50 protein-coding genes and 1 pseudogene (1 of these 51 running past the window's edge) are annotated in these 57,671 nt (G+C 58.3%); 29 read left to right on the top strand and 22 right to left on the bottom strand.

Features of this window, described 5'->3' with window-relative positions:
• From HV355_RS23465 to HV355_RS23450, 4 genes are all read right to left on the bottom strand, one after another.
• On the bottom strand, window positions 1–100 hold the 5' portion of the coding sequence (locus tag HV355_RS23465) for a hypothetical protein (RefSeq protein ID WP_126815807.1). It extends 335 nt beyond the left edge of the window; only the first 100 of its 435 coding nucleotides appear in the window; it begins with the start codon at window positions 98–100; the stop codon falls past the left edge of the window.
• On the bottom strand, window positions 97–453 hold the full coding sequence (locus HV355_RS23460) for a tlde1 domain-containing protein (protein WP_014830982.1): 357 nt from the start codon (window positions 451–453) through the stop codon (window positions 97–99). Before HV355_RS23460 ends, HV355_RS23465 begins: the two co-directional genes overlap by 4 nt.
• A gap of 10 nt (window positions 454–463) precedes the next feature.
• Window positions 464–955: an Hcp family type VI secretion system effector gene (locus HV355_RS23455; RefSeq protein WP_182403810.1), complete on the bottom strand. Its 492-nt coding sequence runs from the start codon at window positions 953–955 to the stop codon at window positions 464–466.
• Between the two features lie 456 nt (window positions 956–1,411).
• Window positions 1,412–2,206 carry a helix-turn-helix transcriptional regulator gene (locus tag HV355_RS23450; protein WP_182403785.1) on the bottom strand — a complete coding sequence of 265 codons (795 nt, stop codon included), beginning with the start codon at window positions 2,204–2,206 and terminating at the stop codon, window positions 1,412–1,414.
• A 76-nt stretch (window positions 2,207–2,282) separates the two neighbouring features.
• On the opposite strand from HV355_RS23450, the gene HV355_RS23445 reads away from it, so the two are divergent.
• From HV355_RS23445 to HV355_RS23410, 8 genes and pseudogenes are all read left to right on the top strand, one after another.
• A complete protein-coding gene (locus HV355_RS23445) occupies window positions 2,283–4,250 on the top strand; it encodes an FUSC family protein (RefSeq protein WP_182403783.1) in 1,968 nt (655 codons plus the stop codon).
• Window positions 4,243–4,458: a DUF1656 domain-containing protein gene (locus tag HV355_RS23440; RefSeq protein ID WP_148400354.1), complete on the top strand. Its 216-nt coding sequence runs from the start codon at window positions 4,243–4,245 to the stop codon at window positions 4,456–4,458. The genes HV355_RS23445 and HV355_RS23440 overlap by 8 nt, the downstream gene beginning before the upstream one ends.
• Window positions 4,455–5,318, top strand: a complete 864-nt coding sequence (locus HV355_RS23435) for an HlyD family secretion protein (protein WP_182403781.1) — start codon at window positions 4,455–4,457, stop codon at window positions 5,316–5,318. Before HV355_RS23440 ends, HV355_RS23435 begins: the two co-directional genes overlap by 4 nt.
• Window positions 5,319–5,390: 72 nt before the next feature.
• Entirely contained in the window at window positions 5,391–5,828 is a 438-nt protein-coding gene (locus HV355_RS23430) for a DUF1795 domain-containing protein (protein WP_182403779.1), read from the top strand.
• Window positions 5,829–5,845: 17 nt separating this feature from the next.
• Entirely contained in the window at window positions 5,846–10,063 is a 4,218-nt protein-coding gene (locus tag HV355_RS23425) for an RHS repeat-associated core domain-containing protein (protein WP_249420903.1), read from the top strand.
• Window positions 10,057–10,602: an SMI1/KNR4 family protein gene (locus HV355_RS23420; protein ID WP_182403777.1), complete on the top strand. Its 546-nt coding sequence runs from the start codon at window positions 10,057–10,059 to the stop codon at window positions 10,600–10,602. Before HV355_RS23425 ends, HV355_RS23420 begins: the two co-directional genes overlap by 7 nt.
• A 386-nt stretch (window positions 10,603–10,988) precedes the next feature.
• A pseudogene (locus HV355_RS23415) lies at window positions 10,989–11,204 on the top strand (tyrosine-type recombinase/integrase); the annotation flags it as partial.
• A 25-nt stretch (window positions 11,205–11,229) separates the two neighbouring features.
• Window positions 11,230–13,203: an AAA family ATPase gene (locus HV355_RS23410; protein ID WP_182403775.1), complete on the top strand. Its 1,974-nt coding sequence runs from the start codon at window positions 11,230–11,232 to the stop codon at window positions 13,201–13,203.
• A gap of 330 nt (window positions 13,204–13,533) precedes the next feature.
• On the opposite strand, the gene HV355_RS23405 is transcribed toward HV355_RS23410, so the two are convergent.
• From HV355_RS23405 to HV355_RS23390, 4 genes are all read right to left on the bottom strand, one after another.
• Window positions 13,534–13,953, bottom strand: a complete 420-nt coding sequence (locus HV355_RS23405) for a helix-turn-helix domain-containing protein (RefSeq protein WP_182403773.1) — start codon at window positions 13,951–13,953, stop codon at window positions 13,534–13,536.
• Window positions 13,954–14,445: 492 nt separating this feature from the next.
• Window positions 14,446–16,122 carry a hypothetical protein gene (locus tag HV355_RS23400; RefSeq protein WP_182403771.1) on the bottom strand — a complete coding sequence of 559 codons (1,677 nt, stop codon included), beginning with the start codon at window positions 16,120–16,122 and terminating at the stop codon, window positions 14,446–14,448.
• A 754-nt stretch (window positions 16,123–16,876) separates the two neighbouring features.
• Entirely contained in the window at window positions 16,877–17,332 is a 456-nt protein-coding gene (locus HV355_RS23395; RefSeq protein ID WP_182403769.1) for a hypothetical protein, read from the bottom strand.
• A gap of 230 nt (window positions 17,333–17,562) precedes the next feature.
• Window positions 17,563–18,444, bottom strand: a complete 882-nt coding sequence (locus HV355_RS23390; RefSeq protein ID WP_182403767.1) for a LysR family transcriptional regulator — start codon at window positions 18,442–18,444, stop codon at window positions 17,563–17,565.
• A 105-nt stretch (window positions 18,445–18,549) separates the two neighbouring features.
• Between HV355_RS23390 and budA the strand changes: the two genes are divergently transcribed.
• The 4 genes from budA (at window position 18,550) to HV355_RS23370 (ending at window position 22,425) form a co-directional block, all read left to right on the top strand.
• The gene (gene budA / locus HV355_RS23385) at window positions 18,550–19,329 is read left to right on the top strand and encodes an acetolactate decarboxylase (protein WP_182403765.1); all 780 of its coding nucleotides are present in this window, start codon (window positions 18,550–18,552) and stop codon (window positions 19,327–19,329) included.
• A gap of 13 nt (window positions 19,330–19,342) precedes the next feature.
• Window positions 19,343–21,022: an acetolactate synthase AlsS gene (alsS, locus tag HV355_RS23380; RefSeq protein ID WP_148400361.1), complete on the top strand. Its 1,680-nt coding sequence runs from the start codon at window positions 19,343–19,345 to the stop codon at window positions 21,020–21,022.
• A 20-nt stretch (window positions 21,023–21,042) separates the two neighbouring features.
• Window positions 21,043–21,813, top strand: coding sequence for a (S)-acetoin forming diacetyl reductase (locus tag HV355_RS23375; protein WP_182403763.1), 771 nt, complete (start codon window positions 21,043–21,045; stop codon window positions 21,811–21,813).
• 138 nt (window positions 21,814–21,951) lie between these two features.
• On the top strand, window positions 21,952–22,425 hold the full coding sequence (locus HV355_RS23370; RefSeq protein WP_010428355.1) for a cold shock domain-containing protein: 474 nt from the start codon (window positions 21,952–21,954) through the stop codon (window positions 22,423–22,425).
• A gap of 141 nt (window positions 22,426–22,566) precedes the next feature.
• Here HV355_RS23370 and HV355_RS23365 read toward each other — a convergent pair whose 3' ends face one another.
• From HV355_RS23365 to HV355_RS23345, 5 genes are all read right to left on the bottom strand, one after another.
• Complete coding sequence (locus HV355_RS23365; protein ID WP_182403761.1) at window positions 22,567–23,271, bottom strand: ABC transporter ATP-binding protein; 705 nt, start codon at window positions 23,269–23,271, stop codon at window positions 22,567–22,569.
• Entirely contained in the window at window positions 23,258–24,094 is an 837-nt protein-coding gene (locus HV355_RS23360) for an ABC transporter ATP-binding protein (RefSeq protein WP_182403759.1), read from the bottom strand. Before HV355_RS23360 ends, HV355_RS23365 begins: the two co-directional genes overlap by 14 nt.
• Window positions 24,087–24,920, bottom strand: coding sequence for an ABC transporter permease (locus HV355_RS23355; RefSeq protein ID WP_120159096.1), 834 nt, complete (start codon window positions 24,918–24,920; stop codon window positions 24,087–24,089). The genes HV355_RS23360 and HV355_RS23355 overlap by 8 nt, the downstream gene beginning before the upstream one ends.
• Window positions 24,920–25,933: an ABC transporter permease gene (locus tag HV355_RS23350; protein ID WP_182403757.1), complete on the bottom strand. Its 1,014-nt coding sequence runs from the start codon at window positions 25,931–25,933 to the stop codon at window positions 24,920–24,922. The genes HV355_RS23355 and HV355_RS23350 overlap by 1 nt, the downstream gene beginning before the upstream one ends.
• 98 nt (window positions 25,934–26,031) lie before the next feature.
• Complete coding sequence (locus HV355_RS23345; protein ID WP_148400367.1) at window positions 26,032–27,600, bottom strand: ABC transporter substrate-binding protein; 1,569 nt, start codon at window positions 27,598–27,600, stop codon at window positions 26,032–26,034.
• Window positions 27,601–27,801: 201 nt separating this feature from the next.
• Between HV355_RS23345 and HV355_RS23340 the strand changes: the two genes are divergently transcribed.
• Window positions 27,802–28,500 (top strand): GNAT family protein, encoded by a 699-nt coding sequence (locus HV355_RS23340; protein ID WP_182403755.1) that lies wholly within the window; start codon window positions 27,802–27,804, stop codon window positions 28,498–28,500.
• A gap of 93 nt (window positions 28,501–28,593) precedes the next feature.
• On the opposite strand, the gene betA is transcribed toward HV355_RS23340, so the two are convergent.
• The 3 genes from betA to betI are packed head-to-tail and all read right to left on the bottom strand — an operon-like array spanning window position 28,594 to window position 32,345.
• Complete coding sequence (gene betA, locus HV355_RS23335) at window positions 28,594–30,258, bottom strand: choline dehydrogenase (RefSeq protein ID WP_182403753.1); 1,665 nt, start codon at window positions 30,256–30,258, stop codon at window positions 28,594–28,596.
• Window positions 30,259–30,271: 13 nt separating this feature from the next.
• Window positions 30,272–31,744: a betaine-aldehyde dehydrogenase gene (gene betB, locus HV355_RS23330; protein WP_182403751.1), complete on the bottom strand. Its 1,473-nt coding sequence runs from the start codon at window positions 31,742–31,744 to the stop codon at window positions 30,272–30,274.
• Window positions 31,745–31,757: 13 nt separating this feature from the next.
• Window positions 31,758–32,345, bottom strand: a complete 588-nt coding sequence (gene betI, locus HV355_RS23325) for a transcriptional regulator BetI (protein WP_010428377.1) — start codon at window positions 32,343–32,345, stop codon at window positions 31,758–31,760.
• Window positions 32,346–32,473: 128 nt separating this feature from the next.
• Between betI and betT the strand changes: the two genes are divergently transcribed.
• The 7 genes from betT to HV355_RS23290 all read left to right on the top strand — a co-directional run bounded on the left by betT (window position 32,474) and on the right by HV355_RS23290 (window position 38,933).
• Window positions 32,474–34,507: a choline BCCT transporter BetT gene (betT, locus tag HV355_RS23320; protein ID WP_089599352.1), complete on the top strand. Its 2,034-nt coding sequence runs from the start codon at window positions 32,474–32,476 to the stop codon at window positions 34,505–34,507.
• Between the two features lie 138 nt (window positions 34,508–34,645).
• The gene (locus HV355_RS23315; protein ID WP_032670408.1) at window positions 34,646–35,038 is read left to right on the top strand and encodes a type II toxin-antitoxin system RelE/ParE family toxin; all 393 of its coding nucleotides are present in this window, start codon (window positions 34,646–34,648) and stop codon (window positions 35,036–35,038) included.
• Complete coding sequence (nadS, locus tag HV355_RS23310; protein WP_032670406.1) at window positions 35,035–35,319, top strand: NadS family protein; 285 nt, start codon at window positions 35,035–35,037, stop codon at window positions 35,317–35,319. Before HV355_RS23315 ends, nadS begins: the two co-directional genes overlap by 4 nt.
• 203 nt (window positions 35,320–35,522) lie before the next feature.
• Complete coding sequence (locus HV355_RS23305) at window positions 35,523–36,434, top strand: metal ABC transporter substrate-binding protein (protein ID WP_182403750.1); 912 nt, start codon at window positions 35,523–35,525, stop codon at window positions 36,432–36,434.
• A 2-nt stretch (window positions 36,435–36,436) separates the two neighbouring features.
• A complete protein-coding gene (gene sitB / locus HV355_RS23300; protein WP_010428383.1) occupies window positions 36,437–37,243 on the top strand; it encodes an iron/manganese ABC transporter ATP-binding protein SitB in 807 nt (268 codons plus the stop codon).
• Complete coding sequence (sitC, locus tag HV355_RS23295) at window positions 37,240–38,097, top strand: iron/manganese ABC transporter permease subunit SitC (RefSeq protein WP_042713805.1); 858 nt, start codon at window positions 37,240–37,242, stop codon at window positions 38,095–38,097. Before sitB ends, sitC begins: the two co-directional genes overlap by 4 nt.
• Complete coding sequence (locus HV355_RS23290) at window positions 38,094–38,933, top strand: metal ABC transporter permease (protein WP_182403748.1); 840 nt, start codon at window positions 38,094–38,096, stop codon at window positions 38,931–38,933. The genes sitC and HV355_RS23290 overlap by 4 nt, the downstream gene beginning before the upstream one ends.
• Here the strand turns inward: HV355_RS23290 and entD are convergent.
• Entirely contained in the window at window positions 38,887–39,561 is a 675-nt protein-coding gene (entD, locus tag HV355_RS23285) for an enterobactin synthase subunit EntD (protein WP_182403747.1), read from the bottom strand. The two genes, HV355_RS23290 and entD, sit on opposite strands and share 47 nt — an antisense overlap.
• Before the next feature lie 85 nt (window positions 39,562–39,646).
• On the bottom strand, window positions 39,647–41,887 hold the full coding sequence (locus tag HV355_RS23280; protein WP_182403745.1) for a TonB-dependent siderophore receptor: 2,241 nt from the start codon (window positions 41,885–41,887) through the stop codon (window positions 39,647–39,649).
• A gap of 146 nt (window positions 41,888–42,033) precedes the next feature.
• On the opposite strand from HV355_RS23280, the gene fes reads away from it, so the two are divergent.
• The 3 genes from fes to entF are packed head-to-tail and all read left to right on the top strand — an operon-like array spanning window position 42,034 to window position 47,310.
• On the top strand, window positions 42,034–43,233 hold the full coding sequence (gene fes / locus HV355_RS23275) for an enterochelin esterase (protein ID WP_182403743.1): 1,200 nt from the start codon (window positions 42,034–42,036) through the stop codon (window positions 43,231–43,233).
• Between the two features lie 10 nt (window positions 43,234–43,243).
• Window positions 43,244–43,456, top strand: coding sequence for an MbtH family NRPS accessory protein (locus HV355_RS23270; protein WP_108415813.1), 213 nt, complete (start codon window positions 43,244–43,246; stop codon window positions 43,454–43,456).
• Window positions 43,453–47,310, top strand: coding sequence for an enterobactin non-ribosomal peptide synthetase EntF (gene entF, locus HV355_RS23265; RefSeq protein WP_182403741.1), 3,858 nt, complete (start codon window positions 43,453–43,455; stop codon window positions 47,308–47,310). Before HV355_RS23270 ends, entF begins: the two co-directional genes overlap by 4 nt.
• Before the next feature lie 82 nt (window positions 47,311–47,392).
• Here the strand turns inward: entF and fepC are convergent, their stop codons facing one another.
• From fepC to fepD, 3 genes are read right to left on the bottom strand one after another with little or no spacing between them, the layout of a single operon-like run.
• On the bottom strand, window positions 47,393–48,187 hold the full coding sequence (gene fepC, locus HV355_RS23260; RefSeq protein WP_182403739.1) for an iron-enterobactin ABC transporter ATP-binding protein: 795 nt from the start codon (window positions 48,185–48,187) through the stop codon (window positions 47,393–47,395).
• On the bottom strand, window positions 48,184–49,173 hold the full coding sequence (gene fepG, locus HV355_RS23255; RefSeq protein ID WP_182403808.1) for an iron-enterobactin ABC transporter permease: 990 nt from the start codon (window positions 49,171–49,173) through the stop codon (window positions 48,184–48,186). The genes fepC and fepG overlap by 4 nt, the downstream gene beginning before the upstream one ends.
• The gene (fepD, locus tag HV355_RS23250) at window positions 49,173–50,177 is read right to left on the bottom strand and encodes a Fe(3+)-siderophore ABC transporter permease (protein ID WP_174340521.1); all 1,005 of its coding nucleotides are present in this window, start codon (window positions 50,175–50,177) and stop codon (window positions 49,173–49,175) included. The genes fepG and fepD overlap by 1 nt, the downstream gene beginning before the upstream one ends.
• Before the next feature lie 108 nt (window positions 50,178–50,285).
• Here fepD and entS point away from each other — a divergent pair, with 108 nt between their 5' ends.
• Entirely contained in the window at window positions 50,286–51,512 is a 1,227-nt protein-coding gene (gene entS / locus HV355_RS23245) for an enterobactin transporter EntS (protein WP_182403737.1), read from the top strand.
• 77 nt (window positions 51,513–51,589) lie between these two features.
• On the opposite strand, the gene fepB is transcribed toward entS, so the two are convergent.
• Window positions 51,590–52,549, bottom strand: coding sequence for a Fe2+-enterobactin ABC transporter substrate-binding protein (gene fepB / locus HV355_RS23240; RefSeq protein ID WP_182403735.1), 960 nt, complete (start codon window positions 52,547–52,549; stop codon window positions 51,590–51,592).
• Window positions 52,550–52,737: 188 nt separating this feature from the next.
• Here fepB and entC point away from each other — a divergent pair, with 188 nt between their 5' ends.
• The 5 genes from entC to entH are packed head-to-tail and all read left to right on the top strand — an operon-like array spanning window position 52,738 to window position 57,566.
• On the top strand, window positions 52,738–53,913 hold the full coding sequence (gene entC, locus HV355_RS23235; protein WP_182403733.1) for an isochorismate synthase EntC: 1,176 nt from the start codon (window positions 52,738–52,740) through the stop codon (window positions 53,911–53,913).
• Between the two features lie 9 nt (window positions 53,914–53,922).
• Window positions 53,923–55,533: a (2,3-dihydroxybenzoyl)adenylate synthase EntE gene (gene entE, locus HV355_RS23230; RefSeq protein ID WP_182403731.1), complete on the top strand. Its 1,611-nt coding sequence runs from the start codon at window positions 53,923–53,925 to the stop codon at window positions 55,531–55,533.
• Between the two features lie 10 nt (window positions 55,534–55,543).
• Window positions 55,544–56,398, top strand: a complete 855-nt coding sequence (locus HV355_RS23225; protein ID WP_108415821.1) for an isochorismatase — start codon at window positions 55,544–55,546, stop codon at window positions 56,396–56,398.
• Entirely contained in the window at window positions 56,398–57,153 is a 756-nt protein-coding gene (gene entA / locus HV355_RS23220; protein ID WP_182403729.1) for a 2,3-dihydro-2,3-dihydroxybenzoate dehydrogenase EntA, read from the top strand. The genes HV355_RS23225 and entA overlap by 1 nt, the downstream gene beginning before the upstream one ends.
• Window positions 57,153–57,566 carry a proofreading thioesterase EntH gene (gene entH, locus HV355_RS23215; RefSeq protein WP_182403727.1) on the top strand — a complete coding sequence of 138 codons (414 nt, stop codon included), beginning with the start codon at window positions 57,153–57,155 and terminating at the stop codon, window positions 57,564–57,566. Before entA ends, entH begins: the two co-directional genes overlap by 1 nt.
• Window positions 57,567–57,671 lie beyond the last annotated feature (105 nt).

Here is a 57,671-nt window from a genome sequence, read left to right as displayed (position 1 = left end):
CACCTGAGGCGATTCCCTTAAGTGCAGAAGACCAGTCAGTTACGCCAGCGAATGCCGGGGCTATAAAAGCAGATAGCAGCAGTACGATCGGGTATTTCATCGTACAACCTCAAGCTCGCCGCCGTCGCGGAGGATCTTACGCCTCGTTGACGGTGAGAGAATGATGCATCCCTCAGATGCAAAACCGGCGGGACCATACTTGTGGTCACCATGAATGCGAAATTCTGAGCGACCAAAACTTTCTCCCGAGGTTTGCTCAAGAATGATGGTTATCGGTCCTTTAGAATTCGAATGACCCGCGATTTTATACGTCCCGCGAGGCAGTGGCCCCAGTCCTTTCACATGCTGACGGTCCGGGTTGTTTTTATTTGTCAGAGCACCGGAATACCCGGTCTCAATTAATTTACCGTCTTTATACATCTTGCCGGTCGACTGCTCATACTTCCATCCCATAACGTTCTCCTTATGCCGTCTTGCGGTCGTTCCAGCTATCTGAATGTATGATGTTACCGTCGACATAGCGCCAGGTAATTTTTTCATAGAGCAGCTCTACCAGCTCAAGATGGTTATGTTTCTCATAGTCAGGATCTTTGACGTCAAGCATCATTGGACAGACGCTGACGATCGTCACGCCGTCCATAAGGGTGGAAAAATACTCAACTTCCTGACCGGCATCGTTGATACGGTAAAACTTTACCTCTGCGGATTTTAGCTTCTGACCTGTGCTGACAGCCTTGTACAAATAGGGGCTGGAGGCGTCTATCTCTTTATCGAAAGAATAGGGAGAATGGACGCGTAGACTGGTTGCCTTGCCGTTATGCTTGTCGGTTGGTTGCGCCACGCCGTGATTCAGTCCGATTATCTCGATACTTCCTTCACGACCATATATATCGACAGAGCCTTTTATATCGGCACCGCCATCATCTTTAAGCCATAAATAAGCGGGAAGAGCCATTTGTATAAACTCCATTTAAGGAAATCCTGAAAAATCCTTTTGGTTTAGTGGGTTATGTAACTATTGCAACGCTAGCGTTTTCAAAGTGTCCCGTCAATTTTTGTACGGCATGGATATAAAACGATCTGCGGTTTCGTTGATGAAAATTAAGAAATGATGGGATCTTACAGTTTGGATCTGGATAAAGGGTTAATGATTAATATCGTGGTTTAACTTAAAATTTGATTAAGTGAATAAATGATTGCAAGTGTAATAAATAGTGGATCTGTTATTAGGGCTACATGAATTTGACGATTTATGAGTTAATTAATAGCTCCTGATAGCTCGTCAGAATACCCTCCAGCAAGTAGCGACAGGTTTGAAAAGGGTTAAAGCGGGAGAGCAGAAATCCTTTTCCTGCGTTTAAATGCCGCAATATGCGCGAAGGAATCCTGGCTCAGAGCGTACCCCGCCGGGCTAACGGCCGCTGTTTTTCCGTTCGGCAAAGTAATGCGCGGGCGTGCTGCCCATCGCTTTTCTGAACATGGTGATAAACGCATTCACCGATTCGTACCCGAGCGTTGTCGCCACGTTCTGGACGGGCACGCCGCTTGCCAGCTCCCGCAGGGCAATAATCAAATGCAGCTGCTGGCGCCACCGCCCGAAGCTCAGGCCGGTCTCGCGCTGCATCAGGCGGGCAAACGATCGCTCGCTAAGGGCCAGCCGCTTCGCCCACGCCTTCAGGGTGCTTCTGTCCTCAGGATGGCTGACCAGCGCGTCGGCCATGGCGCGAATTTTCGGGTCAGCTGAGACCGGCAGGCTCAGCTTCTGCTGGGGCATGCTGGCGAGCTCGTCCAGCGTCACCCGGGTCAGCCTGGCGACGTGGCCGTCGGGGGGATAATCAACACCTTCATGCGTAAGACGATCCACTAATTCCTTAATCAACGGCGAGATCTCCAGCGTGCAACATTTCTCCGGCAGCGCCGCCGCGCCGGGCTCAATAAACAGATAGTTGAGATGCGCGTTCCAGGTCGCTTTCGCGCTGTGCGGGATCCCGCCCGGGATCCAGACGGCGCAGTCCGGCGGCACGATCCAGATATCGTTTTCCGCATAACAGCTGACCGCGCCGTAGCGGGCAATAATCAGCTGCCCCTTGCGGTGGGTGTGTACCGGCACTTCCGCGGCGTAATCCACGAAGTCCAGATGACGCGCCACGGCAGGAGAGGCGCTAGAGTCAGGGTCATACAGCGTATGAGCATGTTGAGGCTTCACGATTCTGGCAACTTTTAGGTATTTTTTGACAGAATAGAGTATTTAAGCGGGTCTGCAAGCCGGTAATAATCCCGGCATGAAAAACATTTTCTCTCATCCCGCGCTGCGAAACGACGCGGGGGCGCTGATCTACGCCGCGAAGAGTTTTGCCGCGGCGATGCTGGCTTATTATCTCGCGCTGTCGATCGGCCTTGAACGTCCTTCGTGGGCCATTATTACGGTTTACATCGTGTCGCAGACGTCGGTCGGGGCATCGCTGAGCAGAAGCCTCTACCGGCTGGCCGGTACGGTTGTCGGGGCCTGCGCGACCGTTCTGATTATCCCCACCTTCGCGAATACGCCGATCCTGTGCAGCGTGGTGCTGACGGGCTGGATCGCGTTCTGCCTGTGGCTCTCTCTGCTGGAGCGCACGCCGCGGGCGTACGCTTTTGTGCTGGCGGGCTATACCGCGAGCCTGATTGGCTTTCCGGCGGTGTCCGATCCCGGCGGCATCTTCAACGTCGCCATTGTTCGCGTGCAGGAGATCGCGATTGGGATTTTCTGCGCGGCGCTGATTCACCGCTACGTGCTGCCCGCGCGGGTATCAGGTCAGTTCAACGCTAAGCTATCCCAGACGTTACAGGCCGCGCGCGGGCGGGTGGCGGATACCTTAGCGGGCAAACCCGACGCGGCTTCCGGCCCCCTGCATCTGGCCCTGGCGCTGCAGTTCCTGCAGGGCATCAGCCACCATATTCCGTACGATTTTGCCCTCTCAGCCCCGGTGCGGCAGGCCAGAAAAGCGATTCACGATCGGCTGGCGCGGCTGGTTATTGTCAACTGTGAGTTACACGACCGCCTGCTGGCGATCGGAACCCTGCCCGCCGACGTGCAAACGCTGCTGGGCGACGTTCAAGCCTGGCTGGCCGCTGAAGACGCGGGTGCCTGCAGCACGGCAGAGTCGCTGCGGCTCCGCTGTACGCTTCTCATCGATCGGTATGCCGCGCAGGCGCAGACGTTTGACGACGCGCTGCAGGTCAGTTTTATCCGCTACCTCTCCGAGGCCATCACCCTTCTGCAACAGTGCGAGCGCCTTTCCGGAGCCATTCGCCACGCGAAGCCGGTCTTCGGGGAGGTACAAACCCGCGCGGCAAAAGGCTACGTTTTCCACCGCGATCCTCTTACCGCGGCCCGCACGGCGCTGGGGGCTTTCGCCATTATCCTGAGCGGCTGCCTGGTCTGGATCTTCTCAGCGTGGCCGGACGGCGGAACGGCGGTGTCGATACTCGGCGTCTGCTGCACGCTGTTTGGCAGCTTCGACACCCCGGCGCCGCACATCGTGAAGTACATCGTTGGCTCGTTCTGGGGAGTTGTGATTAGCCTGTTCTACAGCTTTGCGCTGCTGCCGCAGGTGAGCGATTTCCCGGTGCTGGTGGCGGTGCTTGCCCCGGCGTATCTGCTGGCCGGGTCGCTTCAGGCGCGTCCGCCCACCACGTTTATGGCGATGGGCATCACCCTGACGCTGCCCATTCTGTGCGAGCTGGGGGCGCACTACAGCGGAGACTTCGCCGTTGCGGCCAACACCGCCATTGCGCTCTTTGCCGCGACCGGCTTTGCCGTCATCAGCATGATCCTGTTGCAAACCGTGCAGGCGGACGCCGCCATTGCGCGTCTGCTGAGCATCTGCCAGCGCGACATTCGCCGCAGTGTGAAGGGCACGCTGCGGGTGGATGAAACGCACTGGATCAACCTGATGATGGACCGCACCGCTCTGCTGCTGCCGCGCCTGCAGCGCAGCAAATATGCGCCAGAGCAGGCGCTTGACCGGCTGCTGCACGCGCTGCGTCTGGGGCTTTCGGTCATGCATTTACGCCGCAGCGACACACCGCCCGGCAGGGAGGTTGACGCGCTTTTTCATCAGATAAACGCCGCAGACCGCCACGCCTTACGCGAACGCATCGCAACACTTATCGCGCGCCATCTGCCTGCGGCAGATGAGCATACGCGCCAGTTTGTCTTCAGGCTGGTGGATCTGCACTGTGCATTACGGGGGCCAGACCATGGTTAACGATCTCAATATCGGCGGTGTTTTTATCCCCGGGCTGCTGACGGTCGCCCTTGCGGCGCTGGTCTGCACGCTGAGCCTCGTGGCGCTTTTCTCTCTCAGCAGGCTCTACCGGCACCTGCCGTGTCGCCCGCTGCTGGACGTTTCCACCTGGATTGTCACCTTTTTCCTGCTGATGCAGGGCCTGACCGCGTTGGGGTTATTGTCATGAAATCACTGCTCTCTTTACTGGCTCGCTATGCGCTGACGTTAAGCGCGGCCGCAGCTGCCACGCTTCTGGCGTTTATGATGTGGAAACACTATGCGCAAACGCCGTGGACCCGTGACGGCCGCGTGCGGGCGGACGTGGTGCAGATTGCGCCGGACGTCTCCGGGCCGGTCATCAGCGTGGCCGTGCGGGATAATCAGTGGGTGAACCGGGGCGATGTGCTCTACACCATCGATCCGCGCTGGCTTAAGCTGGCGGTGGTGAGCGCGCAGGCGGATGTCGAGTCGAAACGCCATGAGATGCTGATGCGCCAGGATGCGGCCCATCGCCGCACGCTGATTAAAAACGCGATCTCGAGCGAAGATTTGCAGCAAACCGGCAGCGCGGCGAACGTCGCGGCGGCCAACTATCACGGTGCGCTGGCCGCGCTGGATCTGGCAGAGCTTAATCTGGCGCACGCCACCGTTCGCTCGCCGGTTTCGGGGTACGTCACACACCTGCGGCTTCGCCCCGGAGACTACGCGACGGCGGGGGAGACAAAGGTTGCCATCGTCGATGCCCACAGCTTCTGGGTGGTGGGGTACTTTGAGGAGACCAGGCTGCGCCATATTCACGTCGGGGATGCCGCGCAGGTTGTACTGATGGGGTATGAGCCTGTCATCACGGGTCATGTGGAGAGCATCGGGCATGGGATTGGGGACAGCAATGATGAGACGGGCGGGCTGGGTCTGCCCGACGTCGAGCCTACCTTCAGCTGGGTGCGGCTGGCGCAGCGCGTGCCGGTGCGCATTCATATCGACACGCTGCCGCAGGGGATTGAGCTGGTGGCGGGCCTGTCGGCGAGCGTATCGGTGGGGCAATAATCTGGGGATAGTCAGCCTTAAACACATATGCGAAACTTACCGCTTCTGAAAATATGTGGTGGGACCCGCTCAATGTCAGAACAACATTCGCAGTGCCTGTTCAGTGAAGGACTGATCAACGTTCCTGAGGGTTATCAGGATCGTACCGTCAACGTATTCGCGCCGCCCGCTGCGGATGCGCCGGCGTTCAACATTTCCCGCGATGCCCTCAACCCCGGCGAAGCGCTTGCCGTGTATATCGATCGCCAGCTCGTCCTGATGGCAAAACACATCAAGGGCTGGAAGCAGGGTGAGCGCAGCGCCGCGACGCTGGGCGACGGCCTTTCACAGGGTGAAACCGTCCATGCCAGCTACCTGCGCGACGGGAAACGCATCTGGCAGCATCAGGCCGTGTTTAACGTCGACGGCGATAACATTCTGGTGTTCACCATGACCTGCACCCGCGCGCTGGGCGATGCCGACGGCGCGCTGTTTGGCGATCTTCTCAGGAGCTTCCGCTTCCACCATTAACTTCAGGGACCGTTGTTATGTTTGAAGCAGCACGCGTTGGTGATGATATCGGCCACTCCGGTGCGCTGGCCGGGATGATTGCCGGAACGATTGTCGGTGGCCTGATTGCCGCCGCCGGGGGCATTCTGGCGGGGGCCATGTTTATAGCCGGTCTCGGCGCATCCTGCCTTGGCGTGGGCGTCCTGCTCGTCGGCGCCAGCCTCGCCGTGGGGTATTACACCGGGGAGCTGGCAACCGCCGCCCGGGACAGCATCGCGGACGCCGGGGCATCCAGCATGACGAAGAAAGGCGTCATCACCTCCGGCTCGCCCAACGTGTTTATCAACGGTAAACCCGCCGCGCTTGCCACCGATAGCACCGTCGACTGTTCTGACGACGGCTCGCAGCAGATGGCCGAAGGCTCTAAGCGCGTCTCCATTAACAGCCAGCCTGCCTCCCGCATCGGGGATCGCACCACCTGCGACGCGAAGGTGATGACCGGTTCGGACAACGTCATTATCGGCGGCGACCCGCAGCAAACCCTGCCCATTCAGTCTGAAGTGCCCGAGTGGCTCTACAAGGTCTCCGATCTTACCCTGCTGTTTGCCGGCCTGCTCGGCGGATGGGGCGGTGCCGCTGGTAAAGTCGGGGCGCTCTCTAAGCTTCTGGGCAAAATCCCCGGTATCAACAAGCTGGCCCGTATCGCCTGCCGCGCCGGCACGCTGATGACCGGCGTGGCGGCCGCGGGGATCATCGCCCGCCCGGTGGATATCGTCAGCGGACAGAAGTTTCTCAGCGGGGATGATGAGCTGGACTTCGTCCTGCCTTCCCGTCTTCCGGTGCGCTGGCAGCGCTACTGGCGCAGCGGCAACCCCGGCGACAGCATGCTGGGCCGCGGCTGGAGCCTGTTCTGGGAAAGCCGCCTGGAACCGTATCAGGACGGCCTGGTGTGGCGCGCGCCGTCTGGCGATTACGTCGCCTTCCCGAAGGTCCCGAAAGGGCTGCGCACCTATTGCGAAAGTGAAAAAAACTGGCTTGAACATCACCAGGACGACAGCTGGTCGGTGTATGACGTCAGCGGCGAGCGCTGGCACTATGCGCCGCTGCGGGATGATGCCCCGTCGCTGCTCCAGCGCATCTCTGAACCCTGCGGCAACGATATCCTCTTCGAGTGGAATGCGGATAATACCCTGCATGCCCTGACCGACAGCGCGGGCCAGCGCGTGGTCTGCCGCTACGACCGCGACAGGCTCCTCGGCGCCTGGCTGGATGACGAGATCTGCCTGGTCAGTTACGCTTATGATGAACAGCGCCAGCTGGTCTCCGTGACCGGCCGGGGCGGTAGCGTGCGCCGACGCTTCCGCTGGCAGGACGGGCTGATGAGCGCCCACGAGGACGCCAACGGCCTGCTGAGCGAATATCGCTGGCGGGAGATTGACGGCCTGCCGCGCGTGGTCGGCTTCCGCCACAGCGGCGGCGAACAGCTGACGTTCGAATACGATTTTGATAACGGTACCCGCCGTGCGACCCGCGAAGACGGCGCGCAGGCGCACTGGCTGGTGGATGACGACGACAACGTCGCGCGCTTCACGGATTACGACGGCCGCCAGACGACGTTTGTCTACCGCGACGGCGAGCTCTGCGACGTCATTCTGCCGGGCGGCGCAATGCGCCGCAGCACGTGGGACAAATACGGCCGCATGACCAGCGAGACGGACCCGGCTGGCCGTCGCACGGAGTATCACTGGCATCGCCTGACCGACCGCATCACCCGCACGGTTTACCCGGATGGCACCTCATCGCAGGCCATGTACGACCTTCGCGGTCGCCTGCTGTCGGAAACGGATCCGGCCGGTAGCACCACCGCGTATCGCTATCCCGATGATGAAGAAAACCTGCCGGAGAGCATCACCGACGCCATCGGCGGCGTGGTGCGCCTGGTCTGGAACCACCAGGGGCTGCTGACGCAGCGTACCGACTGCTCCGGCAGCGTCACCCGCTTCACCTACGACCGATTCGGGCAGTTGATTGCCAGCGAGGATGCGGAAGGGAATATCACGCGGCGGGAGTGGAGCCGTGTCGGGCTGCTGAGCGCCGTGATCCATCCGGACGGCAGCCGCGAGTCTCTGGTGTGGAACGAACGCGGCCAGCTCACGGGCTGGCGCGACCCGCTGGAAAGCGAGGTGAGCTGGGCCTATAACGCGCTCGGCCTCCCTGTCAGCCTCACCGACCGTATTGGCCGCGTGCGCCAGTGGCGCTACGACCCGCGCGGTAACCTGCTGCGACTCGATAACGGCAACGGGGCGGAATACCGCTTCACCTACGACGCCGTGGGGCGCCCGCTCAGCGAAACGCGCCCGGACGAGACCGTGCGCCATATGGAATGGGACGCGCGAGGGTTCCTCTGCGCGCTCGAAGAAAACGGCCGGCCTGCCGCCGACGGCGGTATCGCCCGTCGCGTTCAGCAGTTCAGCTATGACGACAGCGGGCTGCTGATCGGGCGCACTCAGCGCCACGCGGAGTACCGCTACTTCCGCGACCTGAGCGGCCAGATTACCCGCATCCGCCGCACGCCGACGGCCGAAGGCGTTGCCCTGGGTATCGAAAGCGATGAGATCGCTTACCGCCACGATGCCGCCGGACGCGTACTGAGCGAGTCCGGCATTAACGGCGAGGTGGGCTACGAATGGGATGCCCTGAGCAACCTGACCGGCCTGACGCTGCCCGGCGAGCAAAAGCTGGCCTGGCTGCACTACGGCTCCGGCCACGTCAGCGCCATCCGCTTCGGGCAGCAGCTGGTGACCGAATTCACCCGCGACCGCCTGCACCGCGAGGTGTGCCGCACTCAGGGCGCGCGCGAGCAGCTCCGTCAGTATGACAGTCTCGGCAGACGCACCCTGCAGCGCAGCGAATTGAGCACGGACGTGACCCTGCCGGAGCAGGCGCTACTGGAACGCTTGTATCGCTACACCGCGCGCGGTGAGCTTTCCGGCGTCAGCGACAGCCTGCGCGGTGAGGTGGACTACGGTTACGACGCCGAAGGGCGTCTGCTGAAGCACTACGAGGCCCGCCAGGGGCACAGCCGCGCGCAGTTCAGCTACGACGCCGCGGACAACCTCGCCGCCAATGACGATCCGGCACCGGTCACGGATAACCGCCTGCAGCACTGGCAGGCGCTGTTCATGAAATACGACCACTGGGGCAACCTGGTCAGCCGCCGCAACGGGCTGTATGAACAGCATTATGCGTATGACGCCGAGAACCGTCTGGTGTCCGCCCGGGGAACCGGGCCGCAAGGACGCTTTGAGGCGCGCTATCACTACGACGCGCTGGGCCGCCGCACGCGTAAAATCGTCACCACGACGCACGGCACCACCGACACCCGTTTCCTGTGGCAGGGCTACCGCCTGCTGCAGGAGCAGCAGGAGAGCGGGCTGTGCAGCACATATATTTACGACCCGAATGAAGCCTGGAGCCCGCTGGCGCGGGTGGATCACCTTCGTGACCAGAGCAGCGGTGAGATTTACTGGTTCAACACCGATCTAAACGGCGCGCCGCTGGAAGTGACCGACGAGCGCGGCGCGGTGTGCTGGAGCGGCCAGTACGGCAGCTTTGGCGAGGTGCGCCATCAGAGCGAAGGGTTCTCACGGCTTGTGAATCGCACGGCAATGGCTCACCAGCCGCTTCGCTATGCTGGGCAGTACGCTGACGGTGAAACCGGGCTGCACTATAACCTATTCCGCTACTACGACCCGCAGGTCGGGCGGTTTATTGTGCAGGATCCGATTGGGTTGAATGGTGGGTGGAATCTTTATCAGTATGCGCCGAACCCGTTGGGGTGGATTGATCCGTGGGGGTTAGCAGGTGTCAGGCTCCCAAGAAATAATGGCCATTGGGACGGTATACCAGGAGAAAGTAACTGGTATTCATATAATGACAAAGTTAATGCAGTTACATCGAACCAGCCTATACCTTTCAGTGAAGGAAGGCCTGATTTTTCTGCGTGGTCAAAAGGTACACTTACTTTCGAAGATGGTGTGCTGAATGGGACGGATAAAGATTTTTCAAAAGTATATAGTGCCATTGCAGAGAAAAAAGGCATTACACAGAAAGCTGCTCAGAATTTGTTAAGGGAAAAAATGCTTACTCCACATCATCTGAGTGCGAATACTATAATTCTTGTGCCAAGAGATCTTCATGGCAATGTGCCACATATTGGCTCCGCATCAGATATGAGGAGGAAAGGAAAATGTTGAAAAAATTAGAGCGCTTTGGAGCGAAACCGACATCATTACCATTAGATGAACTGAAAAAGAGTTTAAATACATTAGAAACATCAATAGGGCCAATTCCTGAAAGTTATCGTGCCTATTTACTTCATTTTGGCGTTTCTGTTCTTTTTGATGTAAATATAGTTTTCAAGGCGTTACAACCATCTCCGTGGTCTGATGAGCAAGGAAACGATACGCTTGAGTCTTTGTATGGCCTTGCAGAATCGGGTAAAGAATATACTGTCTTTGAAATGGCTGATACATACCGGAATGATTTTCGCGATCAATGGTTACCGATAGGAGCCTCGTCTGGTGATAATCAAATCTGTCTTTGCCTCAAAGGAGGTATGTCGGGAGAGATTTGGTTTTGGGATCACGAGTCTGATCCAATATTCAATGATTCAGTAGTGACCTCCGGGCTGACTAAAATAGCAAACTCCTTCAATGAGTTTGTTGATATGCTTACTGTTCAGGATGATAAAATAGATGCATCAGGGGTAGTTAAAGTCGACCTTGATTTTTAATAAAAGGGTACATGCGCTGAACCTGGCGAAGCCCATCTTTTGCTGTAAGGTGGGTGTTGCTGGTGCAGCATATCACAGCAGCAACAGCCGCTTCGCTATGCTGGAAATATATAATTTGCCTTTTAAAAATAGCAATCTATAAAAGATTGGTGCGGGTACTATCTTCGGTTACTCTAAGGATACTAGCCATCTTGATGGACGCCAGAATTCCGATAAAATCTGTCAGGAGCAAAACGGTGCAAGATAAGGAGAGCTGATGAGTAATGTTAAAAATCTTATTTCAGTGTGTATTAACTGCTATGGAGAAAATGATGTCTTCACCATCGGAATAGGGTTGGCAATCATGATAAAAAAATTTTATCATTATCGGACGATTCGAAGAAGATGAATTATCCGCAGAGCAACTTACCAACGTTTTTCGCCACACATTCGCTAGCCACTTTATAATGAATGGAGGTAATATTCTTATCTTGCAGAGACTTCTCGGCCATACCGATATCAAAATGACGATGCGATATGCTCACTTCGCACCAGATCATTTAGAAGAGGCTGTAAAGTTCAATCCGTTGGATTGTATCAACCCAACCTTAAAAAAAACTTAAACTTTATAAATACTCGGGGCTTAAAATGATAATCGGACTTTTTTTGAGATATTTCAAGACGTATGGTGGCAATAACTACATACCTTTATCAAGCGGAAGTAATTTTTGTGGATTAATTGGAAATAATGGAATTGGGAAAAGCTCTGTTCTGGAATCTCTTGATTCTTTCTTTAACGGAAAAAGCTGGAATTTAAACACTGGTTTCAAAAAAGCATCCACAGGAACAATTTCTCCAAATATTGTTCCTGTATTTATGATTAAAAAAGAAGATATTCCAGAACGTCACCATGAGGCCGCGCATTGGCTAACTCAACTGTCACTCAACTTTGATGAGCGTAGTAGCGGAGTTCCGATGACACCAACTACAAGGCCACCAATTGTATCGTTTATGGATCACATTAAAAAAATCAGAAGAAACAATGAAATTGACAATTATTTTCTACTTCCTATAGGCTGTGACAATTCTGGCATAGTCAATCTGTCAATACTTAATTGTAAGCTTCTTACCGAAATCATTAACCCTCCGGCAGAGGAAATTGAAAATAACAGATTATCCACATCTTCATTAATTAATCGTTTTCAGGGCTTTCTTGCTTACTTAAGGGATAAGTATGAGTACATTTACATACCAAAAGATATTGACCCTGAAACTTTCACTAAGCTTGAAACAAACGAAATACAAAAATTAATGGGGGAAAGTTTAGAAGAAATTATCAGAGAAAAAATCCCTAATGAAACCATAACAAAAATAAATGGCGAGTTGAATGCTTTCATCACTCAAATTGAGAATGAACTTGAGGTGTATAGCTATAGAACTTCAGGAGATCGTCAGCAAAACCTGAAGAGAAGAGATATTTACAAGCTTATTATTGACGCTTACTTCAGAATTAGGAAGCTGAATAAAAGAGATTCTAGCACCTGGATTGAAATTAGTTCATTAAGTTCAGGTGAAAAACAAAAAGCAATCATTGATATTGCCCATGGCTTTCTTACAAATCATCGTGAAAACGGAGATCATTTATTAATTGCGATTGACGAACCCGAATGTTCACTTCATATGTCAGCATGTTTCGAACAATTTGAAAATTTATATAATATTAGTAGGAACTGCTGTCAGTTGATATTTACCACACATTGGTATGGATATCTTCCAACTGTTGAGAATGGATGTTCAACTTCAATCATAAAGGAAAATCAAACACATCACTTTACTTTATATGATTTAGCTGGATATCGCGAAGAAATAAAGAAAAAAAACAAGGAGTCTGGTAATAAAATACCCTATGATATTAGGTTGAAAAGCACAAATGATCTTATTCAATCTATAATATCTAGCACCTTAGCAGAAGAACCATATAATTGGTTGATTTGTGAGGGCTCAACCGAAAAGCTTTATCTTGGATATTATTTGCGTGAATTGGTTGAGAAAAAGAAATTGAGAATTGTCCCTGTCGGCGGAGCTAAAGAAGTAAAAAAAATATTCCAACTTTTAGAGGCCAGCCATGATGATCTTCGCAAAGATATAAATGGAAAAGTATTTTTATTATCAGATACTGACCGTGAATTGGTTAATTATCAAGTTAATAATATTGAAAAAATTAAATGTAAACGTATCATTAACGATCCGGTTACCAGCGCTACAATTCTCGTTGATATAAATTCCAACAAAGTATCACCCCCAACGGAAATTGAAAACTGCTTGAATGGCTTCATTTTTTCACGCACATTAACTGTTTTTATGCACAAATATCCAGAATTTGAATATCTTGATGATATTGTAGCTGGAAAAACAACAGATGATATGAATTTAAATTCTTTTTACACTATGGATTTACGCCCTCGTGAAGAAGCAATTTTAGACAAATTTTTTAATACAGAAGGTATTAAATACGAATTTGCCAAGAGATATATTCGCCTTGTTAATTATTTTGTTGAGAAAAAAGGAAAAGTCACGCCTACTCCATCTTGGATTGAAGAGATAAAGCACTTCTTTGAATAAATAACTTCCCCCATATGATATCGTAAAAGGGGAAGTACACTCTTCATTAATTTTTTGCAGTAGAACCTGGCAGTACATTTTAGGGTTATGGCGATAGAAGTGGTGAATGATGGGTAATTATTGGCATGCAATATTATTCTATAACAATGCGTAAATAACGCAAACTATTGATTTTTGGTTATTTATGAAGAAACACTAAATCGCTTGAAAAGTGTTTGAGGGAAGTGTTTGAAGGCAGTGACGTGCCTCTATAATTACCATAGAAGTTTTAGCCGCGACATGGTCAGCTTGGCTACGTCACTCTTTGCTTAATATAAAAAATCATCCTCATCAATTCCCCACAAATCCACTTACCGGCACGCCAAAACGCTTCGCCAGCGCGCGCATATGATCCAGCGTTAACGTGCGCTGTCCGTTGAGGATTCGACTCACCAAAGATTTCTTGCCTATCTCATTCTCAAAATCGCTCTGTATGAGTTGGTACTGATCCATCAGCGTTCGCAATAACGCAACGCCTGACTGAATGCTGTCTACACGCGCGTTAAGTTCTGCAAACTCCGGAGACTCGTTTTCGTATTTATCGATCTTCGTAGTGAGCATCTCTACCAGCGGGCTATCGGGATCATGCTCAATCAGATATACCACCAATCCCAGAGCATCCTCGTAATCTTGACGCGACGGTCTTGAACCCAGGAAAGGAAGCTCGCTTGTCAGATCGTTTGCCGCTTTGATGGCTGCCGCATAGTTCATTCTTTCGTTCTCCGGTAGAGGCCCGTGAGCTTGTCATACTCTGCGTGAGTGCGGAGACCTTTCTTCGCTCAAAATTAGCAAATACATCACTCTTAAATGCCCGCCACCTACATCAATGATCCACCATTTTCCCGGTATTTCATCCGATCCAGGCTGGGAAAGCGCGTTCGCATGTCGTCTGGTGATGGGGAGTGCTCATTTTTTTTATACCCGTTAAAGCTCGTCTAGGGCAAGTGCTTGATTTGGAAATTGACTGGTGCCCGCGTCGAAAGGCGCTCTTGAACTACGTGTATCCTTGCCCCTTGTTTCCAGACTGGATACATTTTAGGTGATGGTTGGTGGGTTGAAAATGTGGAAACATTGATGGAGTGCAGTTTTCATATGCTCGTGATGACGGCGCTCATTTAATGAGTGCGTACACTGTATGAGGTGACAATGAAAGAAATGTCCGCTTTGTGCCAAAAGCGGACGTTTCAAATCTTTTCCCTTAAGTTAAGGCTGGCTATCCAAGGAGCTTATTAAATGCACTACAAACTCGGCTGCATTATTCGCAGCTAATTTTTGTTGTGTTTTTTTATTAATACTTTTATTCCCATCTGCCCAATCGCAGATAGCTTTGATTAATATCCAGTCTTTCTTTTCATTTAAACATACTGAATATAGTCCATCCCCCTCCATTTCACCGCCTAAGGCAGTTGGGACAGAGCGCTTCAACTCATCACGATAGTTGAAATTATCGATTAACTTTTCCCCACTCAAAATTAAACCAATGGAAACTTTTGCATTGCAATCCGGCCAGCTAAGCATAGAATTACGAACCCAACCCAAGAGTTTAGAAGATGCATGTGGTCTATCTCCCCTGAGCACTTTCGAATTGTCTTTGCTAATTCTTTGCAGATTGTACAATTGAAGCTGATTTGAAACCAGAATATCTCCGATAGACTGTGATTTTTTATCAACTCCAAAAGCAATGCCTACCATGATTACTGCATCAGGATTAAGATTCTGAATTGCTCTATTAACGGATGAATGAGAGCCTCCAACACCACCACTTCCCATTTCTGATATGCACATAACGCATTGAGATTGGCCAATTATTCCTAGATCCTGATAGGACGTATCATCGATCGTAAAAGACTTATGTTGTTTCTGGGTGATTTGGAACGCACTTCCTATAACAGCCTTGCTCTCTATCTCAGTTACAGTAACTAAAAGTATCTTACGTTTCACAGAAGAGTTATTCATTTTTTTATTACTTCTTTGTAAAAGATTTGGAAGTTTCAATTCTTTATTAATTAGAGTCCAGATGTTTTGCGATGAAATACTATCTGGGATAGCTTCGTGTGGGTTATTAATTAGCTGTTCTTCACTTTCACCCAATGGGTGAGATGATTCAATTTGAACTTTTAATATAGCCGCAAGCTCTAATATTGATACCGAATTTTTATACCTCTGAAGATTCCCTGAGGCTGTTTCTGGCGAAGAATAAGGAACATATGAAACAATCCCTTGCTTATCTAATAGTATAAGTGACTGATCAACTTGATGTGTTATGTTTTTTTTAAGAACTGAATGCACGACGGGTTCAAATAACTTTTCATGCCGTGTAACTAACTCCACCATTTCTAATTGCCAATCATGGCGATCTTTTTCTAACGGCATAATCCTAATTGCAGGATATATTTTAGGCATTGAACCGATAGGTGCTGCGTTGCGATTTCCATCAATAATCATTGCAATTATTTTTTTAACTAATGATGCAATATTTTTATTTTTGCCAAGGTCTTGAATATCCCTAAATGAGATATCATCGTCCCATTCTACTTCAATGTCATCGATAGAAACCTTAACGCACAAGACGCTATCAAAAAGATGAAGATTTATATTTACTCGAGCTGAAATTCCGGGAAGAAATGAATCGAATTCATATGGAAATCTTTTCCCTTTGAAACCATGTTTCTCGCGGAATGCTAAAAGAGTTGAATGAAAAAGTGCTGTTGGTTCCAATACTACAGGAGAATAGTGCGAGCAAATATTTCCACCTATCCCTCTGAGGAAACCCTTCCCACTTTTAGGGTTGAATAATATCTTATTATCGCCAGAGTTGTAAATGTTTGAGTATGGCAGTTTTGTAATAACTAACCATTCAAGTCTGACGCAATACTTCATCACTACTCCAGAAAAATGGGTGAACAGGATGGGAATTAAACCCACACTCTAAGAATTGCTTCCAAGACTTTTCAGTAAGCCTGTTCATAAAAGTATAAAGGTAGTTATACAACCTTTTTTACGTAATTAACAAGTGGTTAAGTGAGATTTTTGTGATCTCACGTGGCAATAACGAGCATTTTATATACAATTTATTGGTAGGCACACTATGAACGTCAGCTTTTGTTAGTTGCAATCTATCAACCTTGAAGCTGTCCATACCTTAGGAGCCTTGTAGGCTCTTCAACTCGCTGTTGTTTTAGTAGCTGAAACGATAAGTGTAATAGCAACTACTAATCAATTGCTTAAGAATCATTTGATGCGCTATGAAAACAGTAATTATAATTGAGAAGGTATTTAGGAGAGGAAATGGTGCTGATCATGATGGATTTGTATCCTAAGTTCTGAAAGTTTTCACTGTGCAGCACTTGGCATTCAGAATGGATTGAAATATTCGGTGAAGGATCGCCAGAAATCGAAATGTTACGCAGTGGCTCAGGAGCAAAGTATGCAATTAAAGTGGAAAAGTAAAATTGAGGATTAGTCGATAGTTCACCTACTCCCCGTAGAGCCCCATATAACATTATTAGTATTACAACTATAGGCGAACTTCCGCTTCTCGCTCTTAACGGACATTCAACAGACAGCATTGTACTTTGCGTAAGGCCGAAATCCTGCTTCTACCCAGCAGAACCCCGGCCTCCCATCACCCGCCTCAATGCGCCGAAATATACGGCTCCTTCACAAACTCAGCCAGCAGCCAGACCATATCATGCAGTAGCCCAGTGAGTTCTTTCGCCACGTTCGCAGGCATTGTCCCGCCCATCACCGCCAGCGTTAACGCCGCAGCATAATCCACCTGCAACGCCGTCTCCTGCCAGCAGTCCGGCACGCAGGGAACGATCTTCTCCCCCGCGATGAGCCGTTCAACCAGATGCGGGGGAAGTTCCGTATCGCAGCGTTCACGCAGGCGTTTAAGCAGTTCCAGCAAGCGCTCGCAAAGTATGGAAAACGTCACGGGATCGTCAGTTTCCACCAATACGCTCACACAGGCGGCGCAGGTGTCAGCCAGTTCGAAGAGATCTGCGGAATCGCAAAGCTGAAAATTGATGAGGTGATGAACAGCGCTTTCTTCAGAGAGCGCATAAGAAAATTTAGGGGTAGTAGCCATTTAGCATCCTCGTTGTGCAAAAAAATGTCATGTTATGCTAACGGGTTCCTACGCCCGGTTACGGATGTGCCGCAACGCAGGCACTTTACGACCGTGAAGAAGGGATGAAAAGGGATGCCCATGAATTACATAAGGTTGCTTGCAGGTTTGCGAGGCGGCTTCCAGAAGGGCATTGCCGGGTGGCGGCTACGCCTTACCCGGCCTACAACAACTACCAACCAAACCGACCGCTACCCCTCGCTCATCATCGCCAGAAACCGCTTCACCGTCCGCGAGCGTTCAAAGCGCCGCCAGCAGAGCGCGATATCGGTATAAAGCTCCGGTGAGCTCAGCGCGTGGTAGGTGACATTCGGCGGAGAAATGGCCGCCATCGACTTCGGCACCAGCGCGAAGCCGCCACCCGCGGAAACCATGCTCAGGGACGATGAAAGCTGTGATGACTGCAGCGCGTGCTGCACGTCGATCCCGGCCCGTTCGCAGCAGCCGTAAACCCGGTCGTACAGGCCGGGCGCGACCTCCTGCGGGAAGAGCACCACCGGCGTATCACGCAGCTGGTCCAGCGCCAGATCGCCGCTTCCAGCCAGCGGATGGCCGCGATGCAGCGCCACCACCATCGGCTCCCGGTCGAGGATTGTTAACTCGAACGCCTTGCTGCTCTCGCACGGCAGGCGAACAAAGGCGATATCCAGCTCACCCTCCGCCAGCATCGTCGTCAGCGACGACATATTGGCTTCCACCTGGTGAACCTGCACCGCCATGTTCTGCACCTGGTACTGACGGATCAGCGCGAAAATTTTGGGATGAAAAGCGTCGGAGCTGGTGATGCCAATCGACAGGCTGCCGTTCAGCCCGCGCGCGATGCCGCGGGCTTTCTCCAGCGCGGCGTCGCTCAGCGCCAGGATCTTGCAGGCGTCCTCGTAGAAGGCTTCCCCCGCTTCGGTCAGCTCCACGCCCCGCGTCAGGCGCCTGAACAGCGGCGTGCCCACTTCCTCTTCGAGCCGTTTGATCTGCTGACTCAGAGGAGGCTGTGAAATACCCAGCGCTTCGGCCGCCCTGGTGAAGTGTCGCTCGCGTGCAACCGCGACAAAATACCGCAGATAACGAAGTTCCATATCAAAAACGTCTCAAACCACCATGGTTTCTATATTGGAACTCTCTGCTGAATCGGGTCAACATTTATTTAACCTTTCTAAATAAAGTTGAAGAGGACGAGCACGATGATGCATTCATCTGCCTGCGACTGTGAGGCCAGCTTGTGCGAGACCCTGCGCGGGTTCTCCGCCCAGCATCCTGACAGCGTGATCTATCAGACATCGCTAATGAGCGCCCTGCTAAGCGGCGTGTACGAGGGGGAAACCACCATCGCCGATCTGCTGGCACACGGTGATTTTGGTCTGGGCACCTTCAACGAGCTGGACGGCGAAATGATTGCCTTCAGCAGCAAAGTGTACCAGCTGCGCGCCGACGGCAGCGCCCAGGCCGCGAAGCCAGAGCAGAAAACGCCGTTCGCGGTGATGACCTGGTTCCAGCCGCAGTACCGGATAACCTTCAATGGCCCGGTCAGCCGTCAGCAGATCCACGACGCGATCGACCAGCAAATTCCCTCCGATAACCTGTTCTGCGCGCTGCGCATCGACGGCAACTTCCGCCATGCCCACACCCGCACCGTACCGCGCCAGACGCCGCCGTACCGCGCGATGACCGACGTGCTGGACGACCAGCCGGTGTTCCGCTTTAACCAGCGCGAAGGGGTGCTGGTCGGGTTCCGCACGCCGCAGCATATGCAGGGCATTAACGTGGCGGGCTATCACGAACACTTTATCACCGACGACCGTCAGGGCGGGGGACATCTGCTCGACTACCAGCTGGAGAGCGGCGTGCTCACCTTCGGTGAAATTCACAAGCTCATGATTGATCTGCCCGCCGACAGCGCGTTTTTACAGGCCAACCTTCACCCCAGCAATCTTGATGCAGCGATCCGTTCCGTCGAAAACTAACAGGAGAACTACCGTGAACAGTGAGAAACAGTCACGTCAGTGGGCGCACGGCGCCGATATGGTTGTCGGCCAGCTGGAAGCGCAGGGCGTGAAGCAGGTGTTTGGCATTCCGGGCGCGAAAATCGACAAGGTCTTTGACTCCCTGCTGGACTCCTCCATTGAGATCATTCCGGTACGCCATGAGGCCAACGCGGCGTTTATGGCGGCGGCGGTAGGGCGGCTGACCGGCAAGGCCGGGGTCGCGCTGGTCACCTCCGGGCCGGGCTGTTCCAACCTGATCACCGGCATCGCCACCGCCAACAGCGAAGGCGACCCGGTGGTGGCGCTGGGCGGGGCGGTGAAGCGGGCAGATAAAGCCAAGCTGGTGCACCAGAGCATGGACACCGTCGCCATGTTCAGCCCGGTCACCAAATACGCTGTAGAAGTTAGTTCACCGGACGCGATTGCCGAAGTGGTATCGAACGCGTTTCGCGCCGCCGAGCACGGCAGGCCTGGGGGCGCGTTCGTCAGCCTGCCGCAGGATATTGTCGACCAGCCCGCGACGGGCGCGATTTTACCCGCCAGCGGCCCGGCGCTGATGGGCCCGGCACCGGAGTCAGCGATTAACGACGTGGCGAAGCTTATCGAAAACGCCAAAAATCCAGTCATTTTGCTCGGCCTGATGGCCAGCCAGCCCGCGAACAGCGCCGCGCTGCGCACGCTGCTGGAGAAAAGCCGCATTCCGGTGACCAGCACCTATCAGGCCGCCGGGGCGGTGAATCAGGAGCACTTCACCCGCTTCGCCGGACGCGTCGGCCTCTTTAACAACCAGGCGGGCGACCGGCTGCTGCATCTGGCGGACCTGATTATCTGCATCGGCTACAGCCCGGTGGAGTACGAGCCGTCCATGTGGAACAGCGGCGACGCCACGCTGGTGCACATTGACGTGTTGCCCGCCTATGAAGAACGTAACTACGTGCCGGATCTGGAGCTGGTGGGGGACATCGCCGAAACCCTGAACCTGCTTGCTAACCGCATCGAGCGTAAGCTGGAGCTGAGCCAGCGGGCATCAGAGATTCTGGTCGACCGTCAGCATCAGCGCGATCTGCTCGACCGCCGCGGCGCCTCGCTCAACCAGTTTGCCCTGCATCCGCTGCGCATCGTGCGGGCCATGCAGGACATTGTGAATAACGACGTGACGCTCACCGTGGACATGGGCAGCTTCCACATCTGGATCGCCCGCTACCTCTACAGCTTCCGGGCGCGTCAGGTGATGATCTCCAACGGTCAGCAGACCATGGGCGTTGCCCTGCCGTGGGCGATCGGCGCGTGGCTGGTGAATCCGGGGCGCAAGGTGGTGTCGGTCTCCGGCGACGGCGGCTTCCTGCAGTCGAGCATGGAGCTGGAAACCGCGGTGCGCCTCAACGCCAACGTGCTGCACATCATCTGGGTGGATAACGGCTACAACATGGTGGCCATCCAGGAAGAGAAAAAATACCAGCGTCTTTCCGGCGTCGAATTCGGGCCGGTCGATTTCAAAGCCTATGCTGACGCCTTCGGCGCGAAGGGCTTTGCCGTGGAGAGCGCGGACGCGCTTGAGCCGACGCTGCGCGCGGCAATGGATGTCGACGGCCCCGCCGTGGTAGCCATTCCCGTCGACTACAGCGATAACCCGCTGCTGATGGGCCAGCTCCATCTCAGCCAGATTTTGTGAATCAATATAAGGACAGAGAAATGCAAAAAGTTGCTCTCGTAACAGGCTCAGGCCAGGGGATTGGTAAAGCGATCGCGCTTCGTCTGGTGAAGGATGGTTTTGCCGTCGCCATCGCGGATTACAACGAGGAGACGGCGAAAGCGGTCGCCGATGAAATCACCCGCAACGGCGGTAAAGCCGTCGCCGTGAAGGTCGATGTTTCTGACCGCGAGCAGGTGTTTGCCGCAGTCGAGAAGGCCCGCACCGCGCTGGGCGGATTCAACGTCATCGTTAACAACGCCGGGGTTGCGCCGTCCACGCCAATCGAATCCATCACCCCGGATATTGTCGACAAGGTTTACAACATCAACGTGAAAGGGGTGATCTGGGGCATTCAGGCCGCAATTGACGCGTTCCGCAAAGAGGGGCACGGCGGCAAGATCATCAACGCCTGTTCCCAGGCGGGCCACACCGGTAACCCGGAGCTGGCGGTCTACAGTTCCAGCAAGTTCGCAGTGCGCGGCTTAACCCAGACCGCCGCGCGGGATCTCGCGCCGCTGGGGATCACCGTTAACGCCTACTGCCCGGGCATCGTCAAAACGCCGATGTGGGCGGAGATCGACCGTCAGGTCTCCGAGGCGGCGGGTAAACCGCTCGGCTACGGGACCGAAACCTTTGCCAAACGCATTACGCTTGGCCGCCTGTCCGAACCGGAAGATGTCGCCGCCTGCGTTTCATACCTCGCTGGGCCAGACTCTGACTATATGACTGGCCAGTCCTTATTGATCGACGGTGGAATGGTGTTCAACTAATAACGTAATACTAATAAGCTCTGACATGAGTTTTCCCCTGCCCCCGTGCAGGGGCTTTTTTTTGTCTCCTCCGCCATTGTGCATTACACTGCGCGCTGCAAAACTTTAGTCATTACGATCTGACAGGCGGTAACAGCGATGAACGGTACAATCACAACGTGGTTTAAAGATAAAGGCTTTGGATTTATCAAAGATGAAAACGGCGACAACCGCTATTTTCATGTGATTAAGGTCGCGAACCCCGATCTGATTAAGAAAGATGCCGCGGTGACCTTTGAGCCAACCACCAATAACAAAGGCCTCTCCGCCTACGCGGTGAAGGTGATCCCCGAAAGCAAGCACCTCTATATTGCGGGCGAGCGCGTTAAGCTCACCTCGATAAAATCCTTCGTGGTGTTCAGCGAAGAAGAGCCGGTTGATGCCAAAATCGACAAAGAGAACGCGGTGCTGTCGGTAGGGCTGCTGATGAACAGCATCAAGCCGAAGTCCGATAAAAAGCCGGGCGAAACGCGTTCGGTGAAGAAGCTGGCGATCACCACCTTCCAGAATACGACGATGATCTTCACCGAAGATGAAATCGACATTGATGCCACGGTGAAGCTGCTGAAGTGATTTTTTGCCGGGTGGCGGCTGCGCCTTACCCGGCCTACCAAACCCGTGCGGCGCTCCCCTCCGGGCACATACGAAACATATCAACGCGGCACGAAACGTAGGCCCGGTAAGCGCAGCGACACCGGGCACAGCCGCACGTGCTCAGCCCATCCTGTGCTCACCCCTTAACATCGCCTCCCGGTCAAACACCTTCTGGATCTCTCCGTGCGCCATAAACGCTGCCCGGTCGGACATATGCGCAACCACGTCCGCGTCGTGGCTCACCAGCAGATAGGTCATGCCGTGCTCGGCTTTCAGGCGGTTGAGCAGGTTCAGGATCTCCGCCTGCACCGACATATCCAGGGCCGAAGTGGGCTCGTCCAGCAGGAGTAGCTGCGGGCGCAGCAGCAGCGCGCGGGCAATGGCAACGCGCTGGCGCTGGCCGCCGGAAAGCTGATGCGGATAACGTTTACCCGCGTCGGCGGAAAGCCCCACCTGCCGCAGCGCATCTGCGACTTTCTCTGCGACCTGCGCCTCGCCGCGAATATTCAACGGCTCCGACAGCGTGCGAGAAATCGTGTGGTTCGGGTGCAAAGAAGCCCACGGATCCTGAAACACCATCTGCACGTTGCGGCGAAGCTCGCCTTCAAAACGTCGTCCTGGCCGTAACGCTTCTCCCAGGATCGAAATGCGGCCGTTCCACTCGCGCTGCAGCCCCGCCAGCACGCGCAGAAGAGTCGATTTCCCGCAGCCGGATTCACCGATCAGGCTGAAGGTCTCGCCTTTCTCAATAGCAAAGCTGGCGGTGGACACTGCCGTTTTCTCCCCGAAGCTGACCTGGAGCTGGTTTACGTCAACGAGAGCCATTGTTCATCTCCTTCCACGGCTGCGAGCGGTCCAGCGTCGGCAGCATCTCTCCATAGGTACCGGCGTTTGGACGGCAGGTCCACAGGGTGCGCGTGTACGGATGCGTCGCCTGCGGGAGCCGGCTTGCCGCCATCTCATCGACTTTTTCGCCCTGATACATCACCAGCACGCGGTCGCAGTGCTCCGCCACCAGCGGCAGATCGTGGCTGATGAGCAGCATCGCCATCTGGCGTTCTTCGCACTGCTGCACCAGCAGTTCGAGGATCTGGTTGCGCAGGCGGGCGTCCAGTGCGGAAGTGGGTTCGTCGGCAATCAGCACCTGCGGGTTATTGATCAGCGCCATCGCAATCATCACCCGCTGGCCCATGCCGCCCGAGAGTTCGCCGGGGTAGCGCTGGAGGACATGTTCGTTAAGTCCGACGGCGCGGATGATGTCGTGAATGCGCGACAGGCGTTCAGCGTGGGGCAGGCGCTGATGCAGGGTCAGCGCCTCATCAAGCTGGGCGGCGACGTTTTTCGCCGGATTCAGCGCATAGCGCGGATCCTGCAGGACCATCGCAATCCCGTTGCCGCGCAGCGCCTGCCAGCGGCGTGTGCTCAGGGTCAGCAGGTCGTTGCCGAGCACGTTAAGCCGGTTCGCGCTCACGATGCCGGGCTTACGCACCAGCCCCATCAGGGCGCGGGCGGACATCGACTTGCCCGAGCCGGATTCGCCCACCAGCGCCAGCCGCTCGTTGCCAAGCGTGAAGCTCAGGTTGTTGACCACGCGCGCGGCGGGGTAGTCGATATTCAGCGCATCGACGATAACGCGGTGTTCAGTCATGCTGTGGCTCCAGTACGTCGCGCAGGCCATCGCCCAGCAGGTTAAAGGCCAGGCTGGCGAACAGAATGGCCCCGCCCGGAATGGCGGCAATCCACCACTGGTCGAAAATCACCTGCATGCCGTCGGCAATCATCGCCCCCCATTCGGCCATCGGCGGACGTGCGCCAAGGCCGAGGAAGCCCAGCCCGGCGGCGGCCAGAATAATGCCTGCCAGATCCAGCGCCAGCCGCACAATCGCGGACGGCAGACACAGGGGCAGAATATGCCCGACCAGCAGACGCAGGCCGCGAATGCCCATCATCTCGGCGGCGGCGAGGTAGTCGCTGTGGCGCAGGCGCTGAATTTCACTCCGCGCCTGACGCGCGTAGGTCGGCCAGGTGGTTAAGGCCAGCGCCAGCGCGCCGTTGACCAGCCCCGGGCCAAGCATCGCCACAAACGCGAAGGCGAGGATCAGGCGCGGCATCGACATCACCACGTCGGTAAAGCGCATCAGGATGCGCTCCATCCAGCCGCCGTAGTAGCCGGACAAAATCCCCACCAGCAGTCCGGCGGGCAGGGTGATAACGGTGACTAATGCCACCAGCCCGAGCGCCGGGCGGGTGCCGTAAATCAGGCGCGAGAGCAGGTCGCGCCCGTAGCTGTCGGTGCCCAGCCAGTGCTGGCCGTTCGGTGCCTGCAGGCGCGCGGCCGCGTCCTGCCAGTTCGGGTCAAGCGGCGCGAGCCACGGCGCGAACAGGGCGATCAGCACCAGCAGCGCGATGGCAATCAGTCCGCAAAAGGCGGCGGGTGAGCGGCGCAGGCGGCGTAAGAAAAGATAAAACGGCATCAGCGCACCCTGGGATCGGTTGCCCGCACGAGCAGGTCGGTAAGGTTATTGATCAGCACAAAGCAGACGCCAATCAGCAGCGTGCCACCCATCACCGCGGTGGTATCGCCGGCGAACAGGGCGGTGGTGAGGTAGCGCCCGATGCCCGGCCACGAGAAGACGGTTTCGGTTAATACCGCGCCCTCCAGCATGCTAGTGTAGGCCAGCGCAATCACCGTCAGCAGAGTGCTGCGAATGTTCGGCAACACGTGGCGCAGCAGGATGGTCATCTCCCCGGCACCCTTGGCGCGGGCGAGCAGAATGTACTCTTTGTTCATCTCGCTCAGGCAGGCGGAGCGCGTCAGGCGGGTAATGCTTGCCAGCGAGTAGTACGCCAGCAGCAGCACCGGCAGCACCAGATGGCTGATGGCGTTGCGGAACGCCTCGCGGTCGTCGGAAAGCCAGGTATCTATGAGCGCAAAGCCGGTGCGCGGCTCCACGGTGAACTGCCAGATATCGTCCAGCCTGCCGGGACCTGCGCTCCACTGCAGCTTCGCGTAGAACAGGGCCAGCATCAGCAGGCCGAGCCAGAAGATCGGCACCGAGTTGCCGAGCAGGGTGAGGGTTCTGAGCGCTAAATCGAGCGGTGAACCGGCGTAGCGGGCGCACAGCACCCCGGCAATCACGCCGAGTACGGCACCGATGATCAAGGCAAGGGTCGCCAGCTCCAGCGTGGCGGGGAAGGCGTGCAGCAGATCCTGCAGCACAGGCTGTCCGGTGGCGCTGGCGGTGCCTAAATCACCGTGGGCGAGGTTTTGCAGATAGTGCCAGAACTGCACGGGCAGGGGCCGATCCAGCCCGAGCTGGTGGCGAACCTGATCGTAGGTTGACTGGCTGGCGTGATCGCCGACGATCTGCAGCACGCGATCGACCGGGGAAAACGCCGAAAGCGCAAACGTGACGAGCAGCAGCCCGAAAAGCGTGAGCAGCAGGGTCAGCAGACTCTGCAGCACGCGGGTGGAAAGATGTGGCATGGGAAATCTCTTCATGCCGGGTGGCGGCTTCGCCTTACCCGGCCTACAAAAACCGAGAACGTAGGCCGGGTAAGCGCAGCGCCACCCGGCAACAAGGGCTACTTCGTAACGCGATCGTACCAGACCATATCCGCGTTCAGCCCCTGCTGATACCCCTTCACGCTATCGCGCACCACGATCTGGGTTTTACCCTGATCGACGAACACGTACGGCGAATTCTGCTGCAGCTGTTCCTGCATCTTCTTGTACAGATCCAGACGCTTCGCCGGATCCGGCTCGGCTACCGCTGCCAGCGTGGCTTTGTTCAGCTCAGGAATTTTCCAGCCGTTCAGGCCGGCGACGGTGCTGGATTTACCGTCGTTCCACGCGAAGGCGCTGGCGTTGGAGTGCGCGTCGAAGTAGTCCGGGATCCACAGACGGATCGCCGCCTGATGCTGCTTCGCGCGCACGCGGGCGTACACCTGGCTACCCGCCGCGGGCAGCAGATCCACCTTCACTCCACCCTGCGCAAAGCTCGCCTGCATCGACTGGGCGATGGTGATAAACGGCGGCTTGTTCTCCACGTCCAGCGTGAAGTGGGCGTCTTTAATGCCCGCTTTGGCGAGGATTGCTTTCGCCTTCGCCGGGTCAAATTTAAACGGATTGTCTTCCAGCGCGCCCGGCAGGCCGACCGGCAGGAAGCTCTGATGCACAAAATACTGGCCTTTCAGCAGGTTTTTGGTGATGCCTTCATAGTCGACCAGCCAGCGCGAGGCCTCCCAGAAGGCTGGGTTGTTCAGCAGCGGGTTGGCGCTGTTGCCGGTGTTAAACACCAGGTAATTTTGCTCGGCGGACGGGATGCTCAGCACCTTCACGCCGGGCTTGCCGTCCAGGGCGCTAATCTGATCTGCACCCAGATCGCGCGCCACGTCGGCGTCACCCTGCTGGATCAGCAGGCGGCGTGAAGCCGGGTCGGGGACGTTTTTAATGATGATGCTTTTCAGCTTTGGTGCACCGCCGGGGGCGGAGTCGTTGGCTTCCAGCACGATGGCCTGATGCGGCTGATAGACGCGCATTTTGAACGCGCCGCTGCCTGCCGAGTGCATTTTCAGCCACGCGTTACCGAAGTCGTTATCCTTCACGTTCGCCGCGACCTGCTTTTCATCCACGATGGAGGCAATCGGCGTGGAGAGAATATTCAGCGCCACCGACGGGCTCACGTCCGCCGTCCAGTGAAGCTGGAGGGTGTGGTCATCCACCTTTTTCAGCAGGCTGGCGATGTTGCTGGCGTCCCAGCCCAGCACGTTCAGGATAAAGGCCGGGGATTTGTTCAGCGTCACGGCGCGGGTGTATGAAAAGATCACGTCTTCCGGGCGCAGCGGGTTGCCGGAGGCGAATTTTGCATCGGGCTTGAGCTTGATGGTCAGGGTTTTTGCTGCCGCGTCGGCGTCCCAGCTTTCCGCCAGAATCGGGGTGATTTTTTCCGGGTTATCGCGGTCTGGCTGCACCAGGCGCTGATACAGGCTCGGCACGGTCTGGATGCTGGAAAGCTCGTTGGCTTCGGCCGGGTCGAGGCTTACGATGTCATCAAGCCCCTGTGCGACAACCAGCGTGTTGGGCGGAGTAGCGGCGTGGGCAACGCTTGAGAGCGCAGCCAGCACCAGTAACGGCAGCAATTTTTTAGTCATAGCGATCCCTGAAGAAAATATATTGTGATTGTTTTATGCTCCGCTACGTTATGTGGTCTCTGAAATAACGCAAAGTCGAAATTCAGCTTTCCTTATGCCTTCCGGGAATAATGCATGCGCTCGGGCTATTAAAATACGCTGCTTCTCGTCCGCTTTTTAACCTGCTATAACAAATCCCTTACCTTTCAGGGAGTCAACGCCGTGCCCGAAATCAATCAACATGGTCAAACCGTTAACGATATCGTCCCGGACTGGAAATGCGCCCGCGTGTTAACCCGCACGCCGCTTACCGGCCAGTACTGCCGTCTTGAGACGCTGGATGCGGAGCATCACTCTTCAGATTTGTTCGAAGCCTATGCTCTGGGCGACGACAGCGACTGGACATGGCTTGCCAGCACGCAGCCGGAAAGCGTGGAAGCGACCGCGCATTGGGTGCAGGGAAAGGTGCTGGACGATGACCTGGTGCCCTTTGCGGTGATCGATTTACGCACCGAAAAAGCGGTAGGGCTGGTGAGCTATATGGCGATCGAGCGGTTTCTCGGCTCGGTAGAAATCGGCCACGTCACCTGGTCGCGCAAGATGAAAGGCACCCGCATCGGCACCGAAGCGGTGTGGCTGCTGCTGAAAAACGCCTTCGAGCATAAGTACCGTCGGCTGGAGTGGAAGTGTGATTCGATGAATATCGCCTCACGTAGCGCGGCTGAGAGGCTGGGGTTTGTCTGGGAGGGACGGCTGCGCCAGAAGCTGGTGCGCAAAGGCCGCAACCGCGACAGCGATATGCTCTCTATTATTGACAGCGAGTGGCCGGAAAGGGACGCGGAGCTGCGCGCCTGGCTGGAGGCGGAGAATTTTGACGGGGAAGGGCGGCAGATTAAGCGGTTAGAGGAATTTCGGCAGTAATTTTCCCTCACCCTAACCCTCTCCCACGGGGAGAGGGAATAGGTTGTCACCCTCTCCCTGTGGGAGAGGGCCGGGGTGAGGGCATCAGGCAACTCAACGGCGAACCGGCGCCCCGTTTGCCACATAATACGCCGCCGTGCTCTTCGCCAGCGGCTCGCGACCGCGAATGGCATCGGCAACTTTCTCGCCAATCATAATGGTGGTGGCGTTCAGGTTGCCGGTGATGATTTGCGGCATGATCGACGCATCCACCACGCGCAGCCCTTCCAGCCCGTGAACGCGGCCTTCGCCGTCGACCACCGCCATCTCGTCGTAACCCATTTTGCAGGTGCCACACGGGTGGAAGGCGGTTTCGGCGTGGTTGCGCACGAATTCGTCCAGCTGCTCGTCGGTCTGGCACTCGACGCCCGGGCTGATTTCGCGACCGCGGTACTTGTCCAGCGCGGGCTGGTGCATGATCTCGCGGGTGATGCGGATCGCGTCGCGGAACTCCTGCCAGTCCTGCTCGTTGGACATATAGTTGAACAGGATCGCCGGATGCTGGTGCGGATCGCGCGACTTGATGCGCACGTGGCCGCGGCTCGGGGAGCGCATGGAGCCGACGTGGCACTGGAAGCCGTGCTCTTTTACCGCGTTCGAGCCGTTGTAGTTAATCGCCACCGGCAGGAAGTGGTACTGAATGTTCGGCCACTCGAACACCTCGCGGCTGCGGATAAACCCGCCCGCTTCGAAGTGGTTGCTCGCGCCCACGCCGGTGCCGCCAAACAGCCACTCTGCGCCAATCTTCGGCTGGTTCCACCACTGCAGGGCAGGGTAGAGGGAGACCGGCTCTTTGCATTCGTACTGGAGGTACATCTCCAGATGATCCTGCAGGTTTTCGCCCACGCCGGGCAGGTCGTGCACTAGCGGAATATCGAACTGCTTCAGCAGTTCAGCGTTGCCCACGCCGGAGCGCTGGAGGATCTGCGGAGACGCGATGGCGCCCGCGCACAGCAGTACCTCTTTCTTCGCTGTCGCTTTTGACGGAATGGTGCTTTCGCCTTCCAGCCACTCGACGCCCACCGCGCGCTTGCCGTCAAAGATAATGTGATCGGTCATGGCGTGGGTGCGGATGGTCAGATTCGGGCGCGGTTTTGCCTGGTCCAGATAGCCGCGTGCGGTGCTGGCGCGTCGGCCCTGCGGCGTGACCGTGCGGTCCATCGGGCCGAAGCCTTCCTGTTGGTAGCCGTTGAGATCCTCAGTGCGCGGATAGCCCGCCTGCACGCCAGCTTCCACCATCGCCTCGAACAACGGGTTCACGCCCGGCTTAGAGGTGGTGACGCTCACCGGACCGTCGCCGCCGTGGTAGTCGTTCGGCCCCACGTCGCGGGTCTCTGCCTTGCGGTAATAGGGCAGGCAGTTGAGGTAGCTCCAGTGCTCCAGACCCGATTGTTTCGCCCAGTTGTCCAGATCCATCGCGTTACCGCGCACGTAGCACATGCCGTTGATCAGCGACGAGCCGCCCAGCCCTTTACCCCGTCCGCATTCCATGCGGCGGTTGTTCATGAAAGGTTCTGGCTCGGTTTCATACGCCCAGTTGTAGCGCTTGCCCTGCAGCGGGAACGCCAGCGCGGCGGGCATCTGGGTGCGGAAGTCAAAGCGGTAATCCGGCCCGCCCGCCTCAAGCAGCAGGACGGTGGTATTCGGATCTTCAGTCAGTCGCGTTGCCAGTACGTTGCCGGCAGAGCCAGCCCCGATAATGATGTAGTCAAATTGCAAATAAACCTCCCGGTTAAAATATGGACTGGAATTTACCCATCTCAACCTGGATGGACTTCACCTGGGTGTAGCTCTGCAGCGTCATCACCCCGTTCTCGCGGCCAATGCCGGAGTGCTTGTAGCCGCCGACCGGCATCTCTGCGGCGGATTCACCCCAGGTGTTGATCCAGCAGATGCCCGCTTCGAGCTGATGAATGGCGCCGTGCGCGCGGTTCAGGTCGGCCGTGACGATGCCCGCCGCCAGGCCATAGTCGGTGTCGTTGGCGCGACGAATGGCTTCTTCATCGCTTTCGTAGGTGAGAATGGACATCACCGGGCCGAAGATCTCTTCGCGCACGATGGTCATCTCGTCGGTGCAGTCGGTGAACACGGTCGGGGCGACCCACGCGCCGTTATCGAAGCCTTCGCCCTTCAGCGCCTCGCCACCGCACAGCACGCGCGCGCCTTCCTCTTTGCCTTTGGCGATGTAGCGCAGCACGCTGTCGCGGTGCGGGAAGCTGACCATTGGGCCAAAGTTGGTGTTTTCATCGAACAGATCGCCCGCGTGGATGCGGCCCACGCGCTCAACGATTTTCTGCTCAAACGCGGCTTTACATTTCGCGGGCACGAACACGCGGGTGCCGTTGGTGCACACCTGGCCGGAGCTGAAGAAGTTCGCCATCATGGCGATGTCTGCCGCGAGACCCAGATCCGCATCGTCAAAAATAATCAGCGGGGATTTGCCGCCCAGCTCCATCGTCACCTCTTTCAGGGACGAGGCCGCCGAGTTGGCCATCACCTTCTTGCCGCTGGCGACGCCGCCGGTGAAGGAGACTTTGGCAATGCCCGGATGCTCGGTCAGGTACTGGCCGGTCTCCGCGCCCACGCCCGGCAGGACGTTAAACACGCCGTCCGGTACGCCCGCTTCGGTGTAGATCTCCGCCAGTTTCAGGGCGGTGAGCGGGGTGACCTCGCTCGGCTTGAAGATCATCGCGTTGCCCGCCGCCAGCGCCGGGGCCGATTTCCACAGGGCGATCTGGATCGGGTAGTTCCACGCGCCGATGCCCGCCACCACGCCCAGCGGTTCGCGGCGGGTGTAAACGAATGAGGTATCGCGCAGCGGGATCTGGCTGCCTTCCAGCGCCGGGATCAGCCCCGCGTAGTATTCCAGCACGTCCGCGCCGGTGACGATGTCGACGGTTGAGGTTTCGGAATACGCTTTACCGGTGTCGAGGGTTTCCAGCTTCGCCAGTTCGTCGTTGCGCTCGCGCAGGATATCGACGGCGCGACGCAGAATGCGCGAGCGCTCCATGGCGGTCATCGCCGCCCAGATTTTTTGCCCGCGCTGTGCGCTTTCCACGGCGCGATTGACGTCTTCTCTTCCGGCGGCCTGTACGGTCGCCAGAACTTCACCGTTGGCCGGGTTGATGGTCTCGAAGGTGCGACCGCTGGTGGCGGATGTATAACCACCATTGATATAAAGCTGCTGTTCTGCCATTCGGGACATAAATCCTCCTCGGTTATTCGGTCGGTAAATGCTGGCTGATAAAGTGGCTGGTAAGCGACTGGGCCAGCGTCTTATCCAGCGGTTTGCCGCTCAGCGCGGCGCGCAGCCATAGGCCGTCAATCAGCGCCGCCAGCCCATAGCCCGCCTCTTCGGCCTGTTCGCGGGGCAGCTCGCGGCGGAACTCGTACACCAGGTTCGACAGAAGACGGCGGCTGCTCACCTGCTGCAGGCGGTAGAGCATCGGCTGGTGCATGCTGCTCGCCCAGAAGGCCAGCCAGGCCTTCATCGCCGCGCCGCTGGTCTGGGTTTCATCAAAGTTGCCGCCGACAATGGCCTGCAATCGCTGCTCCGCGCTGGCGTCCGGCAGGGCGTGCAGACGACTCAATACCGCGTCGCGAAGCTGGCCGGTGATGTCGCGCATGGTCGCTTCCAGCAGACCGTTTTTGTCTTTGAAGTAATGGCTGATGATCCCCGTGGAAACGCCCGCCCGACGGGCGATCTGCGCGATGGTCGCGTCATGCATTCCCACTTCATTAATTGCTTCCAGCGTGGCGTCGATAAGCTGCCTGCGCCGGATTGGCTGCATCCCCACTTTGGGCATTTTTGCCACTCCATTCATCAGCGTTGGTAATACATTAAAGCGGTTTTTGATTGGACGTTCAATATAAAATGTGTCTTAATTGTTGCGGATTTGGATTTCAATAGTTACAAAAACAGTGGGGATACTGGATGACAGACCTTTCACAGGACAGAGAAAAAGACAAAATCAACCCGGTCGTTTTTTATACTTCCGCCGGGCTGATTTTGTTGTTTTCCCTGACGACGATCTTCTTTCGTGATTTTTCTGCCGAGTGGATTGGGCGCACCCTGAACTGGGTGTCGAAGACCTTCGGCTGGTACTATCTGCTGGCGGCGACGCTGTATATTGTCTTCGTGGTCTGCATTGCCTGCTCGCGCTTCGGTTCGGTGAAGCTCGGGCCGGAGCAGTCCAAGCCCGAGTTCAGCCTGCTGAGCTGGGCCGCGATGCTGTTTGCCGCGGGCATCGGCATCGACCTGATGTTCTTCTCCGTGGCGGAACCGGTCACGCAGTATATGCAGCCGCCGGAAGGGGCAGGGCAGACGATGGAGGCCGCGCGCCAGGCGATGGTCTGGACGCTGTTCCACTACGGTCTGACCGGCTGGTCGATGTACGCCCTGATGGGCATGGCGCTCGGATACTTTAGCTATCGTTATAATTTACCGCTCACCATTCGCTCCGCGCTGTATCCGATTTTCGGGAAAAAAATTAACGGCCCGATTGGCCACAGCGTCGACATTGCGGCGGTGATCGGCACCATCTTCGGTATCGCGACGACGCTCGGGATTGGTGTGGTGCAGCTCAACTACGGGCTGAGCGTGCTGTTTGATATCCCGGATTCGATGGCCGCCAAAGCGGCGCTGATTGCGCTTTCCGTCATTATCGCCACCATTTCGGTGACGTCTGGCGTTGATAAGGGCATCCGCGTGCTGTCCGAGCTGAACGTGGCGCTGGCGCTGGGACTGATCCTGTTCGTGCTGTTTATGGGCGACACTTCGTTCCTGCTCAATGCCTTAGTGCTCAACGTGGGCGACTACGTGAACCGCTTTATGGGCATGACGCTGAACAGCTTCGCCTTCGACCGCCCGGTAGAGTGGATGAACAACTGGACGCTGTTCTTCTGGGCGTGGTGGGTCGCGTGGTCGCCGTTTGTCGGCCTGTTCCTCGCGCGCATTTCGCGTGGCCGCACCATTCGTCAGTTCGTAATGGGGACGCTGATTATCCCGTTCACCTTTACCCTGCTGTGGCTGTCGATTTTCGGCAACAGCGCGCTGCACGAAATTATCCACGGCAATGCGACCTTCGCGCAGGAAGCGATGGCGCACCCAGAGCGCGGCTTCTATAGCCTGCTGGCGCAGTATCCGGCGTTTACCTTTAGCGCCTCCGTAGCGACCATCACCGGCCTGCTGTTTTACGTCACCTCGGCGGATTCCGGCGCGCTGGTGCTGGGCAACTTCACCTCGAAGCTGAAGGACATCAACAGCGACGCGCCGAACTGGCTGCGCATCTTTTGGTCCGTCGCCATCGGCCTGCTGACGCTCGGCATGCTGATGACCAACGGTATCTCTGCGCTGCAGAACACCACGGTGATCATGGGTCTGCCGTTCAGCTTCGTGATCTTCTTCGTGATGGCCGGGCTGTATAAATCGCTCAAGGTGGAAGATTACCGCCGCGAAAGCGCCAACCGCGACACCGCGCCGCGACCGCTGGGCGCGCAGGACAGGCTGAGCTGGAAGAAACGCCTCTCACGCCTGATGAACTACCCCGGCACGCGCTATACCCGACAGATGATGGAGACGGTGTGTTACCCGGCCATGCAAGAGGTGGCGCAGGAGCTGAAGCTGCGCGGTGCCTACGTGGAGCTGAAAAACCTGCCGCCGGACGAGGGCGAGAACCTGGGGCACCTGGATCTGCTGGTGCACATGGGCGACGAGCAGAACTTTGTCTATCAGATCTGGCCTCAGCAGTATTCGGTTCCCGGCTTTACCTACCGGGCGCGCAGCGGGAAGTCGACCTACTACCGGCTGGAGACCTTCCTGCTGGAAGGGAGCCAGGGGAATGATTTGATGGATTACAGCAAGGAGCAGGTGATTACGGACATTCTGGATCAGTATGAACGGCACCTGAACTTTATCCATCTGCACAGGGAAGCGCCGGGGAATAGCGTGATGTTCCCGGATGTCTAAATGGATTCTTAAAATACCGTTAATCTGTATATAAATACAGTTGTATGGCGCAATATTACTCAAGGAAGAGTAACAATGCAGCAAGAGCCTGACCCTGATGTCTTCAGGTTTTTGCTGCGATTAGGGAAGGAACTATGGATGAGTCATGCGATAGAGTTTATCGAAACATCACTCTTTACCCGACAGATTAAAAGCATTGCTACAGATGATGAATTAAAGGATCTGCAAAAGGAACTCATTGCCTGGCCTGATAAAGGTGACCTGATCCAACAGACGGGTGGGTTACGTAAAATAAGGATGGCGGCAGGTTCAAAGGGAAAGAGAGGCGGTGCCAGAGTGATTTACTTTTTGGCCACGGAGGAGGTGATCTATTTCATCATGGCCTATCTAAAAAGCACCAGGGACAGCCTGACTGAGACAGAGAAAGCTGAACTTAAAAAACTAACTTCTGTTCTGAAAAATAGTGCTTCCTGTGCCGTAAACGGTAGGTGTACTATGTACCCCATTCAGGCAGGAGGAGGCAGACAATGAGTATATTCGATGAATTAAAATCTTCGCTTGAAGAAGCCGTTGAGATCCACAGCGGAAAGAAAACAGCTTCCAGAGTAACCCGCTATGAAGTTGCAGATGTTCGCGCAATCAGAGAACAGCTCAATATTACCCAATGCGAAATGGCGAAGGCGCTTGGCACGAGCGTTGACACGATAAAAAGCTGGGAGTCCAAACGTCGCAACCCAACCGGGCTGGCGGCGAAGGTACTTAACGTGATTCGGGAGAATCCTGCATTTTATAAGGCCCTTGCCGGGCAGTAGGCAGCCCTCTTGCCGGGTGGCGCTGCGCTTACCCGGCCTATAAAACTGCTTTACCGTAGGCCTGATAAGCGAAGCGCCATCAGGCACGCCCTTCATTGACACAACTTTAATGATAACTATTTTCATTTAAATATAGCCTGTGCTATACCTTATAGCACAGGCTAATTTTGCTTTGAATTTAATCACCTCAGGAGACTTCTGCGATGCACCCACGGCAAGGATTGAAGCGTCTGTTGCTCGGCGCGCTGCTCATGACTGCGACCACGACCGGCGCGCTGGCGGCTGAAAAGTTTCAGGTTATCACCACCTTTACCGTTATCGCTGATATGGCGAAAAACGTGGCGGGTGACGCCGCAGAGGTGACGTCCATCACTAAGCCGGGCGCTGAAATTCACGAGTATCAGCCCACTCCGGGCGATATAAAACGCGCACAGAAGGCGCAGCTGATTCTGGCGAACGGCATGAATCTGGAACTCTGGTTCCAGCGCTTTTATCAGCACCTGAACGGCGTGCCGGAAGTGATTGTCACTAACGGCATTACGCCGATGGGGATCGGCGAGGGGCCGTATAACGGCAAGCCCAACCCGCACGCGTGGATGTCGCCGGACAACGCCCTGATTTACGTCGATAACATCCGCGACGCGCTGGTGAAGTACGATCCGCCCAACGCACAGACCTATCAGCGCAACGCTGAAGCCTACAAGCAGAAGATCACCGCCACTCTCGAACCGCTGCGTAAGCAGGTGGCGGAGATCCCGGAAGACAAACGCTGGATGGTAACCAGCGAAGGTGCCTTCTCCTATCTGGCGCGGGATTTGGGGATGAAAGAGCTTTACCTGTGGCCGATCAACGCCGATCAGCAGGGCACGCCCCAGCAGGTGCGCAAGGTGATCGACCAGGTGAAAAAACATCATATCCCGGCGGTGTTCAGCGAAAGCACGGTCTCCGATAAGCCCGCGCGTCAGGTGGCGCGGGAAACCGACACCCACTACGGCGGCGTGCTGTACGTCGACTCCCTGAGCGCGGAAAACGGCCCGGTGCCGACCTATATCGATCTGCTGAACGTCACCACCCGCACGCTGGTGCAGGGCATCCGTGACGGCATGAAGGAGTAACCATGCACGAGGGGATTGTTGTCTCAGACGTCACCGTGACCTACCGCAACGGCCACACGGCGCTGCGCGACGCGTCGTTCAGCGTGCCGGGCGGATCGATTGCCGCCCTCGTAGGCGTGAACGGTTCCGGCAAGTCCACGCTGTTCAAAGCGGTGATGGGCTTTGTGCGGGCGGCGAGCGGCACTATCACCATTCTGGGGCTACCGCCTCACCGGGCGCTGCGCCAGAACCTGGTCGCCTACGTGCCGCAGTCGGAAGAGGTTGACTGGTCGTTTCCGGTGCTGGTCGAAGATGTAGTGATGATGGGCCGCTACGGGCACATGGGGTTTCTGCGTCGGCCCAAAGATCGCGACAGACAAATCGTGACCGACGCCCTGAAGCGCGTGGATATGCTCGAGCTGCGCCATCGGCAGATTGGCGAGCTGTCCGGCGGGCAGAAGAAGCGCGTGTTTCTGGCCCGGGCGATTGCCCAGCAGGGCGAGGTGATCCTGCTCGACGAGCCGTTTACCGGCGTGGACGTCAAAACCGAAGCCAGGATCATCAGCCTGCTGCGCGAGCTTCGCGACGAGGGCAAAACGATGCTGGTCTCGACCCATAACCTGGGCTCGGTCTCGGAGTTTTGTGATTACACGGTGATGGTCAAGGGCACCGTTCTGGCGAGCGGCCCGACGGAAACCACCTTTACCGCCGAAAATCTTGAGCGCGCCTTTAGCGGCGTGCTGCGCCATGTGGTGCTCAGCGGTTCGGAAGATCGCATTATTACCGACGACGAACGCCCCTTCGTGACGCACCGACAGGAGGCCAAATGAACGCGCTTCTCGAACCCTTCGGCTACGAGTACATGCTCAACGCGATGTGGGTCTCGGCGATGGTGGGCGGGCTGTGCGCGTTTCTCTCCTGCTACCTGATGCTTAAAGGCTGGTCGCTGATCGGCGATGCACTGTCGCACTCCATCGTGCCCGGCGTGGCGGGAGCCTACATGCTCGGGCTGCCGTTCTCGCTGGGGGCGTTCCTGTCAGGCGGACTGGCGGCGGGCAGCATGCTGTTTCTCAACCAGCGCAGCCGTCTGAAGGAGGATGCCATCATCGGGCTGATCTTCTCCTCCTTTTTCGGGCTGGGGCTGTTTATGGTCTCGCTCAACCCGACCTCGGTGAACATTCAGACCATCGTGCTCGGCAATATTCTGGCTATCGCCCCGGAGGATATCGTCCAGCTGGCGATTATCGGCGTGGTGTCGATGGTTATCCTGCTGTTCAAATGGAAAGATCTGATGGTAACCTTCTTTGATGAGAACCACGCCCGCGCCATCGGCCTGCGTCCTGAACGCCTGAAAATTCTCTTCTTTACCCTGCTGGCGGTCTCTACCGTGGCGGCGCTGCAAACCGTCGGCGCGTTTCTGGTGATCTGTCTGGTGGTCACCCCCGGCGCGACCGCGTGGCTGCTGACCGACCGCTTTCCGCGCCTGCTGATGATTGCGGTCGCCATTGGCAGCATCACCAGCTTCCTCGGCGCGTGGGCCAGCTACTATCTGGACGGCGCGACCGGCGGCATTATCGTGGTCGCCCAGACGCTGCTGTTCCTGCTGGCATTCGTCTTTGCGCCGAAGCATGGGCTGCTCGCCAGCCGCCGTCGCGCACGTCTCGCACAGGAGGCACACCCATGATGGCGCTGCTCCTTGACCCCTTCCAGTTTGCGTTTATGAACAACGCGCTGCTGATTTCACTCCTGGTGGCCGTGCCCTGCGCGCTGCTGTCGGTTTTTCTGGTGCTGAAAGGCTGGGCGCTGATGGGCGACGCCATGAGCCACGCGGTGTTTCCCGGCGTGGTGCTGGCGTGGATGATGGGCCTGCCGCTGGCGCTGGGGGCATTTGTGGCCGGGTTGTTCTGCGCGGTCGCCACCGGATACCTGAAGGATAACAGCCGAATCAAGCAGGATACGGTCATGGGGATCGTGTTTTCCGGCATGTTCGGCGCGGGCCTGATCCTCTATATCGCCGTCAAACCCGAGGTGCATCTCGACCACATTCTGTTCGGCGATATGCTGGGCATTAACGGGATGGACATTCTGCAAAGCGGGATCGTGGCGGGGCTGATCGCGCTGGTGATTGGCCTGAAGTGGCGCGACTTTCTGCTGTTCTGCTTTGATTACCAGCAGGCGCAGGCGAGCGGGCTGCGCACCCGCTGGCTGCACTACGGCTTGCTGTGCATGGTCTCGCTAACCATCGTGGCGACGCTGAAGGCGGTGGGGATTATTCTGTCAATTTCGCTGCTGATTGCCCCCGGTGCGGTGGCGGTGCTGATCACCCGACGCTTCCACATGGCGCTGCTGGTCGCGGTCGCCGTTTCAGCCCTCGTGTCGGTAAGCGGTGTGTATGCGTCGTTTTATCTCGACAGCGCGCCTGCGCCGACCATCGTAGTGCTGTTCGCACTGGTGTTTATCGTGACGTTCGGGGTCACCAGCGTGAAGGCCCGTCGGCAGGAGAGCGTGACAGCAGGGTGATCGCCTGTTCACCCTGCTGTTGCCAGTGAAGGGTGAAGGCTGCGCCTTCGTTAAAGCCTGCCAGTTGACGAGTCAACGCCAGCGTAAGCGTCTTATCGTCAAGCTTTGTCACCCGGGCGCTGTCAAACCCCATATAAGCCTGCACCCGTGGAAAGAGGGCTTTAAACAGGCTCTCTTTGGCGCTAAACACCAGCGTCAGTGCAAGAGCGAACGGGTATCCCGAGCGGGAAAGCACAGGCTCTTCCTGCACATCGATGATCCCATCCTTTATTTCTCTGGCTTCGTTTTCGGGAAGTATCGCTTCGCAATCGATGCCGATAAGCGCCTGTCGCTCGCGGACCACAACCGCCATGGCCTGCGTGCCGCTGTGGGTGATGCTGCCGGAAATACCGTCCGGCCAGAGCGGTTCGCCGCTGGGGCCAATGCCGGGAATGGAGTGATCCGGTAAGGCGTGCGCGGCGGCGATGCGTCCGGCAAGATGGTCGGCTTTGCGTTTGCGTCCGGCGTGTGAAAGCTCAGCGTGGTGCGGAAGCCAGAGGAGATCGGTGTCGGTGAAGGTGGTGGGGTCGAAGGTGACGTGGTGGACGGTGAGGTTAGCGAGAATGAACGTGCTGTGGGTGGTGTGCATGTTTTTCCTCTATCACTAAATAGTGCGGCCTGATGCCCTCACCCCAACCCTCTCCCACAGGGAGAGGGGGACGTCACTGCCTGTATCAGAATCTTGTGTTTACGCTCATATACCAGGTGCGGCCCGGCTCATTATACGTATACGCACCCGCACCGTACATATACGCACCGGTAGTGGTGTTCCCGGTGGTCTGGGCATTACCCGCGCGCCACTGGCGCTTGTCGAAGACGTTATCCACGCCGCCGGTCAGGCTGACGTTTTTGGTCATGTCCCAGGTCGCGCTCAGGCCCACGATGCTGTACGGGCTGACTTCGTCTTTCTCAGACCCGGTCACCGGCTGACCTTTGTAGTTGTACTTCTTCGGCTGCTGCTTGCCGTACCAGGTAAAGGTCGACTGGAGCGACACGTCCTGATGCACCTGCCAGCTCAGGGTGGAGTTCAGCGTGTACTCAGGAATGATCGACAGACGGTCGCCGGTCTCCTTGTTCTTGCTCTGCAGCATGTAGGTGATGTTGTTGGTCCAGTTGATGGTGTCGCTGACCGGCACGTTCAGGGAGCCTTCCAGACCTTCCACCACCGCCTTCGGCACGTTTTCCCACTGGTAAATATCGGTGGTGACTTTGCTGGTGGACGTCTGGCCAATCGGCGCGTAGCCCGCTTCAATCTTGTTGCGGTAGTCGTTGCGGAACCAGGTCACGCCCGCCAGCCAGCCGTCGCGTTTCCACTCCAGGCCGATCTCTTTGTTGATGCTGGTTTCGGCTTTCAGGTCGTCGTTGCCCATCATGTAGCAGCCCACGCCGTCGGAGCTTGAGTAGCAGCCCTGGCCTTTGCTGTAGAGCAGGTAGTTCGGGTTGGTCTGGTACAGGCTCGGCGCTTTGTAGGCGCGCGCGATCCCCATCTTCAGCGTGAAGTCATCACCCAGACCTTGCGACAGGTTGAGCGACGGGCTCCAGTTATTGCCGACGATGGTGTGGTGGTCGAAGCGCAGCGCCGGGGTCAGCATGGTGCTGTCGGTCAGCTCCATGTTGTTTTCGGCGAACAGGGAGAAGATCTCCGCCGAGGTGTACGGGCTGCGGTCGTCGCTCATGCCCGGAACGGTGCCGCCCTGCAGGGTTTGCGAGAAGGAGGTGGAGTCCTTCATGCGCTGCTGGTTCCACTCGGTGCCCAGGGTCAGGTTCTGGTTGACGATGAAATCAATCGGCAGGTTAATTTCGCTGTGCAGCATCACGTCGGCCAGGTCGGTGTCGGTGAATTTATTGCTGTTGAACAAGCCTTCCGTCCCGCCCGCCAGCCCTTCGCCCAGACGCGAGTTGCGGGTGTGTTCGTACTGCGCCCAGTTGCTGGTGGTGATGCCGTTATCCCAGCCGCCGTTCCAGGTCACTGCAAAGTTCTGGCGGTAGATACGGTTAGTCTCTTTGCCGTAGTTCTTCTTCACCAGCGCGTTATCGTTATTGGTGTTCTGCGTGTCGCCCGCGTAGAGGTTGTTCTGGCGGCTGTAGCCCGCCTCAAACTCAAGGGACTGCATAGGCGCGAAGTCCCAGCGCACCACGCCGTTGATGTCCTTGTTTTCCACGCCCTCACGGCCAGCCGGCAGGGTGTTGGCGTAGGCACCGGTACGATCGGACTGGTGGCCCTGGTTGATGTCCCATGCGTCGGCCTGGGTTTTGTCCAGGTTGCCGAACATGCGGAAGCTGAAGTCGCCGCCCAGCGGACCGCTGAGGCTGAAGTTGGTGCGCTTGGTGGAACCTTCGTCCTTGTGTTCTGGCGCATTCAGGTAGGTGTTCCAGGAGCCGTGCCACTGGTTGTCGAATTTTTTGGTGATGATGTTCACCACGCCGCCAGCCGCGCCGTTACCGTAGCGCGCGGCGGCCGGACCGCGGATCACTTCGATGCGTTCGATCATCTCTGGCGGCACCCAGCCGGTATCGCCGCGGGTGTCACGCTCGCCGCGCCAGCCCAGACGGATGGAGTTACGGCTGGTGACCGGCTTGCCGTCGATCAGGATCAGGGTGTTTTCCGGACCCATGCCGCGAATATCGATCTGGCGGTTGTTTCCGCGCTGGCCGCTGGTGGAGTTCCCGGTCAGGTTGACGCCCGGCATGGTGCGGATGATTTCAGCCACGTCCCGCGCGGGCGGGTTTTTACGGATTTCATCGGCGGTGATGGTCGACACGCCTGGCGCCTGCAGGTTCTGCTCGGCGGCGGTGATCACCATCGTGTCTTCGTGCTGCGCGGTAGCGGTGTTGTCGTCTGCCATGGCAGGCAGCGCGACACCATAAATCCCTAAATTGACCAGCAAGGCCAGAGAGTGAATCTTCTTATTCATTGTACGTCCCGCTTTTATGGTTATTTAATGAGCGCGCTTCCCACAGCGCGGGCATTACGCTATTGCAAATGCAAATAGTTATCAATAATATTATCAATAAAATTTGTCCTGAAACAAAAAAGACTGTTAAACATGAGGTTATAAGGGTGACGGCGTTAACAACGGGAAGTGAAGCCTGGTGGCAGTCCAAAAACGGGCCAGAATGGGAACGTCTGAAGGCGAATTATCGCGTCACCTTCTGGTGGCGTGACCCGGCAGGAACGCAGAAAACGTCAACGGTTAAACGCGTCTGGCTCTACGTCACCGGTGTGACCGATCACCATCAAAATGCCCGTCCGCAGTCCCTTGAACGTATCCCGGATACCGACGTCTGGCAGTGGCAGGGCGAGTTCAGCCCGGAATGGCGCGGCAGCTACTGTTTTATCCCCTCCGACAATGAAAACGATTTTGCCAGCGCAGTGTTTGAAGGCGATCAGCCGGACCGCATGGCGCTGCGCGAAGGCTGGCGCAAACTATTGCCGCACGCGGTGTCCGACCCGCTGAATGCCCAGAGCTGGCGCGGCGGGCGCGGGCACGCCGTCTCGGCGCTGGAGATGCCGGAGGCGCCCGTACAGCCCGGCTGGAACCATCCCGATACCCCTTACAAAAAGCCTGTCTGCATTGAGTGGCACAGCGCGCGTCTGAAGAACCGTCGCCGCGTGTGGATTTTTACCACCGGGGATGAAAGCCCCGAGCGCCCGCTGGCGGTGCTGCTCGACGGGCAGTTCTGGGCCGAAAGCATGCCCGTCTGGCCTGCGCTGGCGTCGCTCACCCATGAAGGCAAACTGCCGCCTGCGGTCTATGTCTTAATCGACGTGATTGACACCGCACACCGCAGCCGCGAGCTGCCGTGTAACCCTGATTTCTGGCTGGCGGTGCAGGACGAACTTCTCCCGCAGGTGAAAAGCATGGCCCCGTTCAGCGACCGCGCCGACCATACCGTGGTGGCGGGTCAGAGCTTCGGCGGGCTCTCTTCCCTCTATGCGGGCCTCAACTGGCCGCAGCGTTTTGGCTGCATCCTCAGCCAGTCCGGCTCCTACTGGTGGCCGCACCGCGGCGCGCAGCAGGACGGGCTGCTCATCGAACAACTTAAAGCGGGTGAAAAAACCGCACGCGGGCTGCGCATTGTCCTCGAGGCCGGGCGCAACGAGCCGCTTATCTTCCGCGCGAATCAGGCGATTTTCGCCGAACTACACACGCAGCAGCCGATTTTCTGGCGTCAGGTTGACGGCGGGCACGATGCGCTTTGCTGGCGCGGTGGGCTGACGCAGGGGCTGATGACCCTCTGGCAGCCGCTTATTCACTAACGGAGTCTGTATGGAATTCAGCAATCCTTTCGATAATCCGCAGGGACAGTTCGCCATTCTGCAAAACGTCCAGGGGCAGTACAGCCTGTGGCCGCAGCAGTGCGAATTGCCCGCAGGCTGGCGCGTTGTCTGCGAGCCGCAGTCCCAGGAGGCGTGCCAGCAGTGGCTTGCCGGGCATTGGCAAACGCTTATCCCGTCCCATTTTGCGGAGGGGAGCGCATGAACCGTCTTCCTCTCGTTGCCGCCCAGCCGGGTATCTGGATGGCGGAGCAGCTTTCCTCCCTGCCAAACGCCTGGAGCGTGGCGCACTACACCGAACTGAAAGGCGACATCGATGCGCCGCTGCTGGCAAAGGCGATTGCCGCTGGCATGATGCAGGCCGATACCCTGCGCACGCGTTTTGCCGAGGATAACGGCGAGGTGTGGCAGTGGGTGGATGACACCTTCATTCTGCCGGAGCCGTCCATCGTTCGCGCTACCTCTCACGACGCCGCCGTGGCGCTGATGGAGGCCGATCTCAACCAGAACCTGCGCGTCGACAGCGGGCAGCCGCTGGCGTTTCACCAGCTGATTCAGGTGGGGGAAAGCCACTGGTACTGGTATCAGCGCTATCACCATCTGGTGGTGGATGGCTTCAGCTTCCCGGCCATTACCCGCCAGATCGCCGCGATTTATACCGCCTGGAAAAAGGGTGAGCCGACGCCTGCATCCCCGTTTACACCGTTTGCCGAGGTGGTGGACGAGTATCAGCGCTATCGCGACAGCGAGGCATACGCGCGCGACGGTGCCTTCTGGGCAGAGCAGCGCAAGCAGCTTCCTTCTCCGGTCTCGCTCTCTTCCGCGCCGCTGCCGGGACGCGCCGCCACTACCGACATTCTGCGCCTGAAAATTGCAATGGACGGCCGCGCCTTTAGCCAGCTTGCACAGGCGGCAGGGCAGGCGCAGCGCACCGATCTGGCGCTTGCGCTGGTGGCGCTGTGGCTGGGCCGCCTCACCGGACGGCTGGACTACGCCGCCGGGTTTATCTTTATGCGCCGCATGGGCTCCGCGGCGCTCACCGCGACCGGGCCGGTGCTGAACGTGCTGCCGCTGGCGGTCAATATCGACGCGCAGGAGAGCCTGCCCGCGCTGGCGCTGCGCCTGGCGAACCAGCTGAAAAAAATGCGCCGCCATCAGCGCTACGACGCCGAGCAGATCGTGCGCGATAGCGGGCGTGCCGCAGGCGACGAAGCGCTGTTTGGCCCGGTGCTGAACGTTAAGGTTTTCGATTATCAGCTGGATATCGACGGCGTGGAGGCCATCACCCACACGCTGGCAACCGGCCCGGTGAACGATCTGGAGTTGGCGCTGTTCCCGGACGAACAGGGTGGCTTGAGCATTGAGATCCTCGCCAATAAACAGCGTTACGATGAGGCGACGCTTACTCGTCACGTGGCGCGCCTGAACGCGATGCTGCTGCAGTTTTCGGCTAATCCGGACCTGCGCTGCGGCGAAGTGGAAACCGTTTCAGAGCAGGAATACGCGAAGCTCGCCCGCATCAACGATACCGGGCTGGCGCTGCCGTCTACCACGCTGGCGGATCTGGTGGCGGAGCAGGCGAGCAAAACGCCGGACGCCCCCGCGCTGGTGGATGCGCACATCGAACTGAACTATCGTCAGATGCGCGAGCAGGTGGTCGCGCTGGCAAACCTGCTGCGCGCACGCGGCGTGAAGCCGGGCGACAGCGTGGCGGTGGCACTTCCGCGCTCTGTGTTCCTGACGCTGGCGCTGCACGGCATCGTCGAGGCCGGTGCCGCGTGGCTGCCGCTGGATACCGGCTACCCGGACGACCGCCTGCGGATGATGCTGGAGGACGCGAAGCCGTCCCTGCTCATTACCACCGACGAGCAGCTCCCGCGCTTTAGCGATCTGCCGATTACGACGTTTAGTTACAACACACTGTTACCGGCTGAGAATGCGGAACCGCTGCGCCTGGCGACGCCGGAGCAGACGGCGTACATCATCTTTACCTCCGGTTCGACGGGACGCCCGAAAGGGGTCATGGTCGGCCATACTGCTATCGTTAACCGCCTGAAGTGGATGCAGGACCATTACCCTCTGACGGCGTTTGACGTGGTGGCACAGAAAACGCCGTGCAGCTTTGACGTGTCGGTGTGGGAGTTCTGGTGGCCGTTTATCGCCGGGGCGAAGCTGGTGATGGCCGAGCCGGACGCGCACCGCGATCCGCAGGCAATGCAGAGTTTCTTCGCGCAGTACGGCGTGACCACCACCCACTTCGTGCCGTCGATGCTGGCGGCCTTTGTCGCCTCGCTGACCCCGGAAAACGCGGCGTGCTGCAAAACCCTTAAGCAGGTGTTCTGTAGCGGCGAAGCGCTGCCGACCGGGCTGTGCCGGGAGTGGGAACAGCTCACCCGTGCGCCGCTGCACAACCTCTATGGTCCAACGGAAGCGGCGGTGGATGTGAGCTGGTATCCGGCGTTTGGCCCCGAGCTGGCGGCGGTGGAGGGCAACAGCGTGCCAATTGGCTTCCCGGTGTGGAACACGGGGCTACGCATCCTTGACGCGATGATGCGCCCGGTGCCGTTCGGTGTGGCGGGCGACCTTTACCTCACCGGCATTCAGCTGGCGCAGGGGTATCTGGGCCGTCCGGACCTCACCGCCAGCCGCTTTATTGCCGATCCGTTTGCCCCCGGCGAGCGGATGTACCGCACCGGCGACGTTGCCCGCTGGCTGGACAACGGCGCGGTGGAATATCTCGGCCGCAGTGACGATCAGCTGAAAATTCGCGGCCAGCGCATCGAGCTGGGCGAAATCGACCGGGCGATGCTCGCGCTGCCGGATGTGGCCCAGGCGGTGGCGCACGCCTGCGTGTTCAACCAGGCGGCTGCCACGGGCGGCGATGCCCGCCAGCTGGTGGGATACGTTGTCTCCGAATCCGGCTTACCGCTGGATCGCGACGCGCTGCTGGCGTCGCTCAAAGCCCAGCTGCCGCCGCACATGGTGCCGGTGGTGCTGCTGCAAATCAGCGCGCTGCCGCTCAGCGCGAACGGCAAGCTTGATCGCAAAGCGCTGCCGCTGCCGGAGCTGACGAGTAAATCCTCCGGCCGTGCGCCGGAGACGGAAACCGAAGTCGCCGTCGCGCAGGCGTTTTCCGCGCTGCTGGGCTGCGAGGTGAACGACATTGAAGCCGACTTCTTTGCTCTCGGCGGCCACTCGCTGCTGGCGATGCGCCTGGCGGCACAGCTTAGCCGCGCGTTCGACCGCAAGGTTACGCCGGGGCAGATTATGGTCGCCTCCACGGTGAGCAAGCTCGGCGCGCTGCTGGACTCGCAGATGAGCGACGAGCAGGCGCAGCGCCTGGGGTATGAAACCCTGCTGCCGCTGCGCGAGAGCGACGGCCCAACGCTGTTCTGCTTCCATCCGGCGTCCGGCTTTGCCTGGCAGTTTAGCGTGCTGGCGCGCTACCTCAGCCCGCGCTGGTCTATCGTCGGCATTCAGTCGCCGCGCCCGGACGGGCCGATGCAGCAGCGTGCGGATCTGGATGGAGTAATCGAACATCACCTGAATACGTTGCGCAAGCAGCAGCCGCAGGGGCCGTATTACCTGTTCGGCTATTCCCTCGGCGGCACGCTGGCGCAGGGCATTGCGGCGCGTCTTCGCGAGTTGGGTGAAGAGGTGGCCTTCCTCGGCCTGCTGGATACCTGGCCACCGGAAACCCAGAACTGGGCTGAGAAAGAGGCCAACGGCCTCGACCCGGAGGTGCTGGCGGAAATCGAGCGCGAGCGCCAGGCGTTTATCGCCGCCCAGCAGGGGCAAGGCTCCAGCGAGCTGTTTAGCGCCATTGAGGGCAACTACGCCGACGCGGTGCGGCTACTGACCACGGCGCACAGCGCGCGGTTTGAGGGTAAAGCGACGCTGTTTGTCGCCGAGCGCACGCGAACGATGGATCCGCAAGTTGCGTGGGCGCCGTGGGTAGCGGAGCTTGATGTGTACAGCCAGGACTGCGCCCACGTGGATATCATTTCACCGCAGGCGTTTGAGAAGATTGGGCCGGTACTGAAGGAAATTTTAGTATAGTGCAAATGCCCGGTGGCGCTGCGCTTACCGGGCCTACGGGAGCCGAGTGTAGGCCGGGTAAGGCGCAGCCGCCACCCGGCAATTACCGCCGACCTAACGGCACCACCAGCGGCGTGCCCGCCACCGGATCGTCAATAATCATGCAGCGCATGCCGTAGATCCGCTCGATCAGCTCCGGCGTCACAATCTCTTTCGGCGCGCCTTGCGCCACAATCTCACCGTCTCGCAAGGCAATCAGATGCGTGGCGTAGCGGCACGCCTGGTTTAAATCGTGCAGCACCGCTGCCAGGGTGTAGCCCTGCGTGCGGTTCAGCTCGCTCAGCAGCTCCAGCAGGTCAATCTGATGGCTGATGTCGAGCCAGGTCGTCGGCTCGTCCAGCAGCATGATGGAGGTCTCCTGCGCCAGCACCATCGCGATCCACGCCCGCTGACGCTGCCCGCCGGAGAGGGTGTCCACGCTTTGCAGGGCGAGATCGGTAATCCCCGTCGCCCGCATCGCTCGGCTGACCGCCTCGTCATCCTCTTTACGCCAGCGGGTAAACAGCGGCTGGTGCGGGTAGCGCCCGCGCGAGACCAGCTCCTGTACCGTGATGTCTCCCGGTGTGGTGGCGTTTTGCGCCAGCAGCCCGATGCGCCGCGCTACCTCTTTGCTGGCGAAGCGCTGGATCTGCTCCCCGTCGAGGAACACGCTGCCTTCAGCCGGTGTCATCAGGCGGCTCAGCGTGCGCAGCAGGGTCGATTTGCCGCAGCCGTTCGGCCCGATGATTGCCGTAAAATGGCCGTCCGGAATGGCGACGGATAAGTCACGGGCAATGATTTTTTTGCCGTAGCCGAGGGTAAGATTTTCGCCGCGCAAGCGGGTGGTTGTGTCTGTCATTTCTTGCGTGACTCCTGAACGAGCAAGACGATGAGGTAAATCCCGCCGAGGCTGACGGTCACCACGCCCACCGGCAGTTGATAAGGCATAAACAGCCGCTGGGCGCAGAGATCGGCGGCGAGCAGCAACAATGCGCCGCACAGCGCCGCCTGGGTTAATCCCCAGCGCGCCGTGCCGCTAAGACGGCGGGCGATGTGCGGTGCCACGAGGGCGATAAACGAGATCGGCCCGGCGATAGCGGTAGAGGCGGCGGTCAGCAGTACGGCAACCAGCATCAGCATCAGGCGCGAGCGCTCGACGCCCACCCCCAGCGCGCAGGCGCTGTCGTCGCCCATCTCCAGCAGGCGCATGCGCCGCACCAGCAGCAGCGCGCCGATAAACATCAGCAAAATCAGCGGCGCGGCGGGCCAGGTTTTGCCCCACGTCAGGCCGTTGAGCGAACCGGCGTACCACAGCCCGGCGGAGAGCGCGGTTTCCAGCGAGGCCTGCAGTAAAAGCCAGGTGTTAAACGCCATCAGCATGGCGCGGATGCCGATCCCGATGATGATCAGGCGGAAGGTGTCGATGCCGTTGCGCCAGGCCAGCGCCCAGATCAGTAATGACGTCAGAATGCCGCCTGCCATCGCCGTAAAGGTAATCGCCGTCAGGTGCTGACCAAACAGCACCATCGCCACCAGCACGCCGCTCCAGGCCCCGGTGTTGAGGCCCATCACGTCCGGGCTGCCGAGCGGGTTGCGCATCAGCGACTGGAATATCGCACCGCTCACCCCGAGCGCCGCGCCCACCAGAATCGCCATCGCCACGCGCGGCAGTCGCCACTCCGTCACCACCATGTTGATGTTGCGCGGCGCACTGCCGAGCAGGGCGTTGAAGACCTGAGTGAAGTCGAGCGTCACCGCGCCGCTGCGCAGGCTCCAGACCGCCAGTAGCAGAATGGCGATAAGCAGCAGCGAGACGCTGGTGAGTAAACGACGGGACGGGGCCATCATGCGCCACCTCCGCGTTTACGGCGTACCAGGAAGATCAGCACCGGCGCGCCGATAAAGGCGCTGACCACCGAGACGCGCAGCTCGCCGGGCACCAGCAGGCGGCCCAGCACGTCGGCAAACAGCAGCAGGGCAGGGGTCGCCAGCAGCGTGACCGGCAGCGACCAGCGGTGATCCGCCCCCACCAGCCAGCGCGCCATGTGCGGCATCATCAGGCCAATAAAGGCGATAGGGCCGACCACGGCGGTCGCGCTGCCGCACAGCACGGTGATGGCAAGCAGACCAATCAGCTGCGTGCGCGCCACGCGGTTGCCGAGGGCGGTCGCGGTGTCGCTGCCGAGACTCAGGCTGTTGAGCGCGCGGCTTAAAAACAGCGCCACGGCGGCAGCGATAATGACCGGGATCGCCACCACTTTTAACGTTTCAAGGGTGCGAATATCCAGCGAACCGGCCTGCCAGAAGCGCAGCTGGTCGTAGACGTCCGGGTTGAGCAGGGCGATGCCGTTGGATAAGCCTTCCAGCACCGCCGCGAGCGCCACGCCCGCAAGCGTTAAACGTACCGGACTCAGCTGGCCGCCGCCCTGGCTGCCGGTAAAGGCGACGACCAGCGAGGCGGCCAGCGCGCCGCAGAAGGCCATCGCCAGCTGTTCGGAAGGTGAGGTCAACCCGAACAGCGCCGCGCCGAGCACGATGGCAAAGCTGGCGCCGGAGTTAACGCCGAGAATGCCGGGGTCCGCCAGCGGGTTACGGGTAAGGGTTTGCATCAGGGCACCGGCAAGGCCGAGCGCGCCACCCGCCAGCAGTCCGGCAAGCGTGCGGGGGAGTCGGGCGTCGAGCACGATAATGCAGTCAGCGCTCTGGCAGGTGCCGGAAAGCGCATCAACGATAACGGACGCGGGCAGCGGCTTCGCGCCCACCAGCAGGCTGAGTGCAACCGCAAGGCTCAGGAGCAGCAGTAAAACGGGCACGGCAACGGCGCGCACCGCAGAAGAGGAAAACGACATAGCAACATCCATGATTTGATAATGATAGTGATTATCGTTATCTATCTTATTTGGCTATGTTAGCATGTGCGCCCATGGAAAGGGTAGAAATAGACTCAAGGCTTTGTCATGAATCAAAAATCCTGGCTGCTCAACCTCAGCCTGCTGAAAACGCACCCGGCGTATCGCGCCGTATTTATCGCTCGCTTTATCTCCATTTTGTCCCTCGGGCTGCTCGGCGTGGCCGTGCCGGTACAGATCCAGACCCTGACGCACTCCAGCTGGCTGGTGGGGTTATCCGTCACCTTAACCGGCGGGGCGATGTTCATCGGCCTGATGGTCGGCGGTGTGCTGGCGGACCGCTACGAGCGTAAAAAGCTGATCCTGCTGGCGCGCGGCACCTGCGGCGTGGGCTTTATCGGGCTGTGTCTGAACGCCATGCTGCCGGAGCCGTCGCTGATCGCCATTTACGCGCTGGGGCTGTGGGACGGTTTCTTCGCCTCGCTGGGCGTGACGGCGCTGCTGGCGGCAACGCCCGCGCTGGTCGGGCGCGAGAATCTGATGCAGGCGGGGGCGATCACCATGCTCACCGTGCGCCTCGGCTCGGTGATTTCGCCGATGATGGGCGGCCTGCTGCTGGCGACCGGCAACGTGGCGTGGAACTACGGGCTGGCGGCGGCGGGGACCTTTATCACCACCCTGACCCTGCTGCGCCTGCCGCTGCTGCCGCCTCCGCCGCAGCCGCGCGAGCATCCGCTGAAATCGCTGATGGCCGCTATTCGTTTCCTGTTCAGCAACCCGCTGATTGGCGGGATTGCGCTGCTCGGCGGCCTGCTGACGATGGCGAGCGCCGTGCGCGTGCTCTACCCGGCGCTGGCGGGAGAGTGGCAGATGAGCGCCTCGGAGATTGGCGTGCTGTACGCCGCCATTCCGCTCGGCGCGGCCTGCGGGGCACTGACCAGCGGCAACCTGGCGCAAAGCGCGCGTCCGGGGTTGATTATGCTGTTTGCCACGCTGGCGTCGTTTATCGCGATTGGCTTCTTCAGCCTGATGCCGGTGTGGGCGCTGGGGGTGATGTGTCTGGTGATCTTCGGCTGGCTGAGCGCGGTCAGCTCTCTTTTGCAGTACACGCTGATCCAGACCCAGACGCCGGAAGGGATGCTAGGGCGCATTAACGGCCTGTGGACGGCGCAGAACGTGACGGGGGATGCGATTGGCGCGGCGATCCTCGGCGGGCTGGGGGCGATAATGACCCCGGTGGCCTCGGCGAGCTGCGGCGGGTTTGCGTTAGCGATGGTTGGCGTAATTTTATTGGCGGTTTTGGTGGAGTTGCGTCGGTTCAGGCAGAACCTGTAGGTCGGGTAAGGCGTAGCCGCCACCCGACAAAATGCCCGGTGGCGCTGCGCTTACCGGGCCTACGGGAAACGTGCCTCTTATTTAAAAATTGAATTCAAACGCTGCAACACCAACATCGCGCTGTAATAATCCAGGCGGAACGTCTCGGTTCCCAATGCCCAAACCCGTTTGTTTTTCACCGACGGCAGATGCGCCAGCAGCGGATTGGCGTAAATCGCGTCGACGTCTTTCTTATCGCCGGCAAACACAAACAGCCCTTCACCGTTCAGCCCCGTCGCCAGGTTTTCTCCACCCAACTGAATAATGTCGTGGCGTTTGCCCTGGCTTTTGGAGGTCTGCAGCCCGGCGGGCAGCTCCGCCAGCGTAAAGCCCAACTCGTGCAGCAGCTTGCCCTGCGCGGATTCCGCGGTCCACAGGTTGGCGCTGTGCGCGGCGGCGGTGTAGACGATGGCGTTCACCGGCTGCGGCGGCAGCTTCATCTGCTCTTTTACCTGCGCGAGCTGTTTATCAAAGGCGGCAATGCGCCCGGCGGCCTGTTTTTCCTGCCCGGTGAAGGTGCCCAACTGGGTCAGCAGTTCCTGCCAGCTCTTGTCGTCGTAGTTGATGATAAGCGTCGGGGCGATGGCGGAGAGCTGATCGCACAGCGCCAGCGCGGAATCCCCGCCGGTGGCGCTGATCAAAATCAGATCCGGCATCTGGGCGGCAACCGCTTCGGCGCTCGGCTCGCCAATGTACAGCCGCGCAACCTTGCGCTGTTTCGCAATATCCCCCCACTGGCGCAGGAAACCCTGCCCATCCGCCACGCGGTTGTTCGGCGTGGTGGCGCCGCTGGCGACGACCGGGGCGTCAATCGCCAGCAGGGAGCCGGTTAAGGTCACGCTGGTGGAGACAATGCGCGTCGGCTTGCTCTCAAGGGTATGCACGCCGCGGCTGTCGGTCACCTGGCGCGGCCAGTCGGCGGCGGTCGCTGAGGTTAGTCCTAAAACAAAAAGACCTGTCAGAAGAAAGGCATTACGGCAAAGGGCAGGGAATTTCACTGAGCGGCATCCTGTTATCGTTGAAGTTAATGCTTCTCATTTTCATGATTGCCGGGAAGGGATGCAAGCGTTTGTCGCACAAGTTGTTTGACCGACGGTTGACAGCGGGGCGCTGTGGGATTAGGTTAGCCGACGAAAATATAAATGATAATCATTATTGCTTCTTTTATCATTTTGAGGAGGATGATATGGATACGTCCCTGGCTGAGGAAGTTCAGCACACCGCAACCACGCTGCAATCAGACAGCTTTTTCTTTATGTCGCCTTACCGCAGTTTTACGACGTCCGGCTGCGTTGCCCGCTTTTCTGAGTCCGCCGTTGGCGGCGACGATCCGGCAGGCCGCTTCCAGCAGAAATTAGCTCAGGCTTTTCAGAACGCGAAGGCCAGCGGCATCGCCCATCCGGTCATGGTAGGGGCAATCCCATTCGATACCCGCAAGCCGTCGTCGCTGTTTATTCCCGAACGCTGGCAGACGTTTTCTCGCCCGGCGCGTCAGCAGTCTTCACGCTATTTCTCCGGTGCGCAGTCACTGAATATTGAAAAACGTACCGAGATCCCCCCGCAGCCTGTGTTTGAAGAGATGGTCGCCCGCGCCGCGGCGCTGACCGCCACGCCGCAGGTGAACAAGGTCGTGCTGTCGCGCCTGATTGATATTGCGACAGATAACAACATTGATAGCGGTGCGTTGATGGAGCGTCTTATCGCTCAGAACCCGGCGAGCTTTAATTTCCACGTGCCGCTGGAAGACGGCGGCGTGCTGCTGGGGGCAAGCCCCGAACTGCTGCTGCGCAAAGAGGGCGCGCACTTTAGCTCGCTGCCGCTGGCAGGCTCGGCGCGTCGTCAGCCGGACGACGTATTAGATCGCGAAGCGGGCAATAAGCTGCTGGCCTCCGAAAAAGACCGTCACGAGCACGACCTGGTGACCCAGGCGATGAAGGCCATTCTGGCACCGCGCAGCCACCATCTCAGCATGCCGGATTCTCCTCAGTTGATTACCACGCCGACGCTGTGGCATCTGGCAACGCCGGTAGAGGGCGAGGCGCGTGAAAATGAAAACGCCCTGACGCTGGCCTGCCTGCTGCACCCGACGCCGGCACTGAGCGGTTTCCCGCATCAGGCGGCAAAACAGCTGATTGCCGAGCTGGAGCCGTTCGACCGCGAGCTGTTCGGCGGCATCGTCGGCTGGTGCGACAGCGAAGGCAACGGCGAGTGGGTGGTGACCATCCGCTGCGCGCGTCTGCATAAAAACACCGTTCGCCTGTTTGCCGGTGCGGGCATTGTTCCCGCTTCCTCGCCGGTGAGCGAGTGGCGCGAAACCGGTGTGAAGCTCTCCACCATGCTCAACGTATTTGGTTTGCACTAAGGAAGACTCATGACCATCCCTTTTACCCGCTGGCCTGAGGAATTTGCCCGCCGCTACCGCGAAAAAGGCTACTGGCAGGATCTGCCGTTGACCCACATCCTGACGGACCATGCGGACAGCGATGCCGTGGCGATAATCGACGGCGAGCGGCACATTACCTACCGCGCGTTTAATCAGGCGGTGAACAACCTGGCGTCCGCCCTTGAGGCGCAGGGGCTGCACCGCGGCGAGACCGCGCTGGTGCAGCTCGGCAACGTGGCCGAGTTCTACATCACCTTCTTCGCGCTGCTGCAAATCGGCGTCGCGCCGGTGAACGCGCTCTTTAGCCATCAGCGCAGCGAGCTGAACGCCTACGCGGAGCAGATCAAACCCGCCGTGCTGATTGCCGATCGCGACCACGCCCTGTTCGCTGGCGATGACTTCCTCAATGCATTTGTGGATGAACACCGTTCCGTGCGCGTCGTGGTGCTGCGCAGCGATAAGGGCGAACATGCGCTGGAAGCGGCGATTGCGCGTCCGGCGGATAACTTCATCCCGAATCCGACGCCCGCCGACGAAGTGGCTTTTTTCCAGCTTTCCGGCGGCAGCACCGGCACGCCGAAGCTGATCCCGCGCACGCATAACGATTACGACTACAGCATCCGCCGCAGCAACGAGATTTGCGGCATTACTGCCGAGACCCGTTATCTGAACGCGCTGCCCGCGGCGCATAACTACGCCATGAGCTCGCCGGGATCGTTAGGCGTCTTCACCGCGGGCGGCTGCGTGGTGCTGGCGAACGATCCGAGCGCGACGTTCTGCTTCCCGCTGATTGAACGGCATCAGATCAACGTCACCTCGCTGGTGCCCCCGGCGGTGAGCCTGTGGCTGCAGGCGATTGCCGACGGCGCGGGGAACGCGCAGCTGAGATCTCTGAAGCTGCTTCAGGTGGGCGGCGCGCGCCTCTCCGCCACGCTCGCGGCGCGCATTCCGGCGGAAATCGGCTGCCAGCTTCAGCAGGTGTTCGGCATGGCGGAAGGGCTGGTGAACTACACCGCGCTCGACGACGCGCCGGAACGCATCATCAACACCCAGGGCCGTCCGATGTGCCCGGACGACGAAGTGTGGGTGGCGGACGAGCACGGCAACCCGCTGCCGCGCGGTGAGGTCGGGCGTCTGATGACGCGCGGGCCGTATACCTTCCGCGGCTATTTCAACAGCCCGGAACACAACGCCAGCGCCTTCGATGCGAACGGTTTCTACTGCTCAGGGGATCTGATCGCCATTGACGAGCAGGGCTACATCACCGTGCAGGGGCGCGAGAAAGATCAGATCAACCGCGGCGGGGAGAAGATCGCCGCCGAAGAGATTGAAAACCTGCTGCTGCGCCACGAGGCGGTGATCCACGCCGCGCTGGTGAGCATGGAGGACAGCCTGCTGGGCGAAAAAAGCTGCGCGTACCTGGTGGTGAAACAGCCCCTGCGCGCGGTGGAGGTGCGCCGCTTCCTGCGCGAGCAGGGCGTTGCCGAATTTAAGCTGCCGGACCGCGTGGAGAGCGTGGATGCGCTCCCGCTAACGCCGGTCGGCAAAGTCGATAAGAAACAGTTGCGCCTGTGGCTTGCTGAACGCGCCCGGGGCTGAGGAACAGAGTATGGCTATCCCAAAATTAACCGCTTACGCGCTGCCGACCGCCGCAGAGCTGCCGACTAACAAGGTGAACTGGAGCTTTGAGCCGGAACGCGCCGCGCTGTTGATCCACGATATGCAGGAGTATTTCCTGAACTTCTGGGGCGAAAACAGCGCGATGATGCAGCAGGTGGTGGCGAATATCGCCAGACTGCGCGCTTACTGCAAAGCGCACAATATTCCGGTGTACTACACCGCCCAGCCGAAAGAGCAGAGCGATGAAGACCGCGCCCTGCTGAACGACATGTGGGGGCCGGGCCTGACCCGCTCGCCGGAGCAGCAGCGCATCGTCTCTGAACTCACGCCGGACGAAGCCGACACGGTGCTGGTCAAGTGGCGCTACAGCGCGTTTCACCGCTCGCCGCTGGAGCAGATGTTGAAAGAGACGGGCCGCAACCAGCTGCTGATTACCGGCGTGTACGCCCATATCGGCTGTATGACCACCGCCACTGATGCCTTTATGCGCGACATCAAGCCGTTCTTTATTGCCGACGCGCTGGCGGATTTCACCCGCGACGAGCACCTGATGTCGCTGAATTACGTAGCAGGGCGCTCGGGACGCGTGGTGATGACCGACGAGCTGCTGCCGTCCGTTCCGGCCTCGAAGGCCGCGCTGCGCGAGCTGATCCTGCCGCTGCTGGACGAATCCGACGAGCCGATGGATGACGAAAACCTGATCGACTACGGTCTGGATTCGGTGCGCATGATGGCGCTGGCCGCCCGCTGGCGCAAAGTGCACGGCGACATTGATTTCGTGATGCTGGCAAAAAATCCCACAATCGACGCCTGGTGGGCGCTGCTGTCCCGCGAGGTGAAGTAATGGCGGGTTTCGATTTTACCGGTAAAACGATCTGGGTGACGGGCGCGGGCAAAGGGATTGGCTACGCGACGGCGCTGGCGTTTGTGGATGCTGGCGCGCAGGTGACCGGGTTCGACCTGGCGTTTCCGCTGGGTGATTATCCGTTCGCCATCGAAACGCTGGACGTGGCGGATTTTGCTCAGGTCAGCGATGCGTGTGGCCGTTTGCTTAGTACCCTTGAGCGTCTGGACGTGCTGGTCAACGCGGCGGGTATTCTGCGCATGGGGGCGACGGACCAGCTCTCTCTGGAGGACTGGCAGCAGACCTTCGCGGTCAACGTCGGCGGCGCGTTCAACCTGTTCCAGCAGACGATGGGCCAGTTTCGCCGTCAGCAGGGCGGGGCGATAGTCACCGTGGCGTCCGACGCGGCGCACATGCCGCGCATCGGCATGAGCGCCTACGGTGCGTCGAAAGCGGCGCTGAAAAGCCTGGCCCTGACCGTCGGGCTGGAGCTGGCGGGCAGCGGCGTGCGCTGCAACCTGGTGTCGCCGGGCTCAACGGACACCGATATGCAGCGCACCCTGTGGAAAAGCGACGATGCGGAGCAGCAGCGCATTCGCGGCTTTGGCGAGCAGTTTAAGCTCGGCATTCCGCTGGGCAAAATCGCCCGTCCGCAGGAGATTGCCAGCACGGTGCTGTTCCTGGCATCCGATGCCGCCAGCCATATCACCCTGCAGGATATCGTGGTGGACGGCGGCTCCACGCTGGGGGCGTGATGATCTGGAAACGTCATTTATCGCTTGAGGAGCTGAATTCCACCAGCATGAACACCCTCGTGGCGCATCTCGGTATCGTCTATACCCGTATCGGTGACGACACGCTGGAAGCGGAGATGCCGGTGGATGCGCGCACCCATCAACCGTTTGGCCTGCTGCACGGCGGCGCGTCGGCGGCGCTGGCGGAAACGCTGGGATCGATGGCCGGTTTTCTGATGACCCGCGACGGACAGAACGTGGTGGGCACGGAGCTGAACGCCACGCACCATCGCGCGGTGTCGCACGGCAGGGTGCGCGGGGTGTGCCAGCCGCTGCATCTGGGGCGCTCCAGCCAGAGCTGGGAAATTGTGGTGTTCGACGAGCAGGGGCGGCGGTGCTGTACCTGCCGGTTGAGTACGATGGTGTTGGGTTGAACGGTGCAGAATTGCCGGGTGGCGGCTTCGCCTTACCCGGCCTACACCTCACACGTAGGCCCGGTAAGCGAAGGGTATGAACCGGAAACATGGGTAACACTTTAG

This window comes from Enterobacter sp. RHBSTW-01064 (assembly GCF_014103035.1).
Classification (GTDB): Bacteria; Pseudomonadota; Gammaproteobacteria; order Enterobacterales; family Enterobacteriaceae; genus Enterobacter; species Enterobacter mori.
This window is presented reverse-complemented; position numbering and strand designations above follow the sequence as displayed.

What these genes read in the sequence shown, in the direction of transcription:
- HV355_RS23460 (WP_014830982.1), bottom strand. Translation starts at nt 453, where the DNA reads ATGGGATGGAAGTATGAGCAGTCGACCGGCAAGATGTATAAAGACGGT.
- HV355_RS23455 (WP_182403810.1), bottom strand. Translation starts at nt 955, where the DNA reads ATGGCTCTTCCCGCTTATTTATGGCTTAAAGATGATGGCGGTGCCGAT.
- HV355_RS23445 (WP_182403783.1), top strand. Translation starts at nt 2,283, where the DNA reads ATGAAAAACATTTTCTCTCATCCCGCGCTGCGAAACGACGCGGGGGCG.
- HV355_RS23440 (WP_148400354.1), top strand. Translation starts at nt 4,243, where the DNA reads ATGGTTAACGATCTCAATATCGGCGGTGTTTTTATCCCCGGGCTGCTG.
- HV355_RS23435 (WP_182403781.1), top strand. Translation starts at nt 4,455, where the DNA reads ATGAAATCACTGCTCTCTTTACTGGCTCGCTATGCGCTGACGTTAAGC.
- HV355_RS23430 (WP_182403779.1), top strand. Translation starts at nt 5,391, where the DNA reads ATGTCAGAACAACATTCGCAGTGCCTGTTCAGTGAAGGACTGATCAAC.
- HV355_RS23425 (WP_249420903.1), top strand. Translation starts at nt 5,846, where the DNA reads ATGTTTGAAGCAGCACGCGTTGGTGATGATATCGGCCACTCCGGTGCG.
- HV355_RS23420 (WP_182403777.1), top strand. Translation starts at nt 10,057, where the DNA reads ATGTTGAAAAAATTAGAGCGCTTTGGAGCGAAACCGACATCATTACCA.
- HV355_RS23410 (WP_182403775.1), top strand. Translation starts at nt 11,230, where the DNA reads ATGATAATCGGACTTTTTTTGAGATATTTCAAGACGTATGGTGGCAAT.
- HV355_RS23405 (WP_182403773.1), bottom strand. Translation starts at nt 13,953, where the DNA reads ATGAACTATGCGGCAGCCATCAAAGCGGCAAACGATCTGACAAGCGAG.
- HV355_RS23400 (WP_182403771.1), bottom strand. Translation starts at nt 16,122, where the DNA reads ATGAAGTATTGCGTCAGACTTGAATGGTTAGTTATTACAAAACTGCCA.
- HV355_RS23395 (WP_182403769.1), bottom strand. Translation starts at nt 17,332, where the DNA reads ATGGCTACTACCCCTAAATTTTCTTATGCGCTCTCTGAAGAAAGCGCT.
- HV355_RS23390 (WP_182403767.1), bottom strand. Translation starts at nt 18,444, where the DNA reads ATGGAACTTCGTTATCTGCGGTATTTTGTCGCGGTTGCACGCGAGCGA.
- budA (WP_182403765.1), top strand. Translation starts at nt 18,550, where the DNA reads ATGATGCATTCATCTGCCTGCGACTGTGAGGCCAGCTTGTGCGAGACC.
- HV355_RS23375 (WP_182403763.1), top strand. Translation starts at nt 21,043, where the DNA reads ATGCAAAAAGTTGCTCTCGTAACAGGCTCAGGCCAGGGGATTGGTAAA.
- HV355_RS23370 (WP_010428355.1), top strand. Translation starts at nt 21,952, where the DNA reads ATGAACGGTACAATCACAACGTGGTTTAAAGATAAAGGCTTTGGATTT.
- HV355_RS23365 (WP_182403761.1), bottom strand. Translation starts at nt 23,271, where the DNA reads ATGGCTCTCGTTGACGTAAACCAGCTCCAGGTCAGCTTCGGGGAGAAA.
- HV355_RS23360 (WP_182403759.1), bottom strand. Translation starts at nt 24,094, where the DNA reads ATGACTGAACACCGCGTTATCGTCGATGCGCTGAATATCGACTACCCC.
- HV355_RS23355 (WP_120159096.1), bottom strand. Translation starts at nt 24,920, where the DNA reads ATGCCGTTTTATCTTTTCTTACGCCGCCTGCGCCGCTCACCCGCCGCC.
- HV355_RS23350 (WP_182403757.1), bottom strand. Translation starts at nt 25,933, where the DNA reads ATGCCACATCTTTCCACCCGCGTGCTGCAGAGTCTGCTGACCCTGCTG.
- HV355_RS23345 (WP_148400367.1), bottom strand. Translation starts at nt 27,600, where the DNA reads ATGACTAAAAAATTGCTGCCGTTACTGGTGCTGGCTGCGCTCTCAAGC.
- betB (WP_182403751.1), bottom strand. Translation starts at nt 31,744, where the DNA reads ATGTCCCGAATGGCAGAACAGCAGCTTTATATCAATGGTGGTTATACA.
- betI (WP_010428377.1), bottom strand. Translation starts at nt 32,345, where the DNA reads ATGCCCAAAGTGGGGATGCAGCCAATCCGGCGCAGGCAGCTTATCGAC.
- betT (WP_089599352.1), top strand. Translation starts at nt 32,474, where the DNA reads ATGACAGACCTTTCACAGGACAGAGAAAAAGACAAAATCAACCCGGTC.
- HV355_RS23315 (WP_032670408.1), top strand. Translation starts at nt 34,646, where the DNA reads ATGAGTCATGCGATAGAGTTTATCGAAACATCACTCTTTACCCGACAG.
- nadS (WP_032670406.1), top strand. Translation starts at nt 35,035, where the DNA reads ATGAGTATATTCGATGAATTAAAATCTTCGCTTGAAGAAGCCGTTGAG.
- HV355_RS23305 (WP_182403750.1), top strand. Translation starts at nt 35,523, where the DNA reads ATGCACCCACGGCAAGGATTGAAGCGTCTGTTGCTCGGCGCGCTGCTC.
- sitB (WP_010428383.1), top strand. Translation starts at nt 36,437, where the DNA reads ATGCACGAGGGGATTGTTGTCTCAGACGTCACCGTGACCTACCGCAAC.
- sitC (WP_042713805.1), top strand. Translation starts at nt 37,240, where the DNA reads ATGAACGCGCTTCTCGAACCCTTCGGCTACGAGTACATGCTCAACGCG.
- HV355_RS23290 (WP_182403748.1), top strand. Translation starts at nt 38,094, where the DNA reads ATGATGGCGCTGCTCCTTGACCCCTTCCAGTTTGCGTTTATGAACAAC.
- entD (WP_182403747.1), bottom strand. Translation starts at nt 39,561, where the DNA reads ATGCACACCACCCACAGCACGTTCATTCTCGCTAACCTCACCGTCCAC.
- HV355_RS23280 (WP_182403745.1), bottom strand. Translation starts at nt 41,887, where the DNA reads ATGAATAAGAAGATTCACTCTCTGGCCTTGCTGGTCAATTTAGGGATT.
- HV355_RS23270 (WP_108415813.1), top strand. Translation starts at nt 43,244, where the DNA reads ATGGAATTCAGCAATCCTTTCGATAATCCGCAGGGACAGTTCGCCATT.
- entF (WP_182403741.1), top strand. Translation starts at nt 43,453, where the DNA reads ATGAACCGTCTTCCTCTCGTTGCCGCCCAGCCGGGTATCTGGATGGCG.
- fepC (WP_182403739.1), bottom strand. Translation starts at nt 48,187, where the DNA reads ATGACAGACACAACCACCCGCTTGCGCGGCGAAAATCTTACCCTCGGC.
- fepG (WP_182403808.1), bottom strand. Translation starts at nt 49,173, where the DNA reads ATGGCCCCGTCCCGTCGTTTACTCACCAGCGTCTCGCTGCTGCTTATC.
- fepD (WP_174340521.1), bottom strand. Translation starts at nt 50,177, where the DNA reads ATGTCGTTTTCCTCTTCTGCGGTGCGCGCCGTTGCCGTGCCCGTTTTA.
- entS (WP_182403737.1), top strand. Translation starts at nt 50,286, where the DNA reads ATGAATCAAAAATCCTGGCTGCTCAACCTCAGCCTGCTGAAAACGCAC.
- entC (WP_182403733.1), top strand. Translation starts at nt 52,738, where the DNA reads ATGGATACGTCCCTGGCTGAGGAAGTTCAGCACACCGCAACCACGCTG.
- entE (WP_182403731.1), top strand. Translation starts at nt 53,923, where the DNA reads ATGACCATCCCTTTTACCCGCTGGCCTGAGGAATTTGCCCGCCGCTAC.
- HV355_RS23225 (WP_108415821.1), top strand. Translation starts at nt 55,544, where the DNA reads ATGGCTATCCCAAAATTAACCGCTTACGCGCTGCCGACCGCCGCAGAG.
- entA (WP_182403729.1), top strand. Translation starts at nt 56,398, where the DNA reads ATGGCGGGTTTCGATTTTACCGGTAAAACGATCTGGGTGACGGGCGCG.
- entH (WP_182403727.1), top strand. Translation starts at nt 57,153, where the DNA reads ATGATCTGGAAACGTCATTTATCGCTTGAGGAGCTGAATTCCACCAGC.